The following is a 57,671-nucleotide window of genomic DNA, read 5'->3' as shown; positions in this document are numbered from 1 at the left end:
TGTGCGTTGAGCAGTGCAAAATGCCGAAGAAAAACTTCGTCACCCTGTTCGCTGGCAACGAAACCAGCGATACCTGGTTCGCAGCGGCACTGGCAATGGGTAAACCATGGTCAGAGAAGCTGAAAGACGTTAATGAAGATGTTCAGCGCAGCCTGCAAAAACTGCGTCAGATCGAAGAAGAAACCGGCCTGACCATCGAGCAGGTGAAAGACATCAACCGTCGTATGTCGATCGGTGAAGCGAAAGCCCGCCGCGCGAAGAAAGAGATGGTTGAAGCCAACTTGCGTCTGGTTATCTCGATCGCCAAGAAATACACCAACCGTGGCCTGCAGTTCCTGGATCTGATCCAAGAAGGCAACATCGGCTTGATGAAAGCGGTAGACAAGTTTGAATACCGTCGTGGCTACAAGTTCTCAACTTACGCCACCTGGTGGATCCGTCAGGCTATCACCCGCTCTATCGCCGACCAGGCACGTACCATCCGTATTCCGGTGCATATGATTGAGACTATCAACAAGCTCAACCGTATTTCGCGCCAGATGCTGCAAGAGATGGGCCGTGAACCAACGCCGGAAGAGCTGGCCGAGCGTATGCTGATGCCAGAAGACAAAATCCGTAAGGTGCTGAAGATCGCCAAAGAGCCGATCTCCATGGAAACGCCGATTGGTGATGATGAAGATTCACATCTGGGCGATTTCATCGAGGATACCACCCTCGAGCTGCCACTGGATTCTGCTACTTCTGAAAGCCTGCGTTCTGCCACGCACGACGTCCTGGCTGGCCTGACCGCACGTGAAGCGAAGGTGCTGCGTATGCGTTTCGGTATCGATATGAACACTGACCACACGCTGGAAGAAGTGGGCAAACAGTTCGACGTTACCCGTGAGCGTATTCGTCAGATCGAAGCCAAAGCGTTGCGTAAACTGCGCCACCCAAGCCGTTCAGAAGTGCTGCGTAGCTTCCTGGATGACTAAGGTTTAACGACCTCGTAAGAACCCCGGCTCGCCGGGGTTTTTTTATGCCTTATTTCAGCGCGAGGAATAGCTCGCGGTAACTCTCGGTAAGCTGCTCCAGCGTGGCACGGTTCAATCCGCTGGGATTAGGCAATACCCACACCTCGGTTTTACCCAGCATCATTTCCTGTCGCCCCCAGGCTGCATTACGCACGCCAAACGCACTGCTGAACGCCTGTTTCCCCAGGATCGCCAAAGCACGCGGTTGGTAACGCAGAATTTTTTCTTTGAGCACCTCTCCACCACCGCGCAGCTCATCACGTGACAGTTCGCTGGCAGCCACCGTTGGGCGCGCGACCAGAGCGGTGATCCCGCAGCCATTATCTTGCAGTTGTAGCCACTGTTCCGGTGCCAACTGGCGATCGGTGAAACCCGCCTGATGGATCACCTTCCAGAAGCGGTTACTGCCGTTGGCAAAGGGATAGCCCTGATGGGCAGAGGAAAGACCAGGATTGATGCCGCAGAACACCACCTGTAGGTTTGGCGCCAAGAGTTCCATGAGTATCACCAGTCCGTTAAAAGAAATTAACAGCGGTTATCGCAAAATCTGCCTGCAATTACAACAGGCTAGAACTGTGCATAAAAACATCATATGGTTTTATGGGTGTAGACCTGTATCCCATGATTACCGTATAATCACGCCGCCTGGCCCCTTAGCTCAGTTGGTTAGAGCAGGCGACTCATAATCGCTTGGTCACTGGTTCAAGTCCAGTAGGGGCCACCAAATTTTAGCTTTAAAATCATATAATTAAGCCACCTTCCACGGTGGCTTTTTTGTTGGCGTATCAACCGGTGCCCCCTTTTCGTCCCCCCAGTGAGGCAAAATGGTGAGCGATTTCATTTAATTAATATTCTGCAAACTCAAATCTTATCTGAAACATTACCGACTAATATCTGCCTTGCGAGCTATAACTATCCGAACTAGCATCAGTACTGAAACCATGAGGCTTTCAACATGACAAAAAAAACAGCGCATCGTCACATCACTAAAACTCAAATCTACCGTGCCGTTGCCAGTTCAACCGCTATCGAAACAGGCGTTTCTGTACAAAAAATTGAGCAGCAACTCAAACAAAATCAGGTTCAGGCTAAAGCTGTAGGCCTTGCTCGTTAATCTGGCAAAATGTCGCTCACCAATTGCATCATAAGGCTATAGTTGCCAGATACGCTTACCTCCAAACGCGATAAATGCCCATTAAGAATAAATTCCACATGGCATTCAGCCAGATAACTAATCAGTTATCGGCGAGATCACAACTTTAACTCACTAAACCTGGATAAAAACCATTTACATCAGCCTAAAACCTCGTCTTTTTCAACGCCAGTAAATACAACAGTTGTTTCACCACAAAAGCACTCAACAAGAAAATAATGAAGATCAGCGCGGCTGACGTTGCAGGCAACTTAAAATAGAGGGTATAGACCAGAGTCACGCCAATAGCCGAATCTATCTGATCGCCGAAGATAAAAAAGGCACGGTTGCGAACCGGCAGCTTGCCCGGTGGAATACCCAATTTTCTTTTCATCCACGAGTTAGGCAACTCTGGCAGAATATAGCCACCCCCGGCAAGCAGTCCGGCAAGGCAGCACTCCTCAATCAGTATCGGTAATATTTCCTGTGGTGAATGAAGCTGACCAATGGGGAGCCATAAAAGAGCAAACAGTGCGGTTAACAGAGGAACCAGCAGCAACCCACGCCATGTTTTATTCGCACCAAAGCAGGAAACCGCCAAAGGAACATTCAAAGCCGCAAAGTGGTTATACCTGACAATTATCATATGGGTACAGCCTCCCAATATGACGGGGATCATCAGATACCAGGTATATAACATGTCATACCACATAGAAGCCTCTGAAATGGAGTAAAGCGAAGCTGAAGGCACCAGACAGGGTAATCAATATAATGATGCTCAGATGTTTAAACTTATAAAACGGTCGCCGCCACAGCATGGCTATGCTAAACAACAGCAGCGCAATGCTGAGCAGCAGATAACCTGGCAGCGGTGGTAGCACCAGGCGCAGCAGCAAATAGGTACCAAGGATAAACAAGCTCCAGAATACCGGCATACCGGGGTAAGAAAACCCGCTGTTTCCTTCTATATTACCGACGTCATTAAACACCGAAAGCCGGATAGAACCGCAGGCCATCATCAACAGTAAAAATAGCGACCAGTAACCATCAAAACCTGAAAGGTAGAACACTACTGCGGGTGAAATCAGGTAGATCAACTGATCCATAAAACCATCAAGATAGCGTCCAAAGGAGCGAACCAGCTTATTACGGCGAGCCCAGATGCCATCAAGTGCATCCGCGAGCATGGCGAGAAACAACCAGGCAACCGATAAAAATAATTGTTTGTGCAGGGCGCACCCCATTGCAACGGCACTAAAAAGTAGCCCAACCAGCGTAATACAATCGGCAGAACTTAAACGTACCAGGAAAGGAGACTTATTCATAAAGACGCCCTGTTCAGCCTGCATACCGTTAACGCGTTTTTTGCCAGTAAACTTTTCAGCTTCAGACGGTTAATTTTGCTGTTATGCCGAACGTCAACAGGCATCTCCGATAATTGGTAAACTTGGGTGACGTCTGTAAGCTGGAGCTCTGCCAGAATTGCCGGTAACTCTTGCGGTAGGCTGGTGCATTGCAGGATCAGGGCCGCATTGCCTTGCGGATGAGCGACCAAAGCACAACGTTCTATTTCCTTGAGGTCATTAACCCTTTTTTCAATAATATAAGGATAAATTACCCGGTGTTGATCAATGGCAATGCTGTCATTAACTCTGCCTAATAACCATATTTGCCCACCATTATCGAAGTGCCCCACATCCCCGGTACAGTGCCAAATGCCACCCTGTTTACGCGGAATTTTGTACCGCCGGGTTGCCTGCGGATTATCAATATATTCAGACAATACATGGGGGCCGGCTACCAGGATCTCACCAATATCACCGGGAATGGGTGGCTTTAGCGTCCCCGGTTCTCCGTTAGGCATAATGTCCCGCAGACAGATTTCAGCAACCTTGATCGGCTTGCCAACCAGATAGCCATCATGCTGCGACCAACGATCCGTTAAGGTTTGTATATCGACACAGGCAATCGGCTCTGCTTCCGTTGAGCCATAAATCACCAGTTGCTGCGCCAAAGGAAAAACCTGTAGGCAGCTCTGATAAAGAGCTTTACTGCCCGGAGCACCACCAATAATGATTTGGCGTACCTTAGAAAAGGTCAGCCGCCGTGCCTGAGCATAACGAATGATTCTCTGCATATAGGCGGGCGCACCACTGATGCGCGTGACACCAAAGTGGCCAATTTGTTGAATAACATCAGCAGGATTAACGCAAGCCGGTCTGGCGAAGTCAAAGTAGGGCAGAATGCTCTGTTGCCCCATGCTCAACGTCTGCAAAACAAGCACGGGAAAACTATATAAATCAATATCATGATCTGTTGTAAGCATCAGGCTTTCGAGGGCGCGCTGTTGCTCCATCAGGCTACCATGAGTACGATTTGCCCCTTTGGGGATCCCGGTAGTACCCGAAGTAAAGGTAATCAGCCCGGTAGCATCAGGTGTCAGCGATTGACAGATAAAACCGCCATCCGGCGCATTAACGCTGACCTGTAGTTGCTGCATACCCAGCACCGAATGACCAACCACAAATCGCTTTAACCACCAAAGCTCGGGGAGCAGCGGCCACCACTTGCCAGTTGCTGCTACGGTAATGATGGCCTTGGGCCGACAGTGCCTCAGCGTCGCCCGAAACTGCGCTCTAGTGAGCCCCCTCTCCGGCATAACGGCAACAATCCCTATTCCCAGCATAGCCACCAGCAAAGGATAGAGATACAGGCCTGGGGGGATCATCAACACCAGACGATCGCCACGGGTAAAACCGGACTGGATCAGCTGGCGCTGAAAATGTCCAGCCAGATTGATAAAGTCCCGATAGGTCAGAGTGGAATACTCGCCGTTGGATAGCGGAACATGGAGCGCGACCCTGTCGGGATAGCGTTCAGCAGACTGAACAATGAGCTGACAAAGGTTCATCAGAATAGCTCCTTGCCATACAGTGCGTAGTCGTGATGACGCTGATCAGTTCCTCTAAACAGCGATTTGGCCATGAGCAGGCTGGCGTTATCATCACGTATCATCGCCCCACCCGCGCGGGGATAATGCTGGCTAGTATATTGAAGATACTGACCACACAGATGGCCAAGCACACTAGTACGCCGATAACAGGGATCTATCGCTACGGTTTTCCACAAATTGGCCTCTGCTTTACCGTCCCTATAGACCGGAAGCACCATGGACAAACCGGCAATCTCTCCATCCGTGGTTTGAGCCAACATAGAGGAATGGGGGCAAAAGCGCCGGATAAAGTGCTCACCACAACGTTGTTGAAACTCATCCCACTTTAGCGGGGTATAAGCGAAGCCATCACCAAACAGACGATCGGTAAATGCAAACACTCGGCGTTGCTCTCGCATCCATAAAGCCGGAGTCAGAGGACGACTTTCGATATCCATGGGGAGCTTTTTCATCCGCAGGTATCGCTGTGACCAGTTATCCGCCGCCAAACTGGCATCATCGAAAGTCGAGAGATAACGGTGCTTAACGCTGAACCCTAACTGTTCCAGTAAAGTGCCATAGTAAGGTGGATTGTAAGGCTCCCCAGCGAAAGCCCCCTTTTCAAACTGATTCAGGCGAATGCGGTACTGACCAAAAGTGGAAAAATTGATCGGCCCGTACAGCTGAGTAATACCGTACTTTTTTACCCACACCGCCAGAGCGTTGAACAGGTGTTGATTGCAGGACAAGTCGTTAATGCTTTCCCAGAAACCAAAAAACGCCACCTTCTGTCCTTCAACCAAATAGGGGGGGAGAAAACCCGCCAGGCGAGCCTTTCCCGGTATAGTGCCAGTCCACGCCTTACCTTGTTCAAACCATGAGTTTTCCTGGCTGAACTGCTGTTTGAGCGATGCTTGATCTTCTCCCGGCCAGAGAGGATCGTGGCGATAGATTTGCTGCGGGAGAGACAGAAACGCCTCGGTTAGCTGCTGGCTGGACTGCCATTCAGAGACGTTAATCATGGTAGAACCTCCTCCGCGTCTACACATGTGTCCTTTTTAAACGGTTCCAGACGTGTCACCGTACCTGCCCCACCATCCATACGCACATACTCACCGTCGCGTATCAAGCGAGTGATATTGGGAATACCGACAATGGCGGGGATCCCCATCTCCCTTGCCACCACGGCAGAGTGTGACAACGTAGATCCCCGTTCTATCAACAACCCGCCCGCCGTTGGGAACAGCGGCGCCCAACCGGGATCGGTTCGCTCGGTACAAAGGATCTGCCCAGATAGTGACATCTCATCTTCGGGAGATTTGATTAAGCGTACGCTGGCCTCCACGATCCCGGGATAGCAGCCGATACCCTGCAGTTGATTTTCATCTGATGGGAGTGTTTCCAACTGGAAAGGGTTGGCAAAGTCATGCTTCTGAAACAGGGAGCCATGACAACAGATGTGATGGGCCAGTTCTTCCGCTTCATAGTTGGCATATTCCCGTTGGCGGGCTCCAACCAGCGGTTTTAACTGGGTTTGAACGGCGGTTCCTTCATAGCCACTATAGATCTCATCCAGCGTGAGATAAAAGATGTCACGGGCCTGAGAGAGAATGCCTTCCTGAGCATACTGTCGGCCAAGCTGATTAAACAGATCGCGATAAATCCCGAGCAACCTTGTACGGGTAAAGCGCATATTTTCCCGATGACGGATAGCCTGACGAAGCCTGGCCAGATGTCGTTTAAACTGCCGTATGCGACGCTTGCCCAGCTCGTACTCCACGATGCTAAAAGCACGCTTTTCCGCTTCGCTGCGCAATCCTCGTTCTCTGGTAGCCAGTGATTCTGGCGTTAAGTCGTCCAGCGTCAGGTAGTTTTTCAGGATGGTGAACAGAAAGCGGGGATCGTAGCGAAGCGTTAAGGTTTCCAGCTTCATTTCGCCCATGGTGCGATCGCCATATTTATCGATATAGCCAATACACTGCCGGTAGAAATGAGCGTCTTGGGTCTTGAGCTGGTTTAGCAGCATGGCGCCCTGCCCCTGTTCAATAAGTTTACGCAAGGCGGGTTTAGAGCGGACGTACTGGCACATGACCAACAGTTCTTTGGTCGGCTGAGTACTTTCAATACCCTCTTCTCCAGAGAGTAAATCCCCCATCAGGGCAGCGGTTTTTTCAACTCCCGCTGCTGCCAAAGTACGATATACCCGCCCGTTGTACATCATGACGTAAAAGTCATTGAGGATCGGCGTAGTCCAGCGCCGTAGCAAGTGTGTATCCAGATACTTAAGCAGTTCTGTCAGTTGGTTCGCCGTGAGCGTATGCAGGCGGTCGCGCGGAATGTTTGCCGTGAGGGTGCCGAACTGCTGTAAAAACTGTTCAACGTGGTTATCCATATTGCGAAACGAAGCCAGCAGGCGAACCAAAGCCTTCACCATGCCCGGCAGTTTGGCCGCTTTCTCCCACAGGGTGAACTGTCTGGTTTGGACAAAATCCACCTGTTCCGTCAGCCCCATCATCCGTTCCATATCCTGCTTGTTGGTTTTGAATGATGGCAGTATCAGCAGGCAGCGATACCAGTTATTGATATTGTAATAAACCCGCCCTTTAATCAGCCCCAGCATGTTATCTAACATCTCCTGAGACTGGCTAACTTGCTTATCAGAACAGCCAAGAATACGTAGGGTTTGCTCATATACCGTCGCATAGGCGGCTCTGGCAAACGAGAACGTCAACGGCGTGGTTACCCCACAATAGGATTCCTGAATATTGGCGTTGTTAAACACCAGACAGCGGTCAACCGGTTCGGCGACTTTCGGCAGGCGGGTAATCGGACGAGTTTGTAAAATATAGAGCAACTGGTCTTTAATGGTCCACTCAATATCCTGCGGGCAACCGCAGTGGTGGGCAATGCTATTACCTATATCCCGTAACGCATAAATTTGTACATCGGTGAGCGTTTCGGCCCACTGGCTGGCTTGATCAATATTCTGAGTGACCGTACCCCGCTGACGGGTTTTATCAAACACTAACGCAACGCGCTTTTCGACAATACGGCGCTCAATCTCATCCTTGAACAGATGGACACTAAACTCATCAGTATCACATTCACCAGAAACCACCCCTTCACCGACACCCCAGGCTGAGGAGATCAATCCATGCTGGCGGCTCCCTGTCACCGGATTTGCAGTAAACATCACGCCGGAAACCTCACCGTCCACCATTTTCTGAATAATGACGGCACTGCGGATATTATCCACAGGTATTCCCCTGTGCAGTCGATATTGCAGTGCCCGGGTATTAAAAGCAGAAGCCATCACGGCACAAATGCTTGCGCTAATCGCTTCAACCCCCTGCTGGAACAGATAGCTGTCCATCTGCCCGGCAAAAGAGGCATTATCCGCATCTTCACCAATGGCTGACGAACGAACAGAAAAGAAAGTATCGGGATAGTCCGCCAACAGTGCCGACAGGGGTTTTCGTAGACCCGCAGGCAACTGTGCCTGCTGTATCCGTTGTCGCAACGGGGTGGCTAGCTCTTCCAGTGCCTCAAAGGTGATATCCGCTGTGACGGTAGTTAACCGCTGCACCATTTCGGCAGTAACCGGATCCTGAGTGACCAGTTGAGTAAGGATATCGCTTGGCACCACCCACCATTCTGGTACGGGATACTGTTCCAACGATAACCATAAAAGATTGGCGGCTTTTCCGCCCAATTGATCCAGAGTTAATTGTACGGCCTGATGCTGAGAGTATAAGTTTGTCATAGAGTCCATTTGAGCGATCAGATCGGGTCAGTTGCCCAACAGAAGAACTTCTGACCAATCTTGCACGCCTCTCCTTGGCTAAAATGAATTAAGTGGTGCTATGAGCTCGTGTCAGTTCAATAAGTTTGCGCAGGGTCTGCATAGCTCGATCGATAAACGGATAGGGGCTGACGTGGTGTGCCATTAAATAGAATGGAATACGCCGTAGCCAAAAATCATGCAGCGCCAGCACATAACCTCTCTGCCACTGAATGGCATCAACAGCGCTTTGGCTATGGTGCTCTAACTGCTGGCGATGAAATTCGAGGTAGTGCGCCACCGTCTCAGCGCTAATATCTGCCTGCTGCGTGAAAACCAACAGCTCGACCAGATCCCGCTGAGGCAGGTGCAGCGTGGCCAGTTCCCAATCCCAGCAGCATAGATCCAGCCGCTCATCACACTGCCGGAAGGCAATATTGCGCGGATTAAAATCGTTATGTACCAGCGTGCGTGGCATCTGCTCTATTTCGCTGCACCAGATTTCTATGCTGGCTATCCATGACAAGAAATAATCATGCTCTGACGGGGTAAAGTAGTGGGCTACGTTTTGGGCCATAAAACCCGCAAATGCCTGTAGCAGGGGCCGTTGCGCCAGAGTGTTCTCTTTGCCCTGCAGGCAGATTTCAGGGAATTGCTGTAACAGCGCGCCCTCCTGCCCCAGCCAAACGGCATGGATTTCTGCAATACCCGCGATGGCCACTTCAATATGGCGGGGTTGCCATAAGCCGATGCCGTTGGTGGAATCCATCAGCACTAAATCGTAGAGGTGCTCTTCAATCAAGGCATAGGTGCGCGTTTTGTCATCACGAATAACACCATAAACCTTTGGCATATACCGTGTCAGGCGTGGATCCTGCTGATTCATTACCGCCACTTCGCGGCTGTGGGTGTTAACAAACTCTATCAGGTGTGTCGCATCCGAAAGAGCCTGAAGCAGAGCCGGTGAACTTTTCCCGGCAAAAAACTTCATCATAGTGAAGATGTCTTGATCCAGAGGCTTGAGCTTCAGCATCACCGGAATATCCTGCCGTGCCGCATTGGTCAAAGTACCGGGAAACAGCCCCATCAGCCTGTTCGAATGTTGGGCGCTGAGGGTGGTCAACAGACTGTATTTTTCGTCTGAACCTGCCGATATAGCAGCGGATACCGGCAGTTTACTGCCCCAGACCGGGTTATAGGATGCGGAGTGGAAGAAAGCGAGATTGAGCTCCGCCAATGTGGTGGGAGCGGCGGCAAGGTGTGGGCGGTTGCGCCCCAGCTTCTCATGGGATTTGGCAAATTCATCTGCCGCGATAGCGGACAGCGTGGAAATATCCAGGGCAAGGCAATAGCTGGCAATAATTTCCGCCAGCTTGCTGGTACCGTCCGGCCCACTACAGCCTAACATGTTCAAACATTCACGCTGATGAGGGAGATAAGTGCCGCCGCCAACGGTACCTATGACCAGAGAAGGCAATGTGATGCTGCAATAAAGCGCCCCCTCGTTGTTCAGCTCCATGCGTAAATGAGCTACGGAAGATTCATGGATGCAGGCAATATCCTGCCCTAGGGCAGTAAACAGTGCCGCAATAACATTAGCAACGTTGATATTCACACCGACCATACCGGCAGCTATGGCGCCTTCCACAGCACGGTGGTAAGCATTAACTAACTGAACAGGAGTGACCCGCAGGATGGATTGACACACTCTGGCACTCAGGTACACCTCGGCAATCACCCGCGTACCCCGGCCGTGGATCAGCGACTGATAAGAGACTTTCTTATCGCTGGATAAATTACCATCGATCATAAAGTGATGAGGCTTAAGATCAGTGGTCGTCGCCAGCTTCTCCTGGATCCACCGGCAGACATGCCAGGTGCAGGTTGTCGTCATATTCTGCCCGGCGGCAGCACCTGTTTCATAGATAAAGTGTAGGTGTACACTGCGCCCGATAATCTGAGGTGTTAAGGCCACCAACTGCGCATAACGAGAGTGGCTGGAAATTTCGCTGCGTAACTCATCGAGATAGTTGACTACCCAATGACTGAACTCCAGCGCCTCTGTCACACTGAGAAATTCAAAGTGTGGCACACGCATCATACGCTGGCCCAGCACCCTGGCCATGGCACCGCCAGAACGGGTAATCGCCGTGGCGCCCCGTGAAATAGAAGCGATCAATGCCCCTTCCGTTGTCGCAAACGGGGCGTAGAACAGCCCCTGAGCGTGCAGCCCGTTGATTTGCAGCGGGCCACCAATACCTACAGGGACTTCCACCGAGCCAATAAACCCTTCAATGTTGTTGGATAGCGCGGTGGCATCAAACGAGTTCTGGGCAACCTTATCCAGCGAACACTGCATGTGCTTTGACAGATAGGCTAAACGCTGCTGCCGGGCTTTTTCCGTATAGGTATACAGATGACGTGGTGACAGACCTTTTATCGACATGATAATATCCTTAAATATCAAACGATTATGGAATTTAAAATCGTTATTGCACACACCAGATAACCAACGGCCAGGTAGAGGCCAACAATGGCTTCATTGCGCTTTCGGTTGCGAATATAGGGGTGATGTAAAAACGTAACGAGCTGATACAGGGTTAAAATATAGAAAATCACTAACGGGATTAGGGATAAGAAAGGAACATTCCCGATAGTCGCCATAATCAACCCTAGCTGGATGAGCAGCATCACAGAAATCAGTATGTTCAGAATGATAAAAATGGTTTTTATCCCATAAATTGAGGAGTAGGTAGGGATCTCTTGCCTATCTTCATCCGGGCCTTTAAATTTACGAGTGATTTCGAAAATAAATCCCGCAGTAAAAGAGAGAAGCATCAATATTTGCATCGGAGCGCTGAGCGTAACGCCAGGAACCGCTATATTGGCCAGCCACAAGATGATTAACGGCATCACCAACATATGGGAGATGGCATAACAGGTCAGGTATTGATTGAGCCACTGACCAATAAAGAACTCTTTACCCATCAGGCATGTCCAGGCGAATAGCAGCACCCACGCCAAGGTCGCCCCAGCGATACCCCCATCAATGGCCATACTGGCGAAAAGCTGTAGTGCAATACAACCTGCACCGACAAATTTAAGATGTTTGAGCGTAATCAATCCCCGTTGAAGAACCCGCTGAGGATGGTGCTCACAATCGATGAGATAATCCTTATGTTCGTCAAAAATTCGCAACAGCAGAAAATAGGACCAGGATAGTAGGCAGCCTATAATAATATTCCATGAGAAAATCACTTCCCTCTTTTCTGAACTGGCCGCCACGGCATAAGCGACAATAAACAGCAGAACAAAGAAGGGGGCATTCGGCAGTGGAAAACGCTCGTGTACCCATAGCATAAAGCGCCATACCAGCGGCTTTTCATATAATCCATTATCTTTCATAAATCACTTCCATCGGGTTTTGAAATCGGGATAGCGGTATTAATTAATCAAGAGTGCGGTGGTGGAAATAGAGGCCTATGAGCATAAATCCGCAGGTAAATCCGATCAGCGGCCAAACATCTGACCCCATCTCAAAGATGGTGTTACCCTTCAGGATCACGCCACGGGCCAGCCGGATAAAATAGGTCATAGGTAAAAAACAACCAATAACCTGCGCCCACTCTGGCATCCCCCGGAACGGGAACATAAATCCGGTCAACAACACCGAAGGTAAAAAATAGAAGAAAGTGAGTTGCATTGACTGCAACTGGTTTTTAGCAAAGGCGGACAGCGCAGCTTCAGGCAAGTTTCTGTTTAACACCCGTTCCGACAGCATATTCGCGGCCATCAGCGGTTGAATAATGGCTACCGGTTCGGTGGCGTCAGCCCCAATCAGCATACTGGCTTTTTCACCGCGCAATAATTTATGACTAAAGTCAGAGGGGAAATTAATAACAAACTGTACTTTTCCCTGTGCCAACGCCTCTGCCGCCTGTTGCTCCGTGGCCAATTCCGTTTTAAAAGAGAAATAACCGGAATTATGTAGCGCATACAACATTTGCCAAAACTCCTGCCGGGCGTTAGGGTCAACCCCTGCAGTGGGTTCATCCAGCAACAAGAGTTTCGGGTTATGCAGCAGGCTGGCGGAGAGTGCCAACCGCTGCTTCCAACCGCCGGAACCCACTCCCCGACCTGATAAAAAGTGTCAAATACTTGCGCGTTTACCAAGGAAGCGCGTGTCATTTGATCCAGTGCCCACTTGCTTTGATTAAGCACCGACTTTGCCGCTTCAATACGGGCTGTTTGAGCCCGTTGTTGAGCATCGCGGGCGGGGAGTTCATCAGCGGAAAGGCGATTTTGTAACTCCTCAACTACCGCTGCTTTTTGATTATAGTCCGAGCGGTAGGCTTCCAGTTCAAACTCAGAAATAGCCCCGCATTTTGCCTGTTTTTCATTACGTGCCAGTTTTGAATGGGCGAGCCGCGTTGCAATAATGGCACCGTTGCGCTGGGCTCGCAGAACATCTAATTCCGTTTTTCTTCTACCAGACTGTAAATCCACAAGCGTGGATTGTTCTATATCTAACTGATGCTGCACCTGTAAGTAGCGCTGGGTTTCACGTTCATTATCCAAAGCAAACAATAAAGCATCAGATTGAATTCGATCGCCTTTTTTGACATAGAGATTTTTTAGCATACCAGAGACTGGGGCGGCAATATACATAAATTCCCCCTCGACATCCCCCTGGATCAACAGATCATTCTTATTATCACAGGCAGAAAGCAACCATGACATTAGAGTGCACGCTATTATCTTTTTAAATCTAATAGCGATACTCAGCGACAAATAGAGCATCAGGGAATTATCCTTTTCCATAACACCATAATAATTAAGCAGTAAGACAAAACCGTTTTACATACCCGAGCGATTCTCCCGTTAAGCTACTGGTCGTGGCTGCATCCTAAATGCAGCATACGATTTCAGGGAGCAGACTGCTTACACCACTTCATCAGCAATGAGTAGGAAGCAAAGAATAGCCATGATATCTATATCGGTCAACATTATTAGTTAATGAAATCAATACCTATAACGGGCAACCGAATATCCACCGACTGGAAATACTGAATATATAAGAATTTATTAGAATACTCTTTAATCATAAACCAGTTACTTTAATCAATGGCAGGTTATTAATTTTCAGTGGTTTTATTATGGTATTTAGCTATTAGTACCGAAGTAAAAATGCCCATACATCAATATAAATCAGACCCACCTGAGGTAAAACTGATCCTACCTACGAACAATGGGCACCATCTTTACTGGATAGCGCCTTAGCCTATAGGGCGCTTCTATATCTATAAATGCACAAGGGGTAACGCAAATAGCGTCACCCCTTGGTTTTTCATTCCCACCAGCCAGCAATCACCTGCCCTATTACGGCTTCTGCTGAACCTCTTTCCACAGCTTCAAGGCCAGCAACACCAAACCACCCGCCCCTAGAACCAGCAGGAGCCAGAGCAGGCCTTTCTTCCACATGCTGGCCTCTTCTGCGGCATCCACCGCGCTCAAGCGCTCGGTGCCGCCCAGGGTCACTTGAGATTGCAACCCGGCCTGTGGCAATGCATCGGCATCTATCGCTTTACGCAGCTCTGCCGGGATCAGGCTATCTAAAGGGATCGCCTGAGGCTGGGCCGCTTTATTTCCCCACGCCAGCAGGAATGGTGTGGTTCCCTGGGCATTGAATATCAAGGTTTGGCTATCGCGCTCCGCCTTAACCTCTGGCAGCGAATCGCCCCATTGCTGGTTGATGCCTTTCAAACGAATACCCTGCACCAGTAAGCCATTCAGCGGGATTGCCTCTGCGGTGCGGCCATTCACCGAGAACACCACCTGCTTGGTCAGAGGGTGCCAATTGTCACTGGCTGCGCTGCGGTAATCGATCTCGAGTGGCAGCACCGTATTCCCTTGCGTCGGCCGAATGCTGATATTGTTCAAGGGCTGAGGATTCGGCCAGCTATATTCAGCCTCACTGGCCGAAATGGCTTTTTGGTTGAAGGTCAGGCCGATCCTTTGCTGTTCGGTGTGTCTGGAGGCCGCAATCCCCTGTACTGACTGGATCTTCAAATCAGGGGCCGTTTTGGCATCGTTGAACACCAATAGCAGATAACGAGGTCTGGAATAGTCATCAAGATCGATGGTATCCAACAGCAACCGATCGCTGCCGGAGACCAGATCCATCAAGGGCACATCCTCAGCGCTGCTCGACCAGTCTTTTAAATCGCTGCTATAAAACAGGCTAACGCGGGTCTGCCAATTCTCGGGCAGACGCTCCCAGGCCAGTTTCAGCTGGGTCAGGCGGGGATAGTTGCCCTCATGCTGCGGGATCTCCAGCAGATAGGTGTTCCCCATTGGCTTGTCACTATCCACTGGCAAGGTCACTTCAACACCACCTGCGGATTTTAACGAAATCACCTGCTGTTCCTGATTGGTGACCCTTTTACCCTTCATTGGGAACAGGCGCAGAGGGAAAGTCTGGCTATTCTCCTGAGTGGTGACGTTCGCGGCCAGCGCAAAGGGGACAGCCTGCCCCTGATTGTTGAACACCCGCACATCGCGCAGATCTGGCCAAACGCTCTCGGTATACACCGCCTCAGGCAGTTCAATACGGAAAAACGGCGCGCTGCCTTCAGTGGCTAGCGAGATGCCATAGGCGAAATCTTGCGGTTTTTCAGCCACCGGCTGCGCATTGGCTACACCAGCCAGACAAAGTGACCACAGCAGCAACCCGTTATTCAATTTTACTTTCATACATTCCCTCGTTCGCTTGCCACATTGGGTTCCTTACCGCGCACCGCTTTGGGTGGCAATGGGGAAAAATATCCCACGATCAACACCAGTATCGCCACGCCGATAAACGCGATGGCACGAGCCAATCCACCACCCCGGGCGCTATCCACCAGCATCAGTTTAACAATGACGATACCGAGCAACGCCGCACCGCCAAACCAGACCTCACGTTGTCCACGGCGGGTTGATAGCACCATGACGATCAGCGCTATCAGCATCCACAGCAAAGCGAAGGTGGTCTGTACCAGGCGCGAACCCCAGAGCGTATCGGCCCGCCAGGCAATATCGGCGTAATAGGCCAGCGCACGCAGGACCGCCCCATTGCCCCACCAGAAAAGCACCGCGATAGTAAACAGCGGCAGCGCCTGTTGCAGCAATGCGGCAAATTGCGGGTATTCCCGCCGGACAAACAGCCCCAGAGTCACCAGCGCCAAGAGTGCAAAACCAGCGCCCTCTTCTAACGGGTTCAACAGCGGCAAATAACGCCAGCCTAGACTGACCCCATCAAACACGTTGCCTACCAGCAACAGCAGCAGAGCCAACGCCGCCAATGGAGCCAAGGCAATTGCGCCATATAGCTGACGATGTTCGGCAAACGGCCAGCATCCTTTGCGCAGCGCACCATGTGTAGCCAGGATGATCAGGGAGAGGAAGCCCATTTGCAGGCCCAGTTGCCACTCATCCATGCCCCACGGCAAGCGCATCGTGCGCCAAAAGACTTCATAGCCCAACGCGAATACCACCATCCAGAACAGCGACAGATGTAATCCCTGCTGCAGGCGCAGTAACGGCAAGGTATCCGCTTCGCGCTTCAGCAACCAGTACGCCACCGGCAAGGCCAGCAACCAGACCAGATTCGGCCAGCCGAAGGACAATAAAGAATTAAAACCGACTAATTGGAACATCAGCATGGCCAACATACCCGGCCACAGCAGCCAAATGCTATAACGCAGTTCGAGCCAGGCCAGCCTTTGTGCCACCCAACGCCACAGCACTACGGATAGCGTCAACAAGGCCAACGCCAGGAAGGCTCCATAACCATAGTTGAGCGGCAATCGGCCAGCAAAACCGAGCAGGCAAACCAGCCAGAGCAGGATGCTGCCAGCCAGGAAGGAACGGCTGACAGCCTGTCTGAATGCGGCATCGCTCTCCAGATTGCGCCAGAGGAATGCCACCGCGAGCCAAGTTAATGCCAGTACGGCGAACACAAGCGTGAAGGAGAGCGTCGTCATTCCACCGCCAAGAGCGACCAGGGCAGAAGCCAAGGCCAGCACCAACAGACCAGAACCGCTGAGGCTCATGCGGATTTGCTTTTGCTCACGACCAAGCCACAGAATGCCCAGCCCTTCCAGCGCCCAAGCCATGGATGTCCACTCAGCAGACAGTGCCAATGGGATCGCCAGCGTAGTGAACACCCCGCCCAGCGCCAAACCGGAGACTGCCAACATACGGCCCAGGGATGGGTAGCGCTTCAATGCTGCCCAGGCCAGTAACAGGTAAGCCAAACCGAAGCCCAGCGCCGAGAACGCCGGGCCAAACTCCCAGTGGCGAACAATCAGATACTGCATGCCAAAACCGATTAACGGTGGGCCAAACAGCAGCGCGCCATCGATAATCTTCTCGCCAGGCAACTGTGCGCGCAGAGTCAAAGCCAGGCATAGCACGCCAAAAATCACGATATTGGCAATCAGGAACAGCTGGCAACCCAGATAGTATTCCGGCAGGTAGTTGTTGACCCCCCACAGCCCGGCAACGCCAAAGGAAAAAACAAAGCCCAGCAGGTTAAGTGGCCGCCACGGTTGCCAGACACTGATCGCCAAAATGCCCAACGAAAGCAGCAGGTAATAGGAGAATAGCGCGATATAACTGCCGCCACCGGTGGACAGCAACAGCGGTGAAAGGTAGCCACCAATGCTGGCAAGCATCGCCAGGCTGAGGGCGCGCTGCAATACGGCCAGCCCCACGCTGGCGGCGCAGATCACCAGCATCAGGCCAAATGCCAGCATATGTGGCAACAATTGATAAAGCCGGAAGGCACCAAATACGGTGATATAGAGCGCGCCAACCGCGCCCCCTTGCAGGATCAGGGCATACATCGTCTGTTTAACACGCAGACGCCAGCCAAACCACAGTAAAACGCCGCTCGCCACCGCCGCGCCCATTAACCTGAACTCAATAGGCAACATGTCGCGTTCAACGGTGTATTTCATCAGGTAGGCCAAACCGAAGAACAGCAGCAAGACCCCCAGCTTCGCCAACGGGTTGCCTTGCATAAACCAGCCCACCAGCCCGCTGAGCAGGTCGTTTTTCGGTTGCTGCGGCTTATCAATGGCGGGTTTATCAGAAACAGGTGGGTGAGGGATGGTTGTTACTGGTGCGGGTGGTTTTGGAACTGCAGACTCCCATGGCGATATAACCGAAGGGGGGGCGGCCATGTCAGCTGCGGGTTTAACGGTAGACTGTTGTACCGCATGCGCCGCAAAGTCATGCCTTGTCTTCGCAGCCACAGGTTGCGCCTGAGAAACGGGCGTTGGCGTTGGCCGCGATCTCCCGGTTTCCTCGAAGCGGAGATCATCCACCTGTTTTTGCAACTGGGTGATGGTCAGTGTCAGTTGGGCAATTTCCCGCTGGTTACGGTTGCCACGGCCAAGCGATACCACCACAGAAATGGGTAATACCACCAGGCACAGGAACAACGCCAAGCCAGCGATAAATATCAATCCATCCATGGTGCACCTTTAGATCATTTATCGTGGCATCAGTCTTACACCAAAACATAACCGCCGACAATGGATTGATACCGCCAACCCGGCTCAGGCTAATAAAATACCGTTAGCTTGGCGGCTGTTCTTCGGCTGATTCAGGCTGGTTTTTTCTCAGGCGTGGATATTTCCATAGCCAGCGCCCGCTGACCATACGCCAATAGAAGAAGACTCCGCGAACGGCCCAGTCCAAGAACATCCCCAGCCAGACACCCACCACGCCCATGCCAAGCACGATGCCCAGGATATAGCCGGCGACCACTCGACAGCCCCACATGCCCAACATCGTCACCCACATGGCAAACCGGACATCACGTGCGCCCTTCAACCCGGCAGGTAACACCCAGGACGCGGCCCAAATCGGCATAAACGCGGCGTTGAGCCAAATCAGGATTTTGACCACCTCTTTAACATCGTCTTCCTGGGTATAAAATGAGGCAAACAGCCCGGCAAAGGGGGCGGTTCCCCAGGCAATCACCGTCAGGCCAATCGTCGCCAGCCAAAAGACGTGCTTCATCTGCCGCTCGGCCTGAGCAATTTGCCCTTTCCCCAGACGCCTACCGACGATAATGGTCGAAGCAGATCCCAAGGCATTCCCCGGCAGGTTAATCAGGGCCGCGATAGAGAAAGCGATAAAGTTACCGGCGATGACGTTGGTCCCCATCCCTGCCACAAACATTTGTGTCAGCAGCTTGCCAGCGTTGAACAGCACCGATTCGATACTGGCGGGAATACCAATCCCCAGCACCTCACGCAGGATGCTGCTGTTGAGTGGCATAAAATAGCTTTTGAGCGTAATACGCAGCGCCGGATTAAAGCCCACCGCCAGAACGGCAATAATGGCGATCGCGCCGATATAGCGGGCAATGGTCAGCCCCAGCCCCGCGCCAACAAAACCCAGGCCTTGCCAGCTAAATACCCCATAAATCAGCGTACTGCTGATGAGGATGTTGAGGATATTCATACCGCCATTGATCAACAGCGGGATCTTGGTGTTACCCGCCCCACGCAGGGCGCCGCTACCAATCAGGGCGATGGCGGCTGCCGGATAGCTCCAGACGGTGGTTTGCAGATAAGAGAGCGCCAGCGCTTTGACTTCGGGCGTGGCTTCACCGGCGATCACGTTAATGATCTGTTGCCCGGCCAAATGGATCCCAACCGCCAGCAGCACCGCCAGCACGGTCATTAATACCAGCGACTGGCGTGCCGCCGCCCGCGCCCGTTTGCGATCGCGAGTGCCAAGGCTAAAGGCCACAACCACTGTAGTACCCAGATCCACCGCCGCGAAAAAGGCCATGATGACCATGTTGAAGCTGTCTGCCAGGCCAACGCCTGCCATCGACTCTTTGCCGAGCCAACTCACCAGGAAGGTGCTGAGGACCCCCATCAGCAGTACGCAGGTGTTCTCTAGAAAGATCGGTACTGCCAGTGGCGTGATTTCGCGCCAAAAAAGCACCCGATAGCTTTTTCGCTTGGCATACCAATGCGTCTTGGCAACGCGCTGGGGCAGTAGCCCGTGTAAGTTCAAGGTTGACCTGTAGCAAGGAAGTGAAACGTCGTTTCAAATGATGGTTTATCGGCGCTTATTCTGCAAGGCATTTTTTCGCTATCGGTATGAAACCGTGACAATGTGTTGATTAGGCCAAATCCAAATAAATGAATAAAAATGATTTTTTATGCTTGCTAAAAATAATAAATTAGCTAATTACCCATCCCCAAAAAATATTAATCAGTGGCCATGATGAACATAGCCACTCTTCACTAATTAATTATAACCTTCCGCCGTAATTTTAAGTTGTTCAGCATGTTGGTAGATATCATCCAATAATTCTATTGGATAACGAGTTTCTTTCTTATCAGAATCAAACAAACCGACATACAGCTGACTCCGATTAAAATGAAGTCTACAAATAGGCTTTCTATTGTTATCATCAAGTAATATACCGAAATAACTTTTAGTATCGCGATAAGTAATTCGACTTGGCTCAACAACAGTACGAATTATAGATTTAACGATATGAAAACCTTCAATCTCAATTTCAGTGGTTACTATACCATCATCATCTTCAACAGCGACTAACGCTTGCTCAACAATCTCGTCTTTAGGTTCGATTGCTAAAGGCTGCTGCTGAGCCCCACTAATTGCAGACTTAAGACGTTCATTTACCTGATCATTTAACCACTGACTGGACGCTTTTTTAGTCAAAGAGGTAAAGAGTTCACGTACTTTTAGTGTTAAAATTCCATCATAGACTCTGGACGCAAAGAATTTTACAAAATCTTCCTCAGGATTGTTAAACTGAGTTGAAATTATTTTCTTGATTTGGCTTACATACTTCAACTCACCAGCCGCATTTACTATTGACTCTACATCAAATGTTGACTTGGTTAGTTTGGCTATCTCAGGTACCACATTTTCATCAATATCCAACAAGTCTAGCTCAAGAAATGGCTTTTCATCCATTTTGTTAGGAGCATCAAGATCGGTGAAAAATTTATATATTTGCCCGTTAGTTAAAATGGATATCCTCGCATTGGTTACATGGAAATACCTAAACAATTGCGAAGCATGGTTAACGTTTAGCGGCTCACCAATCTTTTTACATTCAACAAGTATCTGAATCTCATTGTTTTTCAAAATGGCGTAGTCTATTTTCTCACCTTTTTTTATCCCAACATCACAGATAAACTCCGGAGTAACCTCCGTTGGGTCAAAAACATCATAACCAAGCACTTTATTAATGAATGGCATCACGAAAGCGCTTTTTGTAGCCTCTTCAGTTTGAATAACTACAGCCTGTTGTTTGATCTTAGCTGAAAGACTTTGTAGCTCGTCTAAAAGCTCCATAAAAAACCCTCCGTGTCAAATAGTTATAGTTTCTTCACGTTATCTAATTTATATAAAAAAACCGCTGTTGTCCTTTTTTATTTTCAGAATAAGACAGCGATCACTTAATTTCAAAAAGATACTAAAGCAATTAAATCAATTAGATTGTGAGTAATGCATAAATTCCACTAAAAACTGCTTTGTAAGTTATCAGATAAATCAATTAAACTTAAAATAATAAATTATAGGTACTATTTGAATGAGAATAATAAATAAATGATATTATATTTAGTCAAAATTAAATGAAACTCTATTTGACCTTGGCTTTATCGGAACATACAGCTCCCTTTGATACCTAACACTATCAACAGGAATTATCCCTTTGAGAAGGGCCGTACTTTTGAGTGACTGCGACGCAGAGAAAAATATCGCGCTATTGGTTTACCCCTTACCCCGTAACCAAACCAAATAACGCCCCGATCCCCGATGACACCCCCATGGCCAGTGCGCTCCAGAAGGTAATGCGCATCACTCCAGGGCCGATGGGTGCACCGCCCACTTTGGCCGAAACGCCCCCAAGCACCGCCAGTGAGACCAATGCTGAGCAGGCAATGGCGGGGATGGTCCATTCAGTTGTCGCGATGGCCGCTACACATAGCGGTAATATTGCCCCGGCAGCAAAACTCAATGCTGAAGCCCACGCGGCCTGTAAAGGACGCGCGGTGGTGATTTCTGAGATCCCCAGCTCATCACGCGCATGGGCGCCTAGCGCATCATGGTGCATCAGTTTTTCTGCCACTTGTTTAGCCAGAGCCAAATCAAGCCCACGATGGACATAAATCGAGGTTAACTCCCGGTGTTCACCCTGAAAATCGCTATTCAGCTCAGCTTGCTCTTCAGCCAGAGCGGCCTTTTCAGTATCAGCCTGGGAAGACACTGAAACATACTCACCGGTTGCCATCGACATCGCACCAGCCACCAAGCCAGCCACCCCGGTCAAGAGCAAACTTTGCTGAGTTACGTTAGCCGACGCTACGCCCAACAGCAGACTGGCGGTAGACACTATCCCGTCATTAGCCCCGAGAACGGCAGCCCGCAGCCAGCCTATTTTTTCCATGCTGTGTCGTTCCCGGTGCATTTTGTTTCCCTTTATTGACCCTAGTATCAAAGTTTATCGAGTCGTTGTTGAATGTCCTGATGGCGGCCTTTATCGGCTAATTCTCTGCCTGGGCGGGCAGGGGCCGCCAGTGCTTTCTGTAAATAGAGTTTGCCCTGTGCCTTATGCCCTTGATCTATCAGAAAGTCACCGTAGAAATAGTTGGGATCGATACCCGTTGGATTAATCTGTAAAGCCTGTTTCAACAACAGTTCAGCCTGCTTGTCATCACCAAAGCCAATGGGCCAGCCAGGAACCTGATAATAGAGGGCGCCAAGACTGGTATAGGCTGAGCCATCCAGCGCCTTGGCATCCAACTTTATTGCCAGTTCCAACTTCATTTTCGCCTCTTTAGCCAGTTCCAAAGCACCCAGCCCCCCTTTCTCACCGGCCCAACTACTCTTGACGATCGCAGACCAGATCAACAGGTCTGCGCGTGACCCGTTAGCTGCACTGGCTTTATCCGCAACGGCGCTGAGTTGTTCCAGACAGCTTTCTTTCTGTTTCGCCGCAACCTGATACTGGCAAACTGCCCATTGGTTCTGAATATCGGCCAAATCACTCTGGGCAACAGCGGTTGTACTACCAAAGAGCGTCAACACCAACAATAACTTTTTCATCGCGAGTCCTTCTTCTCAAGGGCAGCATTGGCATGGCGGGCAATAATATGCCGCTGTTTAGCCAGCGCTTTATCGACCACTGCAGGGAACAGTGCATTAAGTTTGACAAAGAACCGCTCTGGCCAACCCAGCCATCGTCGTTTTATCTGTTTGTCTAGTGCAACAATCACCTCATCAGCAACCCATTCAGCACTGTCACTTTTGGTGCCTAACTCGGCATTCATGGCATTAACAGCCGCAGAGTTAAGCGTGGTTTGTGTCGCCCGGGGGGCAAAATAGAGCACGTTAATGGATGAACCGGCAAGTTCTCTGCCGAGTGCTTCACTAAAACCGCGCAGCGCGAACTTGCTCGCGCAATACACGCTATATCCGGCATAACCAATGCTGCCAAAGCTGGAACCGATATTCATAATGATGCCGGGCCGGTCTATATAAGGCAGTAAAGCCCGAGTCAATAATATTGGAGCCTGAATATTTACAGCTAACTGCTGCATTATTTGTTGTTCGCTTTGATCCTCAAGCCAGGCAAAATGATTGGCCCCGGCATTGTTGATCAGGATATCAATACGCTGTTGTTGGCAAAGCAGCTCAACTTGCTGTGTCAATTGCGTGAAATCGACAAGATCGGCGATCCAAACCTGATGTTTTTCCGGGTGGGGCAATGTGTTAAGCAGCGCGGTGAGCGCCGTTTCATTACGCCCATGCAGTATCAGACAAGCCCCCTGCTTTGCCAAGGCATGAGCCAGTGCCTGGCCAATACCGCCACTGGCACCGGTAAGCAAAATACGGCTGTTGTCGAGCCTCATTGTGCTGGCTCCATCAGGCCACGCAGCATGTCGCCATAAAGTTGGTAGACCACTTTGGCAGTATGGATAATCGCGGCACGATCTTCGCTCTTTTCCACCTGGTCCATTAATGATGCAAAAAAGGCCAGATGTTCTTTATCCAGTTCCCCATGCGAGCTGAGGTAACTCATGGCTTTCTCTGGTAATCCCAGTCCCTGTTTAAGCTGCTCGGCAACGGTGGTGGCAATGGCGACGCTGGTGCCCTCAAGGACATGCACCATACCGAAAATACCCATAGGGTTGAGGCGAGAGACGTGATCGTAGAGGAACGCAATCATCAACTCGATTGCCAATACCGGCTGGCCATGACGAACCGCTTCGGCATCCCCGCCACACGTCCTGATATCATTTAATATCCATTCCTGATGGCCATACTCTTCATCAATATATTCGGCAATGGCTCCGCGAACCCATTCATATTCTGAGTTCATCCGGCCGCCCGCTGTCATCAATAAAGGCACGGTATGGCTGACATGATAAAAAGCCTGTGTCAAAAAGGCGATATACATTTCGGCATTAATATTTCCGCAGCGGCAAGCTTCTATGACCGGGGCGGAAAGGAGCTTCTCTCTGTCCACCGCCGTCTCTCGCTGTAACAATTGATAAAAACTCATGTGATATCTCCCGCGATTAACTGATGAATACGTGTGTGATAGGTGGACAAAATCTGCTGTCTTTTCGGGCGCCCATTGGTGGTTAATAAACCGTTTTCAACCGTTAACGGTGCCAAAAAATAATGATGGATCCGTGCATAGTCAGGTAACCGTCCATTAAGTTGAGATAGCTGCTCGGCAAGGCTACTTTCATAACCGGCTGTCACTTGGATCAGCGCAACATTTACGGGTAAACCATCACCAAAGATGACCATGCGGGATATTGCTGGAAAAAGCTGAGCCTCTGCCTCGATCCATTCCGGTGAAAAATTTCGGCCAAAGGCGGTGATCTGAATATTCTTTTTGCGGCCGGTGATATGAAGGAAGCCTTGGGCATCAAAATGGCCGAGATCGCCGGTTGCTACCGGGGATCTTGCAGCAGGTTCCCCCAGATATCCCAGCATTGTCGCGCCAGAAATCAAGATCTCCCCATCCGGTGCGATGGTTATCCGGCAGTGCGGTAACGGTTCACCCACCGAGCCAGGCAATGCACGCCCTGGCGCATTGAGGGCAACAACCGAGCCGCATTCTGATAAGCCATACCCTTCAAAAACCGGCAAACCCAACTGATGCGATTTAACCACTAAATCCGCAGCAACCTTACCCCCGCCGACGGCAACAAAACGCAGGCTCTCCGCCAACTCTGGGTTGTGGGTGCACAACATGACGAATAGACGCAGCAATTCAGGTACCAATACCAGACTGTGCGGCCGCCATTGAGTAATGGCTTGGGCAAGGATCTGAGCGGAAAACTGGCTAGAGCCTGTCAATCCCACTTCCGCCAGCGAGGGGATACGGCTACATACGCCACTTAGCAACGGAACATACAGCCCGGTAATGTTTTCAAGCAAGGTCGACAGTGGCAGCAATGTCAGATGCTGCTGTATGTTTGCCGCAGCAACCCGCTCGGCAAGCGCCAGACTGACCTGCATCAAGTGCTCCTGACTCAAACATACCCCTTTGGGATGCCCGGTTGTCCCTGATGTATAGGTGATTTTGGCTGTATTAGCGGGTAATTCAGCAACAGATAGTGGCTGCCGACGTTGCAAAGGGTAATCAAGGAAAGGGGTCGTTATCCACCCTTGCCGGGCAGGCCCAATCAAGGCATCGGCACCGCTACTTTCCAACAACCAGTCTTGTTGTTCGGCACTGAAAAAAACGGGCACCGGTATAATGACAATATTGGCTAACAAGCAAGCCAGATCGATCATGGCCCACTCCAGGCCGTTATTCAAAAACAGGGCCAGCCGCGATATTTTCTCATTACTGAGTCGCTCGGCCAGAGAGGTGGTTTGCCGCAATAAATCAGCGTAGCTGATGCTCTGCTGACTATCACATAACGCAGGGCGAGAGCCATCTGTGACCGCGATGTGTTCAATTCGCTCAAAAAGGATCATAGCTGCACGCTCATTTGCACGGGAAAGATATCCGGCATGGGGCCAAACAATGAAAGCAATAAGCTGGTTTCACTCAGAATTTGGCGGCCTTGTTTAAGATCGCCAACCATGACACAGGGCTGCCCCTGATAATATTCTCCCCAGGCCTGGGCATCTTCACCCATTCGATCCGGCAATGCAGGGACGAGTTCCAGAGGGGTCAGGTGCAACCGGTGGAAGATATTTCTCAACTTTTTGGTCCCGGTAAATGCCACGTATTCGAATTGGTTTTCGTAGAGTAGCCGGCAAATCGCCGCAAACATGATCCGGGCATTTCCGGATTCAGAACAGGCAAAGTTTCCTATTTCAACCAGACGGTTACGTGGCAAGATTATTCCCGTCTGCGCGACAGCCACCTCTTCAATCGGCGCATCCAGATAACGCTCAAGGTACAGCACCGAGTTGTCAGCACGGTTCAGACCACAGGCACCAACCAGAACGCCATCAGCGCGGTACATGCCTAACAGATAAGGCAGGAAGTGAGGAATGAGCGCATTAAACTGCCGACCATATTCGTGCTGTATATAAGCCTGTAATAAGGCCCTGTGCTCATGGTCCTCAGCAAACGACAGCTGGTACGGTGCCTGGATATGCATACTCATCATCGCGCCCCTCTGACTGATAATGAGCAGTGTAGCGATGCAAGCTTAAGAAAGAGTTAAGGCGGAGAGAGCACAGCCCCCTATTTAAAACCCAACGCCATCAAGCAAGCTGACTGCTTTATACACTATTTCCCTTCACCGTTAACCTCAGGTAGTATCACCATAAACTGTATAAAAAAACAGGTAACAACATGCAACCCTTACTGCTGCATTCCGCCAAGATTTCCCGTGATCAATTCCGTGGTGAAACCATCACCAACGGCAAGTTTCTGAACTGCGATTTCTCCGGCACCGATCTGACTGATACCCAGTTTATCGGCTGTGTTTTCTATGATGAAGAGACCCAGCTCGGGTGTAACTTCAGCCGCGCGGTGTTGAAAGATGCCAGCTTTAAAAGCTGCGATCTCTCACTGGCCGATTTCAGAAATACCCAGGCCCTCGGCCTGGAGATCCGCGAATGCAAGGCACAGGGGGCTGATTTCCGTGGTGCCAGCTTTATGAACATGATTTCGCAGCGCAGCTATTTTTGCAGCGCCTTTATCATCAAAAGCAATCTGAGCTACAGCAACTTCTCCAAGGTGGTACTGGAGAAATGTGAGCTGTGGGAAAACCGCTGGAGTGGCGCTAACGTGTTGGGAGCCAGCTTTATTGGCTCTGATCTGTCCGGCGGGGAGTTCAACCAGTTTGACTGGCGGGCCGCCACCTTCAACCACTGCAATCTGACCGGCGCAGAGCTGGGGGAGATGGATATCCGCCAGGTTGATCTGGAGGGAGTACAGCTGGATAGCCAGCAGGTCGTTGGGTTAATCGATCGGCTGGGGATAATCCTGGTCAGTGACTCCTGATTACCAGCCGCCATCACGGTGCCTAATACGCCATTACGATTAATCATCGGCCATCGCCTTGATTTTATTGCGTCCTTCGCCAATGATTCCAAATACCTTTCCCATCCTCAAGGATCCGTATGAACCCATCGGCCACTGTTCTCTACGCTGATAGCGACTTTTTCAGCCCCTATGCCATGTCGACCTTTGTGGCGCTCACGGAGAAAGGCATGCCGTTTACCGTCAAGCCGGTGGATCTTTCACTGGGGGAACAGCAAAGCCAGGCCTACGGCAGCCTGTCATTAACGCTGCGGGTGCCGACGTTGGTGATGGGTAGCTTCCAGCTTTCCGAGTCTTCCGCCATTGAGGAATATTTGGAAGAACTCCACCCAGCTCATCCGCTCTACCCGCGTGACATCAAACAGCGCGCCAAAGCCCGTGAAATCCAGGCCTGGTTGCGTAGCGATCTGTTGCCGTTGCGGGCCGAACGCCCAACCGAGGTAATTTTCAGTGCGGGTAAATTTGCCCCATTGAGTACGGATGCCCAACGGGCAGCCAACAAACTGCTGACTGCGGCGCAAAAGTTGCTGAGCCACGGCCAGGATCATCTGTTCCACGAATGGTGTATCGCCGATACCGATCTGGCCCTGATGCTCAACCGGCTGGTGATACACGGCGATCAAGTACCGGAGCCGCTGCGCCACTATGCACAAAAACAGTGGCAGCGCCCATCGGTGCAGGCGTGGTTGGCATTACCAGAGAAAATGCGGAGCTAAAAAAACCGGCGGCCACGACGCCGCCGTTCTCAACGGTGAGAAACATCACTTCTTGCTCGGAGGAAACGCTCCCCAGCGTAGGCCACCGGGGAGCGTTCAAGTCTTGAGGGTTAACAGCTCACGTCAATACACAGGTATTTCAGTTCCAGATACTCTTCGATGCCGTAGCGGGAGCCTTCACGCCCCAGCCCAGACTGTTTGATACCGCCGAAAGGCGCTACCTCGTTGGAGATCAAACCGGTATTGATGCCCACCATGCCGTATTCCAACGCCTCCGGCACCCGCCATTGACGGGCGGCGTTTTGCGTGAACAGGTAAGCGGCCAGACCAAATTCGGTATCGTTGGCCATCGCGATAGCTTCTGCTTCGTCATGGAAACGGAACAGCGGTGCAACCGGGCCAAAGGTTTCTTCTTTGGCAAAGCGCATCTGCTGGGTCACTCCGGTAACCACCGTCGGCTGGAAGAAGGTACGGCCCAACGCATGCGGCTGCCCACCGGTCGCGATCTGCGCCCCTTTGATCAGCGCATCATCAATGTGGCTCTGCACTTTTTCTATCGCAGCCTCATCGATCAGCGGCCCCTGCGTCGTCCCTTCCTGTGTGCCATCACCGACTTTCAGTTGTTCAACCGCGGCCACCAGCTTATCCACCAGGCGATCGTAGATGCCGTCCTGCACGTAAATACGGTTGGCACAAACGCAGGTCTGCCCGCTGTTGCGGAATTTGGAGGCCATGATCCCGGCAACGGCCGCGTCCAGATTCGCATCGTCAAACACAATCACTGGTGCGTTGCCGCCCAGTTCCAACGAAAGCTTTTTAATGGTTGGCGCACATTGCGCCATCAGGATGCGCCCAACCTCGGTCGAGCCGGTAAAGCTCAGCTTGCGTACTACCGGGCTGTCACACAGCACTTTACCCACCTGAGCCGCTTCGCCGGTTACTACTTGCAATACGCCTGCGGGAATACCGGCATCCTGCGCCAGTTTCGCCAATGCCAATGCCGTCAGCGGTGTTTGCTCAGCCGGTTTGACGATCATGGTGCAGCCTGCTGCCAACGCTGGGGCCGCCTTACGGGTGATCATCGCTGCTGGGAAGTTCCACGGCGTGATCGCCGCGCAGACGCCGATAGGTTGTTTCACCACAACCAGACGTTGCGAAGCCTGTGGTGCCTGTAATACGGCGCCGTCTACACGCTTGGCTTCCTCGGCGAACCAGGTAATAAACGAGGCAGCATAGGCCACTTCGCCACGCGCTTCCGCCAGCGATTTACCCTGCTCAGCGGTCATCAGCTGCGCCAGATCGTCCTGAGCCGCCATGATTTTATCGGCCCAGGCCAGCAACAATACGGAACGCTGCTTGGCGGTCTGTTGCTTCCAGCCGATTTGTGCCTGCTGCGCGGCGTTAATTGCCTGCTGGGTTTCCTCTGCGCTCACCAGAGGCACCGTTGTCAGCTCCACTCCGTTGGCCGGGTTGATCACGGCTTCACGTTTGCCGCTGCGCGCATCACACCACTCGCCGTTAATCAGGCATTGGCTACGCAGCAGATCGGGGTTTTGCAGTTTCATGAATATTGCTCCTTATTGGGCCAGCGCGCGGGAAAGGATTGCCAGCGCCTGGTTAAACTGGGCATCAGGAATGGTCAGCGGGTACAGGAAACGGATCACGTTACCGTTCACCCCACAGCTGAGTAGCAACAGTCCTGCTTCCTGGGCTTTTTGCTGTACCTGACGGGTAAACTCCGGCGACGGTTTACCGGTTGCCGGGTCGTTGAACTCTACTGCCACCATGGAACCCAGCGCGCGAATATCCACAATCGCCGGGCAGTGGCTACGTGCCTGTTGCAGCACTTCAACCAAATGTTGCCCCAAACGCTGGGAGCGTTGGCACAGTTGTTCTTCTTCAATCACGTCCAATACCGCCAGCGCGGCAGCAACGGCTAATGGGTTACCGGCGTAGGTACCACCAAGGCCACCAGGGGCCGGGGCATCCATCACTTCAGCACGGCCCGCCACGGCAGACAACGGCATACCACCAGCCAGGCTCTTCGCCATGGTGATCAGGTCCGGTTTCACCGCATAGTGGTCCATCGCAAACAGCTTGCCGGTACGAGCAAAGCCGGTCTGCACCTCATCGGCGATCAGCAGGATACCGTGTTGGTCACACAGCGTACGCAGCGCCTGCATGAATTCTGCCGGAGCCACGTTAAAGCCCCCTTCCCCCTGCACCGGCTCCAGTACAATCGCGGCAACCTGCTTAGGATCGATATCGGCCTTAAAGATGCGTTCCAGGCTATTCATGGCATCTTCGGTGCTGACACCATATAGCGCATTCGGATACTGGCCATGGAACACGGAGCCAGGGAACGGGCCAAAGCCCAACTTGTAAGGGGCCACTTTACCCGTCAGTGCCATGGTCATATAGGTACGGCCATGGAATCCGCCGCCAAAGGTGATCAGGCCTGGGCGCCCGGTGTAAGCACGAGCGATCTTCACCGCGTTCTCTACCGCTTCTGCGCCAGTGGTGAAGAAGGCGGTTTTACAGGTGCCTTCGATCGGAGCACGTTGGTTGATGCGCTCTGCCAGCAAAATATAGCTTTCATAAGGCACGATCTGGTATGCCGTATGGGTAAACGCCTGAAGCTGCTTTTCAATGGCGGCGATCACCTTGGGATGACGGTGGCCGGTATTGAGCACCGCAATGCCCGAGGCAAAGTCGATCACCTCATTGCCTTCCACATCCCACAGGGTGGCATTTTCTGCACGCTCGGCGTAAAAACCACACATCACGCCAATCCCTCTTGGGGTAGCGGCCAGACGACGTTGATTCAGTTCTGCGTTTTTCATGCTGTTCTCTCCGGGCGGGACCAGTTATCGGTTTTGTTCACAAACGTGAAACATTGCGTTTATTTACACCGGATGTGGCCCTATAATCGAGTGCCAGTTACGATTAATTGAGGGATCCAATTGCGCTCATTGAGTGGTGACCTGCTGCTGCAACGCCTCGGCGAGCAGCCCGATGATAAACTGCACAAGCGGTTATACAATGCCATTCGTACCAGTATTCTGGACGGCAGCCTGCCCCCTTCCAGCCGCCTGCTGGCATCACGCGATCTGGCAAAAGAGCTGGGTCTCTCACGTAATACGGTTTTAACCGTTTATGAACAATTACTGGCGGAAGGATATGTGTTTTCGCGCCAGGGAAGTGGAACCTTCGTCGCAGAAACGGTACCCGACAGCTGTTTATCCACCGCCAGCCAGCCGATTGCCGTTGACGGTGAGCAACGGCGTGCCGAGCTGTCACAACGTGGCATCACGCTACTGCAACACGCCAGCGCCAGCCCGAAACAGTGGGGAGCGTTTATTCCCGGCGTCCCCGACGTGAATGCTTTCCCGCATCACATCTTCAGCAAACTCCAGGCACGCATCAGCCGCCGCCCGACTTCACAGCGCTTAACCTACAGCAACCAGGGCGGCAGCCCGGAGCTGCGGCATGCGCTGGTGGACTATCTACGGGTGTCGCGTTCGGTGCGCTGCTCGCCGGAACAAATTCTGATCACCGAAGGCATTCATCAGGCGATCGATCTGGTCACCCGCATGCTGTGTAATCCTGGAGATGACGCCTGGATCGAGGAACCTGGCTATTGGGGGATCCGCAATATCCTGCGCATGAACGGCGTCAATATCTGCCCCTGGGCGGTGGACGAGGCCGGGATGGTGCCACCAGAACAACCGGCGGCCTTGCCACGGCTGATTTTTGTCACCCCTTCGCACCAATACCCGTTGGGCTCGGTCATGAGCCTGGCTCGTCGGCAACGGCTGCTAGCTTTGGCCCGTGCGGCTGGCGGCTGGATCGTGGAGGATGATTATGACAGTGAATTTCGCTTCTCCGGCCAACCTATCCCGGCCTTGCAGGGGTTGGAAGCCGATGCGCCGGTGATCTACATCGGCACCTTCAGCAAAACGCTCTATCCGGCCCTGCGGCTGGGCTATGTGGTGCTTCCCAAGCCATTGATGGACGAGTTAAAAACGGCTCACGCCGAGCTTTACCGTGGCGGCCATCTGATCATTCAGGCGGCGCTGGCGCAGTTTATTCAGGAAGGCCACTATACCGCGCATATCCGCCGCATGCGGTTGCTGTATGCCAAGCGGCGTGGGTTCCTCACCGCGTTGATTGAACAGCATCTGGGTAAGCAGGCGTTGAGCGAGTTCAACAGCAACGCTGGGCTGCATCTGGTGCTCAACCTGCCAGATGATGCAGACGATGTCGCCATCGCTGCGGCGGCCAATGAACGCGGGGTGCTGGTAAGAGCGTTGTCACGGTATTACATGCTGCCAAACGCGCGACGCGGGCTGCTGATGGGCTTTGCTTGTGTGCCGGAAGAACAAATGGCGGCGGCGTTTGACATGTTGTTGGAGTGTATAGGCCCCTCACCCTAACCCTCTCCCACAGGGAGAGGGAACCGATCGAGTGGGCTGAAAGTATCGTGATTCTTCATGAGCACCGGCTGATTCGCCTTGGCTGAAGGGGGCGCTCGCGTTTGCTGAGATTGCCTATTTACTGCCAAAAGAGCAGGGAATAACAGCTCCCTCCCTTCTGGGAACCGATCGAGTGACTGCCAAAAGAGCAGAAACTAACAGCTCCCTCCCTTGTGCGAACCGATCGAGTGACTGCCAAAAGAGCAGGGACTAACAGCTACTTCCCTTCTGGGAACCGATCGAGTGACTGCCAAAAGAGCAGGGACTAACAGCTCCTTCCCTTCTGGGAACCGATCGAGTGACTGCCAAAAGAGCAGAAACTAACAGCTCCCTCCCTTGTGCGAACCGATCGAGTGACTGCCAAAAGAGCAGGGACTAACAGCTACTTCCCTTCTGGGAACCGATCGAGTGACTGCCAAAAGAGCAGGGACTAACAGCTCCTTCCCTTCTGGGAACCGATCGAGTGACTGCCAAAAGAGCAGAAACTAACAGCTCCCTCCCTTGTGCGAACCGATCGAGTGACTGCCAAAAGAGCAGGGACTAACAGCTCCTTCTCTTCTGGGAACCGATCGAGTGACTGCCAAAAGAGCAGGGACTAACAGCTCCTTCCCTTCTGGGAACCGATCGAGTGACTGCCAAAAGAGCAGGGACTAACAGCTCCCTCTCCCTGTGGGAGAGGGTTGGGGTGAGGGGCATCAATCCAGCAGGTGGTTGATATCATCCTGGGTAGATGGGGGATCCTGACGCATCCCCTTGGTCAGCCACAGCAGATAAATAAAACCAGCAAACAGCCAAGTGAAACCCACTTTCAATGCTTCGGGATCCAGGTTGACCCACAACCACACTGACATACCGAAGCCAACCAGCGGCAGCAGGCCGTATTTGAACATCGCGTTCAGCCCACGGCGTTTTTGGTTAATCAGGAAATGCTTGATCACGCTGAGGTTAACGAAGGTGAATGCCCCCAATGCGCCAAAGCTGATCATCGACACCACCATGCTCAAATCCATCCACAGCGCCAGCAACGAGATGATGGCGACAAACACAATCGCGCGCCACGGAGTGCGGAAACGAGGGTGCAGATGGTAGAACACTTTACGCGGCAACACGCCTTCACGCCCCATGGCGTAGAAGATACGTGAAACACCGGTTTGTGCAGACATGGAAGAGGCATACACCCCGGTGAGGTAAGTGGCCATAAAGAAGTTGTACATCCACTTGCCACCCACGTGCTCCGAGATAATCAGGCTGGCGGTGTCCTGATGCGGGATCAGCGATTGCCAGTCAGGATAGGCCAGATGCGCGGCGTAGGAAACGGCAACAAAGATGCCACCGGCACAGATCACGGTAATCAGGATCGCGCGCGGCAGAGTACGTTTGGCGTCGGCGGCCTCTTCGGCCATGGTGGCAATGGCATCAAAACCCAGGAAGGCCAGGCACAACACCGCAGCACCGGCGATCAGGCCAGAGAAGTCACCGGCATCCACCAGCAGCGGCTTCATCAATGACGCCGGGCTGAGGTCAGCCTCACTAAATGCCAGCACGATAAACAGCACGATAAACACCATCTGCAAGGCAATCAGCGTGAAATTCACCGAGCTAAGCAGGCGCACGCCCAGAATATTCAGCGCGCTGACGCTGGCAATGGAGCCAAGAATAAACACGTAAGCAGGGATCGATGGGAATGCCTCGTGCAAGAAGATACCTAAAACCAGATAGTTAAGCATCGGCAGGAACAGATAATCGAGGATCTGCGCCCAACCTACCAGGAAACCGGTTTTACCACCAAAACTGCGCTGTACGTAGGAATAGGCCGAACCTGCCAGCGGCATGGCGTTGGTCATCCGGCAATAGCTCAGGGCGGTAAACAGGATGGTCACGATGGTAACCAGATAAGCGACGGGTAAGTGACCCTGGCTTAACACGGTAACCTGACCGTAGGTGGTAAACACGCCCAGTGGCACCATATAGGCAAGGCCAAACGCAACCAGGGCGGGGGTTTTAAGAACTCGTTGCAACCGAATGTTTTGCGGCATTACCGTATCATCTCCTGGCGCAGCTCAGCGCTATTCAGGGCCAATCCCAATAGGCTATTTGATTCGCTGCGGTAAAAACAAGGGGACGGATTCTGGCACAAGTTAGGCTGCCGGGGAAGCTAACAATCCGCTTTCAGAAAACCGGGTGGCAATAGGTAAAGAACTGGGGCACAACCCGTTGATTTATTGTTTGCAGGATGAGGAAAAGCGGTAAAAATTACCCTTCATGGCAATGTGCCGAATTTGTAGAGGCGCTGCATGCAACGCCCCCAGGTAAAAATGACCGCTTAATTCACATTGCTATCAGGATTGATAGCTGATCTTCCCGCCAACCAATGTCCGTTCAATGCGGGTTTGGTAGATCTTCTCCGCTGGCTGCTCGAATAGATTATGCTGCAGGACGATCGCATCGGCAAATTTGCCTACTTCCAGCGAGCCAATGTACTGCTCTTTGGCGATCATATAGGCCGCATCGATGGTGGCTGCGCGCAACGTCTCAATCAGGGTCAGATCGCGATCGTTGTCCAGGCGTGGCCCGGCAGGATTACCTTCGCTATCCCAGGCGCGGCGGGTCATCCCCACCTGCAGGTTATACCACTCATCCAGGCGATCGATGGGCCAGTCGCTGCCATAGGCCAGCCGCGCACCGGCATCCAGGAAGCGTGCCGCGGGCTCAAGGTGAGGGAAACGGGCTTCACCCAGCATCTCGCGCTCTTCATCGATCAGCACGCCCGGTAAACCGGCCCACTGGAACGAAAGCACCGCCGTTGCCGCCAAAGAGGCAAAGCGCGCGTACTGATGCGGCGCAACCAATTCGTTATGGGCCAAGCCTGGGCGGATATCCTTGCCCGGGCAGGCAGCACGCATTAGCTCAACCGCATCCAGCACCTGCTCGATTGCGCCATCGCCTACCGTATGGGTATGCGGATGCAGGCCAGCGCGGCCACACTCGACGATCAGCGCGTTCAGCACCGGCGTGGTGAAGTAGAGATCGCCATAACGCTCACCCTTGGCTTCCCCATGATGTTCACGATAAGGCTCTAGCAGCGCCGCCGTCATAGTCGGTGGCTGCAACACGCCGTCGACGAACAGCTTGAGATGGCCAACAGAGATCCCGGCCTGCGGCGTCCAAGGCTGGCTACTCCACCGTTCGGCAAAGGCGACAACCTCTTGCACCGCCCGGGCAGCGTCTTCCGGCCCTTGTACGCTGTCTGGTGTGACTTCTTTGGCCCCCAGCACACGTAAGGTCAGCTCACCGCGATCGCGCAGTACGGCGAAAGCCTCCAACTGTTCCGCAAACACCCGGGTATCCATCACAGTGGTCACGCCTTGCGTATGCAGCACCTGCTGCACATGAGCCGCTACCTGCACGTTCTGTTCCGCCGTGCCGGAAGGAATGCTGTCAAAGGCGCGCATGGCCGGAGCATCCTCCAGGATCCCGGTCAGTTGACCATCGGCATCGCGGGCGATCTTGCCGTCCGGCGGCACCGGGGTATTTTCATCAATGCCCAGCATCTCCAGCGCACGGCTGTTGGCCGCCAGCGTGTGGCAATCGTTAGAGAACAGTGCCACCGGGCGGCGAGTGTTGAGGGTGTCCAGCAAGCTACGGCTCATATCCGCGCCAACCGGGATCATCGCCTGACGCTGCCAGGCACGTACCGTCAGCCATTCGTCATCGCCAGCCGGATACTTATCCAGATGCGCCTGAATATGTTGCAGGGTTTGCTCAGCCGTCAGCGCCGCATAGTGCAAGCTGCAACCTTTGAGCTGTTTGCCGCCCCAGAATGGGTGCATATGGCTGTCGATCAGGCCCGGCATCATCATTTTGCCGTGCAGATCGATGCGTTCGGTGGTGGGTGTCGCCAGCGCAAGCACCTGCTCATCAGTCCCTACCGCAAGAATGTATCCCTGCCCTATCGCCAACGCACTACAAACACGATTTTCCGCATCTGCGGTGAAGATAGTGCCGTTGTAATAAATTACCTCGGCTGCTGTTGCCACTGGAGTCATAGTCATTGTCTCGAAACCTCACAAAATGACCTTAAGTATACCAAAAACTCCCCAGCTTGGCCCCTCAGGCAGGGTTACATTGCTTGAAAGCACCAACCCGCTGTCGACCAGAACAAACGATGGGTCAGCCGCAGCGCCCGCAAGAAATCCTCATCGTGCGACACTACCAGCATCGCACCAGGGAACTCCGCCAGCGCCGCTTCAATTGCCTGCGATGAGGCCAGATCCAAATGGTTGGTCGGTTCATCCAGCAGCAGGAGCTGCGCAGGCTCACGCCGCCACAGCACACAGGCCAGCGCCGCTTTCAACCGCTCTCCACCACTCAATGCCGCCAACGGCAGCGTGACCCGGTCGGCATTCAGTTGCAGTTGCGCCAGTTGGCTACGCAACACTCCTTCGGCTAACGGGGTATCCTGTAAACCTAGATGATCGACCACCGAGCGAGTCAGATCGAGCTGGGACAGGTTTTGATCGAGGTAGGCCAGCGATACCGAGCAATGGCAATGTCCAGCGCTGGCAGCCAGTTGCCCCAGGATCACCTTCAGCAGCGTGGATTTGCCACAGCCGTTCGGGCCGGTGATGGCCACACGCATCGGGCCATCCATCCTCCAGTCGAGCGGTGGCAAGGAGACGAACGGCAGCTGTAACTGTTCCAGTACCAGCACCTGCTTACCTGTGGCTACCGCGCTGCCCGGTAAGGTCAGCATCACCGGGTTATCTTCTTCAACCCGTTCCCTCGCCTCGCGCACAGCTTCATCCAGCGTGTTCTTTTGCCCCTGATGCTGTTTACGCAAGGTCCCCATCGTGTCGCGAGCAGCCCCCTTGAGGGCAGCTTTCTCAAAAGAGGCGATATTCAGCGAGTCCACGGTTCTCAGCGTACGGGCGGAGTGACGCTGGTAATTGTCGTGTTCTTTTTGCTGGCGAGCGCGGACGCGCCGTCTTTCCAACGCGGCATGTTCAAGTTGAGCACGCGCCGCCTGTTGCTCTTGCTCCCGCAGCCGATGGTATTCGTGATAATTGCCACCGTAGCTACGTAATGCCTCAGGAGTCAGTTCGACAATCCGCTGCATCCGTGACAACAGTTGCCGATCGTGGCTGGCAATCAACAGACCGCCGCGCCACTGTCCCAATTGCTGATACAGCCATTCACGGCCCGTGCTATCGAGGTGATTGGTTGGTTCGTCCAGCAACAGGAAATCAGCCCCCGACATTATCGCGCCACACAAAGCCGCACGCATACGTTCGCCACCACTCAGTTCGCTGGCTGGCCGTTGCGGATCAAAATCAGACAATCCCGCCGCCGCAAAAGCCGTGCTCAAGCGATCCGCCAGATCCCACTGGCCCTCAAGACGATCGATATCGTCCAGCCGTGGGCAACCTTGCTCAAGACGGGCCTGGGCGGCAAACACCTCACCGTAGCCCAGCAACGTTGCCAGGGTCGTCTGTTCGGTGAAGTGCGGCTGCTGCGCCACATAGGCAAAGGTTGCCTGCGTCTCAATATGACCTGACGCGGGTTGATCCAGCCCGGCAATCAGACGTAGCAGGCGAGTTTTTCCCACGCCGTTACGCCCCACCAGGCCACAGTGCAGCTGTTCAACGGCCAGATTAAGCGGGCCAAACAGCGTTTCGCCATTGGCAAACTGACAGGTTAATTGATGTAAAACGAAATAAGGGGACTGCGCAAAATGAGCCATAAGCACTCCTGAATGAAATCAAAACCTCCCCATACGGCACGAGCGTGCTCGGTACAGGGCCAGATATCAGCAGGTGTGGTTGTTCATTTTCGGTAATGGCTCCGCAGAGAGAAAAGGGATAAGGCGAGCCGATGTTAGCCGATCTTTTATACCGATTGCAAACATGAGGTCTATCACATTCAGCACATCCGCGTTTCCCAAGTACGCCGACAACGGCTAAATTTATCTCATCCGACCACTTGAGGGTCGTCTATAACTATAACGATAAACCCGATTGGAGACTGCAATGAGTGCTTACCCCAACCTGCTTGCGCCGCTGGATCTCGGCTTCACCACCCTGAAAAATCGGGTGCTGATGGGATCGATGCACACCGGCCTGGAAGAACTGCCTAATGGCCCCGAGCGTATGGCGGCATTCTACGCCGAGCGGGCCGCTGCCGGTGTCGCCCTGATCGTGACCGGCGGTATAGCCCCCAATGAGAAAGGCGTGGTGTATCGCGGAGCATCGGTCCTGAACCAGCCACAGCAGGTTGCCCATCACCAGATCGTGACCGAGGCTGTCCATCAGGCTGGGGGTAAGATTGCCCTGCAAATCCTGCATACCGGGCGCTATAGCTATCAGCCACAGCCAGTCGCCCCTTCCGCACTGCAAGCGCCGATCAACCCATTCAGCCCAGCGGCGCTGACTACCCAGGAAGTTGAACAAACCATTGCCGACTTCGCCAACTGCGCAGCATTGGCACAGCAGGCTGGCTATGACGGCGTGGAAGTCATGGGGTCTGAGGGCTACCTGATTAACCAGTTCCTGGTCTCGCGCACCAACCAACGCACCGACCAATGGGGCGGCAGTTTCAGCAATCGCATGCGTTTCGCCGTGGAAATTGTGCGGGCCGTGCGCGAAGCGACCGGGCCGGAGTTTATTCTGATCTACCGCCTGTCGATGCTCGATCTGGTGGAGGATGGATCCAGTTGGCAGGAGATCGAACAGCTTGCCGTGGCGATCGAACAGGCTGGCGCAACGCTGATCAACACCGGTATCGGCTGGCACGAAGCACGTATTCCCACCATCGCCACCATGGTGCCACGCGCCGGGTTCAGTTGGGTGACGCGCAAGCTGATGGGCAAAGTGAAGATCCCGCTGATCACTACCAACCGCATCAACGATCCGGCGGTGGCGGAGCAGGTTTTGGCCGATGGCTGTGCCGACATGGTGTCCATGGCACGCCCGTTCCTGGCAGATGCGGCGTTCGTGCAGAAGGCCGCTGAAGGCCGTGCAGACGAAATCAACACCTGCATCGGCTGCAATCAGGCCTGCCTGGATCAGATTTTCGATCACAAACTCACTTCCTGCCTAGTCAACCCTCGCGCCTGCCGCGAAACCGAAATGCCATTGATCGCCACCGCAACGCCTAAAAAACTGGCCGTGGTGGGTGCCGGGCCAGCCGGATTAGCGTTTGCCACCACCGCCGCCAGCCGCGGGCATCAGGTAACCCTGTTTGATGCCGCCGAGCAGATCGGTGGCCAGTTCAATATCGCCAAGCAAATCCCCGGCAAGGAGGAGTTTCACCAGACGTTGCGCTATTTCCGCCGTCAGTTGGCGCTCAATGAAGTGGAACTGAAGCTGGGGCAGCAGGCGCAACCGCAGGATCTGGCGGATTTCGATGAGGTGATCCTCGCCTGCGGCATCGTACCGCGTATGCCAGCCATTGCGGGCATCGAACACGCCAAGGTGATGAACTATCTCGATGTTTTGCGGGATAAAAAACCGGTTGGGCAACGGGTCGCCATCATTGGGGCTGGGGGAATTGGCTTCGACGTCGCCGAATACCTCAGCCAGCATGGCACCTCCAGTAGCCTGGATCTGGCAGCGTTTAACCGCGAATGGGGGATCGATTCACAACTAGAGCAGCGCGGGGGGCTGAGCGCCCTAGGGCCGGAAGTGCCATCCTCGCCACGCCAGATATTCCTGTTGCAACGCAAAACCAGCAAGGTAGGTGAAGGCCTGGGTAAAACCACCGGTTGGATCCATCGCACCAGCCTGGCTGTACGCGGCGTGAAAATGCTCAATAGCGTGAACTATCAACGTATTGACGACGAAGGTCTGCATATATTGCGTGCCGAGCAGGAAAGCTGCTTGCCGGTAGATACGGTGGTGATTTGTGCCGGGCAGGAACCGCGCCGTGAATTGCAGCAGCCGCTGCTGGAAATGGGGAAAACGGTGCATCTGATTGGCGGTGCCGACGTGGCTGCCGAGCTGGATGCCCGCCGCGCTATCGATCAGGGCACGCGGCTGGCCATGGCACTGTAATCCATTGATTTTACGGGCGCAGCATGCTGCGCCCCTACATCAATAACGCGCGCCAGACTTGACCGCTTTGAGGATCAAGAACTTCTGGTTGGAGGCCACGGTGGTGCAGTTGCCGAACAAACGCCTCAGCTTCTGGTAGTAATCCAGATGGCGGTTGCCGACGATCCACAGCTCCCCCCCCACTTGCAGGCAACGCTTGGCGTCGCAGAACATCTGCCAGGCGGTGTGATCGGTGATCGCATGCTGCTGGTGGAACGGTGGGTTGCACAGTACCGCCTGCAGGCTTTCACGCTCAATGCCCGCCAGCGAGTTGTTCACCTCAAACTGACAGCGATCCATCTCCTGCGGCAGGTTGTGCGCCACGTTCAGTTCACTGGAAGCCACCGCCATGTAAGACTCATCGACGAAGGTCATCTGCGCTTGCGGGTTCTGCACCAAGGCACGCATACCGATAATGCCGTTGCCACAGCCGAGATCGACAATATGGCCCTGCAAATCCTTCGGCAGATTTTCCAGGAACAGGCGTGCGCCAATATCCAGGCTACCGCGTGAGAACACGTTGGCGTGGTTGTGGATCAGCCAGTCCGTGCCGTCGAGCAGCCAGTCGGTGGTTTCCGGCGCTGCTGGTGGCACGATGTCAGCTACCTGGCAATAAATCAGACGGGCCTTTTTCCAGGCCAGGCTGGTGCGGGTTGGGCCAAGCACCCGCTCAAACACTTGCATGGTCGAGGTATGCACGTCACGCGCTTTGGCACCGGCCACGATCAGCGTATCGGGTGCCACTACGTCACGCAGGGCACGCAATTGCTGCTCCAGAAGCGCCAGCGCTTTCGGGATACGGATCAACACCACCGCCGGGTTGGCAGGCAGTTCGGCCAGGCTGTCTTGCAAGGTGACCTGCTCAACATCGAGCTCATTCAGCTTGAGGTTATGGCGCGTCGCCAACTGGCTCATGTAAGAATCGCTGATGCTGTAAGGCTTATAGCCATGCAGAGCACAGGCCAGCGTGCCAAAGTTGTCGTTGAAAATCAGTACCGGGCGTTCACCGATGTCGACATTTTCCAACTGTTGCAGCAGATATTCGTCCGCCGCTTCCCACGCCTGCAGCTGGGTGGCTTCTTCCTGTTGGGGATAACGCTCCAGCTCAAGTTGCTGTGTTCCCAGATCGAGTTGGCTCATTGCCCCTCCTGAATGATAAATTTGGGCTGTTTATCCCCTAAAAACGCTCGGCAGTAAAATGTTTTTTGGGATTAATTGCCCATTAGGGGATTTGAGCAAGAAAACGTCATACAATGCTCGCCCCGGTTTACCACTGAATACTGAATAACATGTCCGAACTGAGCTACCTGCAAGGCTACCCCGATCATCTGCAAATGCAGGTGCAACAACTCATCAAGCAACAGCGGCTGGGCGAGGTTTTGTTGCAACGCTATCCGCAGGTGCATGGCTGCACCACCGACAAGTCGCTTTATCAGTTTACCGTCGATCTGAAAAATCAGTATCTGCGTAATGCTCAACCGCTGAGCAAGGTGGCCTACGACAGCAAAATCCAGGTGATGAAGCACGCCTTGGGGCTGCATACCGCCATTTCTCGGGTGCAGGGTGGCAAACTGAAAGCCAAAGCCGAGATCCGCGTGGCGACGGTGTTTAAAAACGCCCCAGAACCTTTCCTGCGCATGATCGTAGTCCACGAGTTGGCGCATCTGAAAGAGAAAGACCACAACAAGGCGTTTTACAGCCTGTGCTGCCATATGGAACCCAGCTATCACCAGTTGGAGTTTGATACCCGTCTGTATCTGACCCATCTCTCATTATTCGGCGAACTCTATGAGTAATAAGCCTTTTTAAGCAAATATTCGCCTATTCTCTGCGGCGTGATAATCTGGTTCCTTGAGCTATCTTCCTGTGGAAACTGGAGTCACCCATGATTCGCTTTGCTGTTGTCGGCACCAACTGGATCACCGAACGTTTTATCGATGCGGCTCACGAAAGCGGCAAGATGAGGCTGACCGCCATCTATTCGCGTAAGCTCGAACAGGCGCAGGCCTTCGGCGCCAACTATCCGGTCGAACACTTCTTTGACTCGCTGGAAGCGCTGGCGCAATCCGACGTGATTGATGCGGTGTATATTGCCAGCCCCAACTCTCTGCACTGCCAACAATCTCTGCTATTCCTGAGCCATAAAAAGCATGTGATTTGCGAGAAGCCGCTGGCGTCAAATCTGCGCGAAGTGGAACAGCTAGTGGCCTGCGCACGGGAACATCAGGTGGTACTGTTTGAAGCGTTCAAAAGCGCCCACTTGCCCAATTTTCTTATCTTGCAACAAGCATTGCCGAAGATTGGCAAACTGCGTAAGGCATTTATCAACTATTGCCAATACTCCTCCCGCTATCCCCGTTACCTGGCCGGTGAAAACCCGAATACCTTCAACCCGCACTTTTCCAACGGCTCGATCATGGACATTGGCTATTACTGCGTGGCCAGCACCGTGGCGCTGTTTGGTGCACCGCAGTCGGTATTGGCTAGCGCAACATTGCTTGATACCGGGGTGGATGCCCACGGCAGCGTGTGCCTGAACTATGGTGACTTTGACGTGGTGATCAGCCATTCCAAGGTCAGCAACTCGGACATTCCGAGTGAGATCCAGGGCGAAGAGGGCACGCTGGTGATCGAAAAAATCTCCGAAGCCCAAGGCGTGGTGCTGACGCCTCGCGGTGAAAATAGCCAGGTACTGACCCAGCCGCAACACATCAATACCATGCTGTATGAAGCGCAAGTGTTTGCCGAACTGGTAGAAAAACGGCAGGTCGAGCATGAGGGCCTGGAAAATTCCCTGATCGTCGCCAGCCTGCTGACGGAGATCCGCCGTCAGACCGGCGTAGTGTTCCCCGCTGACGGAGAATAAAATGAAACCGCTGTTGTTGATGCAAACCGGTGATGCACCGCAGATGATCCAGCAGGAGCAGGCCAATTTTGAGCAGATGTTCCTAAAACAAGGGAATATCGATGCAGATCGCGTGCATATCGTGCACGTCCTTGCCGGTGAGACACCGTTGCCCCCAGAAGATTACTGCGGAGTGGTGATCACCGGTTCAGCAGCTATGGTGACCGAACGGCTTCCCTGGAGCGAACACTCAGCGGAATGGTTGCGCCAGGCAATGCAAATCAATCTGCCGATCTTTGGCGTGTGCTATGGCCACCAGCTTTTGGCTTATGCGCTGGGCGGCGAGGTGGGTTACCACCCGCAGGGCATGGAGGTTGGCACTCTCGAGATCGAGTTATTACCCGCTGCTCGCTCAGATAAGCGTATGGCTCCCCTGCCTGCGCGCTTCAACGTGAACCTGATCCATGCGCAAAGCGTATTAACGCCGCCGCCAGGGGCTGAAGTGCTTGCTCGCTCGCAACAGGACGCCTGCCAAATCCTGCGTTACGGCGATAACGTCCTGACCACCCAGTTCCACCCGGAATTTAACGGGGCGATCATGCAGCGCTACCTGAGCTGGCTCAGCGAGTTGGAACCGGCCAAGCAGAAAATTTATCAGCTTAAACAACAACAGGTTAGCGATACGCCATTCAGCCAGCAGTTACTGCAAGACTTTGTCGCCAGCCTTGGGGCCCAGCAGCCATTGGCCGGAGTCGGTTAAGGTTGGCCACCATAATCTGTTATCCGGGGCGCTAGACGCCCCGCGATTATTTGGCAAATAGCCATAAACGCCAAATGTTATGACGATCACACAAATGTAAACAGCATGTTATCAATCATTGATCCATGCAGGTAATTTCATCTTCTCCCCTTTTCAAGATCCCCCGTTTACTGAATACTGGCATAGCAAACATACTTAGTTACAGATATGACGATAAGTTGCCCGGCCACGTTTCAGCCGAGGCGCAGCAATCTGTACATCACATTCTCAGGGAGCGGAAACGCAAGAGCATCATGAATAAACTATTACTACGCATCACTCAGGGCAGCCTGGTTAAGCAAATATTGATCGGCCTGGTAGCGGGCATTGTGGTGGCACTGGTTTCGCCAGCCGCCGCCACAGCAGTTGGCCTGCTCGGCTCGCTGTTCGTTGGCGCGCTGAAGGCGGTGGCACCGCTGCTGGTGTTGATCTTGGTCATGGCTTCCATCGCCAACCATAAGCAGGGCCAGAAAACCAACATCCGCCCCATCCTGTTCCTTTACCTGTTAGGCACCTTTGCTGCCGCACTTACTGCCGTATTGGTCAGCTTTATTTTCCCTTCCACGTTGGCACTGGCCGTGGGCACCACCGACATCAACCCGCCGGGTGGCATCGTTGAAGTGCTCAAAGGCTTGCTGATGAGCGTGGTGGCGAACCCATTCCATGCGCTGATCAACGCCAACTATATCGGCATCCTGGCCTGGGCTGTGGGGTTGGGGCTGGCACTTCGCCATGCCTCTGATACTACCAAATCGCTAATCACCGACATGTCCCATGCCGTGACCATGGTGGTTCGTGCGGTGATCCGCTGTGCGCCGCTGGGTATCTTTGGCCTGGTGGCGTCAACCCTGGCCGATACCGGCTTTAGCGCGCTGTGGGGCTATGCCCAACTGCTGTTCGTGCTGATAGGCTGTATGCTGCTGGTAGCGCTGGTGCTGAACCCGCTGATCGTTTACTGGAAGATCCGCCGCAATCCTTATCCACTGGTGTTCACCTGCCTGCGCGAAAGCGGTGTTACCGCCTTCTTTACCCGCAGCTCCGCAGCCAACATTCCGGTGAATATGGAGCTGAGCAGAAAGCTGAATCTGAACGAAGATACCTATTCGGTTTCTATCCCTCTGGGGGCGACCATCAACATGGCCGGTGCTGCAATCACCATCACCGTGCTGACGCTGGCTGCGGTTCATACGCTGGGCATTCCGGTGGATGTGCCGACTGCACTGCTGTTGAGCGTGGTGGCTGCGATTTGCGCCTGTGGGGCTTCCGGCGTAGCCGGTGGTTCACTGCTGTTGATCCCGCTGGCTTGCAACATGTTCGGCATTCCTAACGAAATTGCGATGCAGGTCGTTGCCGTCGGCTTTATCATCGGCGTACTGCAGGACTCGGCAGAAACCGCGCTCAACTCCTCCACCGACGTGCTGTTTACCGCAGCGGCCTGTCAGGCGGAAGACCAGCGTTTAGCCAATGAAGATCCGCTGAAAGTTCGCTAAGTCCCCTCACCCCAACCCTCTCCCACAGGGAGAGGGAGCTGAGAGTCTCTGCTCTGTTGGAAGAATGGAGGAAATCTCAGCAACCTGCACTTTATTGCTTAACTGGCTGGCGCCCCTCTGAAACGGACGCCTTTTTTTCGACCGCAAAAGGATCGATGCCGCGCAGTTGCAGGCGGCGGAAGCGGATGATGTTGAAACCGTTCATCAGCAGGAAACTGCCTTCAATCAGCGAGCCCCCGATCGAGCCAAGCCAGATGTTGTGGGTAACCCAACAGGCCGTTGAGCACCACATTACGCAGCGGGTGGTCAAACCGCGGGTGCGGAACAACGCCCAGGTGCTGACGGTTGTACCGCAGATCGGGAGTATTTCGATCCAGTGGTGAAAGCGGGATAAACCGATGATGAGCGTGAGGCAGATAAAGATCCACATCACCCATAGGCTGCGAGTCTTCATCGAGACCAGGTTGCGGCAGGCGCTAAGCAGAGCGCTACTCCCTGCTGCATTCGCCCCCATCAGGATAAAATGGATGCCGATAATCAGGCTGTAGCCCGACAGCTGCAGTTTGAAACGCTGGTCATCGCGATTAAAAAAGCTGGTGATGCCTACCAAAAAAGCCAGCACGCCAACGGACTGCGCAAACCAATAAAACGTCATTAGGGAGATCCTGGGGCGGAAGTAGCAAGGCGTTTAAAACAAAACGCCGTTTTATGCTACTCCCGCCGGCTAGGCTTTACAACGTGACACCGCTTTTAAAGATCGCCAACTCGCGGAAATCATTCACTTCATTACGCGCCGGTGCGCCATCGGCAATGTCCACGATCAGATCGACAAACTGCTCCAGCATCTGTGCCATCGGCAAGCCGTGGATCAGGCGGCCTGCGTCAAAATCGATCCAGTGCGGTTTCTTCGCCGCCAGCTCCGAGTTGGTCGCCAGCTTCACCGTTGGCACAAAGCCACCGTAAGGTGTCCCCCGCCCGGTGCTGAACAGCACCATATGGCACCCGGCTCCCGCCAGCGCGCTGGTAGCGACCGCATCATTGCCCGGCGCACTCAGCAGGTTCAGCCCCGGCAAACGCAGACGCTCACCGTATTTCAACACGTCCACCACCTGGCTCTGCCCGGCTTTTTGGGTGCAACCCAGAGATTTCTCTTCTAACGTGGTGATGCCTCCAGCCTTGTTGCCCGGTGAAGGGTTCTCGTAAATCGGTTGGTCGTGGGCAATAAAATACTGTTTGAAGTCGTTGACCATGCTGACGGTTTTTTCAAAGGTGTCTTCATCGCGGCAGCGGCTCATCAGAATGCGTTCGGCACCAAACATTTCTGGCACTTCAGTCAGCACCGTGGTGCCGCCGTTGGCAATCACATAATCCGAGAAGCAGCCCAATAACGGGTTGGCTGTGATCCCTGATAAACCGTCCGATCCCCCACATTCCAGGCCAAACTTCAGCTCGCTGAGCTTGCCCGGCTGGCGGCGATCGTCGCGCATAATCTGGTATAATTCATGCAAATGTGCCAATCCGTCGGCAACTTCATCATCCTGTTGCTGGCAGACCATAAAACGCACGCGCTGTTCATCAAACTCACCCAAGGTAGTGCGGAAAGCATCCACCTGGTTGTTCTCACAGCCCAGGCCAATCACCAGAACAGCACCAGCATTGGGGTGACGCACCATATTTTGCAGCATGGTGCGGGTATTGTCATGATCCTGGCCGAGCTGTGAGCAGCCGAAGGGATGGCTGAAAAGATGCACGCCGTCGATCCCCTCTGCTTCCCCGGTTTCCTTCAGAAAACGTTGCAGGATCTGGCGAGCGATGCCGTTCACACAGCCCACGGTCGGGATGATCCACAGTTCGTTGCGGATCCCTACCTCACCGTTGCTGCGGCGGTAAATCTGTACCTCACGATCTGCCGCCTGCGCCGGTAAGGTCTGGAACTCCGGTTGATACTGATAGCTATCGAGATCGCTCAGGTTGGTTTTGGCATTTTGCGAATGGATATGTTCGCCCGCAGCGATAGCCACCAGTGCATGGCCGATCGGCAAGCCGTACTTGACGATCATCTCACCGGCAGCGATCGGCTCAAGGGCAAACTTGTGCCCCCGAGCTACATCTTGCGCCAGTGCGATCGCCTGCCCTTCCCAGACCGGCTGCTCACCAGCCGCCAAATCACACAGTGCGACTGCCACATTATCTTTTGCATGGATCTTTATGATGCTTTGCATAAACCAACCTCGAGCTAAAACTACGCTAATTCGATAGCGAAATAGTGTTTGGCATTGTCGAAGCAGATGTTTTTCACCATCTCACCCAGCAACGCAATATCCGCCGGTGCTTCGCCATCTTCCACCCAGCGGCCAATCATCTGGCACAGGATACGGCGGAAGTATTCGTGACGCGTGTACGAAAGGAAGCTGCGGCTGTCGGTCAGCATGCCCACAAAGCGGCTAAGTAGCCCAAGCTGTGCCAACTGCGTCATCTGGCGCTGCATACCGTCTTTCTGATCGTTAAACCACCAGCCTGAACCAAATTGGATCTTGCCCGGCGTACCTTCGCCCTGGAAGTTGCCGACCATGGTGCCGATCACTTCGTTATCCCGTGGGTTCAGGCAGTAAAGAATGGTCTTCGGCAGCGCCCCCTGCTTGGCCTGAGCATCCAGCAGGCGAGACAGTGATTCGGCTACCGGCTGATCGTTAATCGAATCAAAGCCAATGTCCGGGCCGATGGTAGTGAACATCCGGCTATTGTTATTACGCAGTGCGCCGATGTGATATTGCTGCACCCATTCGCGGCGCTGATATTCGGCAGCCAGGAACAGCAGGACGGCGGTCTTGAACTGGGCAACTTGCTGTGGCGTTGGCAACTCCCCGCTGAGACGCTGAGCCAGGATCTTATCTAATGTGGCCTCATCGGCCTCGCCGTACATCACCACGTCTAACGCGTGATCGGAAACCTTACAACCGTGAGCGGCAAAGTGATCCAGGCGTTTTTTCAGCGCATCGCACAAATCGCTGAAGCGGTTGATGGAAGTATCTGCGGCGGCTTCCAGCTGTTGCATATAGTCATTAAACCCAGCGGCTTCAATATTGAAGGCCTTATCTGGGCGCCAGCTTGGCAAGACTTTGATATCGAAGCTGCTGTCGGCGGCGATGGTTTGATGGTGGCGCAGATCGTCGATCGGATCGTCGGTGGTGCCCACCATTTTCACCTTCATCTGTTTCATGATGCCGCGAGCGCTGAAAGCCTCCTGCGACAACAGTTCATTGCCGCGCTGCCAGATTTCATCTGCGGTAGTCGGGGAGAGCAGCTTGCCGGTGATGCCAAACGGACGGCGCAGTTCCAGGTGCGTCCAGTGATACAGCGGGTTGCCGATGGTATGCGGCACCGTTGCCGCCCAAGCATCAAATTTTTCACGGTCAGAGGCATCGCCGGTGCACAGGCGTTCAGCCACGCCGTTGGTGCGCATCGCGCGCCACTTATAGTGATCGCCCTTCAGCCAGATATCGTACATGTTCTTAAAACGAGTGTTTTCGGCAATCTGTTGCGGTGGCAGATGGCAGTGATAGTCGAAAATAGGCTGATCCGCTGCATAGTCGTGATACAGGCGGCGGGCAAATTCACTGTCTAACAAGAAATCATCGCTCAAAAACGTGGCCATATGGGTTCCTCACCTTTTTCCTGGCTAGCCTTGCTGTCAACTTTTGCAAAGTTATCACACCAATTTATCATAGAGTCTAGCTAAATTTCACCTTGGTTAACCCATCATTACGGCCTCCAAGCGCCTATCCAGACGACCCCCATTAAACCAATGCCTTATGATGGCAAGCATTATCACTTAAAAAAATAATGGTTTTTGTGATATCACTCAACTTTTAAATCTGTATGACAAGTTATCTTCTCGCCACCCTGCTACTGGTTTATAACCACGGTTCAATGGCAATGCGCAGGACGGCGTCGGTAAGCGGAATACCGGCAACCAGATGAAAGGGAATCACCACCATGACCGCCACAGGCTTGCCGGTGGCCGAAATTTTTAGACTGGGAGAGATTTGGGATGCGTAAAATTAAAGGCTTACGCTGGTATATGATCGGCCTGGTGACTATCGGCACCGTGCTCGGTTATCTGACCCGCAATGCGATGTCCGTCGCAGCCCCCTCGCTGGAAGGTTCACTGGGGATCACGACCCAACAGTATTCCTATATTGTTGCCGCCTATTCAGCCTGCTATACCCTGATGCAGCCCGTTGCAGGTTATATCCTTGACGTGCTCGGCACTAAAATCGGCTATGCGATGTTTGCCATCCTGTGGGCCATCTTCTGTATGGGCACCGCGCTGGCCAACAGCTGGGTCGGCCTGGCGATGGCCCGTGGTGCGGTCGGTATGGCCGAAGCAGCGATGATCCCTGCCGGGCTGAAAGCCAGTAGCGAATGGTTCCCAGCCAAAGAGCGCTCCATCGCGGTGGGTTACTTTAACGTCGGCTCCTCGGTGGGCGCGATGCTCGCTCCTCCGTTGGTGGTCTGGGCGATTGTGGCGCACAGCTGGGAAATGGCGTTTATCATTACCGGTGTCTTGAGCCTGATCTGGGCCATCTGCTGGCTGATCTTCTATAAGCACCCGAAAGACCAGAAGAAACTCAGTACCGAAGAACGCAGCTACATTCTGGATGGGCAGGAAGCGCACCACCAGACCAGCAATGCCAAGAAGATGTCCGCCTGGCAGATCCTGCGTAACCGCCAGTTCTGGGGTATAGCGCTGCCGCGTTTCCTGGCAGAACCCGCCTGGGGAACCTTCAACGCCTGGATCCCGCTGTTTATGTTCAAGGCTTACGGCTTTAACCTGAAAGAAATTGCCATGTTCGCCTGGATGCCGATGCTGTTCGCCGATTTCGGCTGCATCCTGGGTGGCTATCTGCCGCCATTCTTCCAAAAGCATTTCGGCGTCAACCTGATCGTCTCACGCAAACTGGTGGTCACCCTGGGCGCAGTGTTGATGATCGGCCCAGGCATGATCGGCTTGTTCACCAGCCCTTATGTCGCCATTGCCTTACTGTGCATCGGGGGCTTTGCCCACCAGGCACTGTCCGGTGCGCTGATTACCCTGTCGTCGGACGTCTTTGGCCGCAACGAAGTCGCTACCGCCAATGGGCTGACCGGGATGGCCGCCTGGACGGCGAGCACCATGTTCGCTCTGGTGGTCGGCGCATTGGCTGACACCATGGGCTTCAGCCCGCTGTTCGCCGCCCTGTCGGTGTTCGATATCCTGGCCGCCATCGTGATCTGGACCGTGCTGCAAAACAAGCCGGTTTCCGAGCTGGAACAGGAACGATTACAAACGGCAGATGCCAGCAGCTAACCCCCACAGCCCGGCCTTTGTGCCGGGCTTTTCGCATCTGACTCGCTAGCAGCTACAACGGATAAGTGGTATAACAGGTCCTATGGCATTACGCCCTTCTACCACCGAGTATTCACTATGGAATTCACTGAAACCAGACGCCTTTATCAGCAATTGGCCGCCGAGCTAAAACGGCGCATTGAGGGCGGGGTCTACCCGGTCGGTGAGAAACTGCCAGCCGAGCGTTATATTGCAGAAGAGATGAACGTTAGCCGCACCGTGGTGCGTGAGGCGATCATCATGCTGGAGGTGGAAGGTTACGTCGAAGTGCGCAAAGGCTCGGGCATCCATGTGATCTCCAACCAGCAGAAGCACCTGGTAGTACCGGGTGAAAGCCTCGAATTCGCTACCTCTGGGCCTTTTGAACTGCTACAGGCACGCCAGTTGATCGAAAGTAACATCGCCGAGTTCGCCGCCACCCAGGTGACCAAGCAGGATATTGTCCAACTGATGGAGATCCAGGAGCAGGCGCGCAAAGAGGATCGCTTCCGCGATTCGCAGTGGGATCTCAAATTCCACGTGCAGGTCGCGCTGGCGACTCAGAATACCGCCATGGCTACCATTGTGGAAAAAATGTGGGCCCAGCGTGTCAGCAACCCTTACTGGATCAAACTGCACGAACATATCGATGAGCGTTCCATTGCCAGCTGGTGCGACGATCACGATGAGATCCTTAAAGCGCTGATACGTAAGGATCCTCACGGTGCCAAACTGGCCATGTGGCAACATCTGGAAAACACCAAGCAGATGCTGTTCAATGCCACCACCGACGATTTCGAATACAACGCCGATCGCTACCTGTTTGCCGAGAATCCGGTGATCCATTTGGATAACATGGCCAGCACCACCAAATAGGGTTTTGGCGTCAAGAAATCGCACCGAATGTCAGGTATTGTAAAAACGGCTGAATCGATCCCGGTACAGCCGCCCACTGCGCGATATTTCCCCAGCGACCACGTAGATTTCCCTGTTGCCAATCGTGCTATTTTGGTAGAGTTAGCCCACTTTTTTATCGACTGACTTTGGGGTGGAACGCGAATACATGCGCTGGTTGTTTGCCATGCTTATTGCTCTTTCCTGCTGGACCGGTTCGGTCTCCGGCCCAAAGCTCTATGCAGCACAAACCGCAGCCTTAGCCTCCGCGTTAAGTGCTCAGGCATTATTTGATGAGCATGTGGTTTCCCCCTACGATCAGGATTACCGTCCGCACAGTGAACTCCGCCGCAAGCCCCTTAGCAAACTACTGCTGTCTTTGCCCCGGATGCATTCCTATCCCAGCTCGTTGCAGGCCCCGTCCCAATCGGTTCCGGCCTATACTTTAGCAACGGATCTGGGCTACCGCCTGTGGCCACAACCGCAGGCAGATAACCCAGCCCCTAACCGGTTGCGGCAGGTCAATTGGACGCTGAACTTCCCGCAGCAACAAAGCAGGCTCGGGGGTTGGAAAGAGAGCAATATACTTTACCGTGGCTCGCTAACGTATCACTCATGATCCGGTGTCGCCCCGTTTTACCCTATGGATTTCAAGTTGCAGCAAGTGCAGATAACAACGCTGCAACTTGAAAGACGACGGGTATAGAACCAAAGAATAAAGCAACACCGTTCATCATCTTCAGCAGCCAGGGCCCTCCGCGAGCTTACCGCCCCCAGCCGCTGAACGAAAATAACAATGACGTTTTTAGGAACACCGGATGGATATCATTAAGCAACTGTTGGATGCCTTATGGCAGCAAGACTTTGAAACGCTGGCCAACCCCTCGTTGGTCTGGACGCTGTACGTCTTGCTGTTTATGATCTTATTTCTGGAAAATGGCCTGCTGCCCGCCGCCTTCCTACCGGGTGATAGCCTGCTGATCCTGGTCGGCGTCCTGGTCGCCAAAGGCACCATGAATTTCCCGGTGACCATTCTTATCCTGACCACCGCAGCCAGCCTGGGGTGCTGGGTTAGCTACATACAAGGCCGATGGCTAGGCAATACGCCGACGGTGCAGAGTTGGCTAGCTCATCTACCGGCCCATTACCACCAGCGTGCTCACCAGTTGTTCCACCGCCATGGCCTGTCGGCTCTGCTGGTTGGCCGTTTCCTGGCTTTCGTCCGTACGCTGTTGCCTACCATTGCCGGGCTGTCCGGTTTGAGCAACGCACGCTTCCAGTTCTTTAACTGGATGAGCGGCTTGCTGTGGGTTCTGATCCTGGTATCGGTCGGTTTTGCCCTCGGGAAAACCCCGATGTTCCGCAAGTATGAAGACCAGTTGATGTTCGGCCTGATGATGCTGCCACTGGTGCTACTGGTCGTCGGGCTGGTCGGTTCTCTGGTGGTACTGTGGCGCAAAAAGCGCGCCGATCGTGCAGGGAAAGACGCGTGATAGCCAAACGCCCACGCTGGCAATACGCACTGATGCTTTCATTGCTACTGCTGGCATTGGCCTCCGTGCTGGCGCCGTACATCTTGCGTACGGAAAACGAGCTGCGTATTCACGTGGTTCAGCAGGGTTTATCGTTGCCAGATGGTTTTTATGTCTATCAGCGCCTGGATGAACGCGGTATCCGCATCAAAAGCATTACGCCGGACGGCGATGGCCTGGTGATCCGCCTGGATTCCCCTGAACAGCAGTTGCTGGCCCGTGAGGCCCTGGAAAACATCCTGCCCCCCGGTTACACCATTGCCCTGAACGAGTCTCCTCTCCCCGGCCGCTGGGTGCGTAAATTTGCACGCCCGCCACTTAATCTGGGATAATCCCTTTCTCATTTAAGGGATTATCTTAGCCGTCGTTACATCCGGCTAATCGGGCGCAGCATACAGCGCCCCTACATTTGGGGTTCTACGCAATTTGTGACTATGCTGATTGTCTGCATGGGTCAGCCGCGTAGGCCACCTGTCGCACTGCCCCTTGGGCAGCAGGAAACCGGGAGCATCCTTGTGATCTCCCAGCATTAAGGAATTGAAATCATGAAATTACGCCACACATTGTTACTGGCCATCCCCCTGTTCACTTTTTCTGCGCTTTCACAGGCAGCGGTCGAGACTTGTGCCAGCAAAGCCCAAGATATCCAGACACAGATCGATTATGCCACTAAGCACGGCAACAGCCACCGCGTGGCAGGCCTGCAGAAAGCCCTGAGCGAAGTACAGACCCACTGCACCGAGGCCGGTTTACAAGCCGATCGCCAGAAGAAGATTGCTGATAAGCAGGAGAAAGTGGCCGAGCGTGAGCAGGAGCTGAAAGAGGCTCAGGAAACCGGCAAGGCAGATAAAATCGCCAACAAGCAGAGAAAGCTGGCAGAAGCCCAGGCAGAGCTGAAAGCCGCGCAGGCCGAATAATTTTTATATTAGCGGATTTATCGCTAAGAGCCCCATCTGGCGGGATTTTACCAACCGATAATGACATTGGTTAGTGATATCCACCGGGGATAAGCCCTTTGCTTAAGTGAATAAATCCGCTATGTTAAAAGTCTGTCGAAGTTAATGTTAAGGAGTTATCGAAATGGCACATGATTCACATGCAGAAAATTTACGCGCTGAACTGAAGTCCCTGGCCGATACGCTGGAAGAAGTGCTGAACTCTTCCACCGATAAACCTAAAGCTGAACTGGACAAACTGCGCTCCAAAGCAGAAGGCGCACTGAAAGAAACCCGTGCCCGTCTGAGCGATGCCGGTGACAAACTGGCTCACCAAACCAAGCAGATGGCTGGCCAGGCCGATGATTACGTGCGTGAAAACCCGTGGACTGGTATCGGTATCGGCGCTGCGGTTGGCGTGGTGTTAGGCGTTCTGCTCGCGCGCCGCTGATTATGGCAGAGCAGCCGCAAACGCGCGCACAGGGCCCCGGTAAAGGGGTCCTGGATATCGCCCAACGGATTGTCACCATTATGGTCGGCATGGTGGAAACCCGGGTGCGTCTGGCCGTGATCGAGCTGGAAGAGGAGAAAGCCAACCTCATTCAGTTGCTGATGATGGCGGGGCTTACCCTGCTGTTTACCGCCTTCGGCCTGATGAGCCTGTTAATCCTCATCTTCTGGGCCATCGACCCCGCTTATCGCCTGATGGCGTTGGGCACGACTACCGCCGTTCTGCTGTTCCTGGCCGTTGTGGGCATCGTCTGGACATTGTCCAAGGCTCGCCGTTCGACACTGTTAGGGGCAACACGTCAGCAATTGGAACTCGACCGTGCTGAACTGGAGGAGAAACATGAATCGCCGCCAGTACCGTGAACGCAGAAAAGAGCAACTCATCCGGCAGATCCAGCAGCAACGCCTGGATCTGACCGCCAGCAAAAGCCAGTGGCTACAAAAAACCGAATCCTTCGATCGCAGTTGGCAGACCTTGTATGGGCTGCGTAAATATATGGCTATCGGTTCCAGCGTGATCGCGCTGTACGGCATACGCCATCCTAGCAAGTTGATCCGCTGGTCACGGCGGGCGCTCAGCGTCTGGGGCACCGTTCGTCTGATCCGTAACGCCCTTCCCAAAAAATAACCGCGCTGTAACAAGTTCAATTATCCCGTTGGTAATCCCTTTTATTTGCGTGGATTTTATCCAAATACGCCTTATTAATCGTTAATTGAATGATTTATAACTACTTTTATAGATTTTTTAATATTCAGATTTTTTGAAAAATTACGACAGTTTTACTTGCTAACAACCTGCAGCATTCCCGTCTAACATTCACTCCATCAACCGGACATGGCAGCTACAAGGCCCCCTGGCGGTACCAATGCCAAGATTGGCAAGCAACAACACTTTTTGGAGTTAATGATGAAGAAATTAGAAGATGCAGGTTTGCTGGTTGCTCGTATTCTGATGCCAATCCTGTTTATCGTTGCAGGTTACGGCAAAATGGGTGATGCCTATGCTGGCACCCAACAATACATGCAGTCGATGGGTGTACCTGGCTTCTTGCTGCCACTGACCATCCTGCTGGAGTTCGGCGGTGGCCTGGCAATCCTGTTCGGCTTCCTGACCCGTACCGTGGCGCTGTTCACTGCCGGTTTCACCATCCTGACCGCGCTGCTGTTCCACACCAACTTTGCAGAAGGCGTGAACCAGCTGATGTTTATGAAAAACCTGACCATTGCCGGTGGTTTCATCGTGCTGGCGGTTGCAGGCCCTGGCGGCTTCAGCATTGACCGCATTTTGAACAAAAAGTGGTAAACTTATAAAGCATACCCTATGGATTTCAAGCTGCGGCTTGAAAGACGACGGGTATAAAGGCTCGGCTCTTCACGCCGGGCCTTTTGACTTTATCTCTCAGACACATTGGAGGATCTCATGGGACAACTCGTTGATGGCGTTTGGCAAGACACCTGGTATGACACCAAATCCACCGGGGGCCGTTTCAAGCGTTCAACCTCTCAGTTTCGCAATTGGGTCACTCCAGATGGCGCTGCGGGAGAGCATGGCAAAGCAGGTTTCAAAGCCGAGCAAGATCGCTACCATCTGTATGTTTCCCTGGCTTGCCCTTGGGCACACCGTACGCTGCTGATGCGCAAATTGAAGGGGCTGGAGCAAATCATCCCGGTTTCCGTGGTGCATCCGCTGATGTTGGAAAACGGCTGGACCTTCGGCCAGGATTTCCCGGCAGCAACCGGCGATGCGCTGTATCACTCCGATTTTCTTTACCAGCTCTATCTACGGGCCGATCCGCAGTACAGCGGCCGCGTTACCGTGCCAGTGCTGTGGGATAAACAGCAGCAGACCATCGTCAGCAATGAGTCTGCCGATATCATCCGCATGTTCAACAGCGCTTTCGACGCCGTCGGCGCACGGGCTGGAGATTACTACCCGGCAGAACTGCGTGAGAAGATCGATTCACTCAACGGCTGGATTTACGATTCGGTGAACAACGGGGTGTACAAGGCCGGTTTTGCTACCAGCCAGGAAGCTTATGACGAAGCGGTGAACGGCGTGTTTGCCTCATTGGAGCGGCTTGAGCAGATCCTCGGCCAACACCGTTATCTGACCGGTGATCGACTCACCGAGGCCGATCTCCGCCTGTGGACTACACTGATTCGTTTCGATCCGGTCTACGTCACCCATTTCAAATGCGACCAACGCCGCATCAGCGACTATCTCAACCTTTACGGCTTCCTGCGCGATATCTACCAGATGCCAGGGATTGTCGAAACGGTCGATATGGCGCATATCCGCAACCACTATTATCGCAGCCATGCCACCATCAACCCGCACGGGATCATTTCGATCGGCCCCGCGCAGGATCTGGATGAACCCCACGGGCGCGATGTGCGTTTTGGTTAATTGCAGATTGCTGTGAGTCAGGGGATCCGGTCATCGCTGTTCCCCTCACCCCATCCCTCTCCCACAGGGAGAGGGAGCCGTCCGGTGACCTTGGTGGGCCCGTGTAGCTTCAAAAAGTAGGGATTAAAAACAAGAAAGGCAAGGTATTACGCTGAGCAATTAACGACCTCGAGCGGTC

Annotated in this window: 49 protein-coding genes, 1 tRNA gene and 2 pseudogenes (1 of these 52 running past the window's edge); 22 read left to right on the top strand and 30 right to left on the bottom strand. The window is 53.3% G+C overall.

All coding sequences use genetic code 11. The features are described from left to right. Positions 1 to 974, top strand: partial view of an RNA polymerase sigma factor RpoD gene (gene rpoD / locus N6G83_RS42755; RefSeq protein WP_024528266.1) — the 3' portion only. It extends 865 nt beyond the left edge of the window; only the last 974 of its 1,839 coding nucleotides appear in the window; its start codon lies off the left edge, out of view; the stop codon is at positions 972 to 974. A gap of 49 nt (positions 975 to 1,023) precedes the next feature. On the opposite strand, the gene mug is transcribed toward rpoD, so the two are convergent. After that, positions 1,024 to 1,512, bottom strand: coding sequence for a G/U mismatch-specific DNA glycosylase (gene mug / locus N6G83_RS42750; protein ID WP_074031204.1), 489 nt, complete (start codon positions 1,510 to 1,512; stop codon positions 1,024 to 1,026). A 148-nt stretch (positions 1,513 to 1,660) separates the two neighbouring features. Here mug and N6G83_RS42745 point away from each other — a divergent pair. After that, positions 1,661 to 1,737, top strand: a tRNA-Ile gene (locus N6G83_RS42745). 231 nt (positions 1,738 to 1,968) lie between these two features. After that, the gene (locus tag N6G83_RS42740) at positions 1,969 to 2,127 is read left to right on the top strand and encodes a hypothetical protein (protein WP_211134490.1); all 159 of its coding nucleotides are present in this window, start codon (positions 1,969 to 1,971) and stop codon (positions 2,125 to 2,127) included. Here N6G83_RS42740 and N6G83_RS42735 read toward each other — a convergent pair. The 20 genes and pseudogenes from N6G83_RS42735 to N6G83_RS42635 form a co-directional block, all read right to left on the bottom strand. Further along, positions 2,124 to 2,252 (bottom strand): annotated as a pseudogene (locus tag N6G83_RS42735) (cell filamentation protein Fic); the annotation flags it as partial. The gene N6G83_RS42740 and the pseudogene N6G83_RS42735 overlap by 4 nt on opposite strands. A gap of 59 nt (positions 2,253 to 2,311) precedes the next feature. Next, a complete protein-coding gene (locus N6G83_RS42730; protein ID WP_211134489.1) occupies positions 2,312 to 2,857 on the bottom strand; it encodes a CDP-archaeol synthase in 546 nt (181 codons plus the stop codon). Next, a complete protein-coding gene (locus N6G83_RS42725; RefSeq protein WP_211134488.1) occupies positions 2,847 to 3,470 on the bottom strand; it encodes a CDP-alcohol phosphatidyltransferase family protein in 624 nt (207 codons plus the stop codon). Before N6G83_RS42725 ends, N6G83_RS42730 begins: the two co-directional genes overlap by 11 nt. Further along, positions 3,467 to 5,056 (bottom strand): AMP-binding protein, encoded by a 1,590-nt coding sequence (locus N6G83_RS42720; protein ID WP_248006582.1) that lies wholly within the window; start codon positions 5,054 to 5,056, stop codon positions 3,467 to 3,469. The genes N6G83_RS42725 and N6G83_RS42720 overlap by 4 nt, the downstream gene beginning before the upstream one ends. Beyond that, a complete protein-coding gene (locus N6G83_RS42715) occupies positions 5,056 to 6,099 on the bottom strand; it encodes a hypothetical protein (protein WP_211134487.1) in 1,044 nt (347 codons plus the stop codon). The genes N6G83_RS42720 and N6G83_RS42715 overlap by 1 nt, the downstream gene beginning before the upstream one ends. Further along, positions 6,096 to 8,849 carry a phosphoenolpyruvate synthase gene (locus tag N6G83_RS42710; RefSeq protein ID WP_211134486.1) on the bottom strand — a complete coding sequence of 918 codons (2,754 nt, stop codon included), beginning with the start codon at positions 8,847 to 8,849 and terminating at the stop codon, positions 6,096 to 6,098. The genes N6G83_RS42715 and N6G83_RS42710 overlap by 4 nt, the downstream gene beginning before the upstream one ends. Positions 8,850 to 8,928: 79 nt before the next feature. Beyond that, complete coding sequence (locus N6G83_RS42705; RefSeq protein ID WP_260524163.1) at positions 8,929 to 11,358, bottom strand: phosphotransferase; 2,430 nt, start codon at positions 11,356 to 11,358, stop codon at positions 8,929 to 8,931. Further along, entirely contained in the window at positions 11,322 to 12,263 is a 942-nt protein-coding gene (locus tag N6G83_RS42700; RefSeq protein WP_211134484.1) for a UbiA family prenyltransferase, read from the bottom strand. Before N6G83_RS42700 ends, N6G83_RS42705 begins: the two co-directional genes overlap by 37 nt. A 43-nt stretch (positions 12,264 to 12,306) precedes the next feature. Further along, positions 12,307 to 12,702, bottom strand: a complete 396-nt coding sequence (locus N6G83_RS42695) for an ABC transporter permease (RefSeq protein ID WP_248006586.1) — start codon at positions 12,700 to 12,702, stop codon at positions 12,307 to 12,309. A 132-nt stretch (positions 12,703 to 12,834) separates the two neighbouring features. Next, a pseudogene (locus N6G83_RS42690) lies at positions 12,835 to 12,981 on the bottom strand (ATP-binding cassette domain-containing protein); the annotation flags it as partial. A gap of 1,256 nt (positions 12,982 to 14,237) precedes the next feature. Further along, positions 14,238 to 15,611, bottom strand: coding sequence for a DUF3999 family protein (locus tag N6G83_RS42680; RefSeq protein WP_211134482.1), 1,374 nt, complete (start codon positions 15,609 to 15,611; stop codon positions 14,238 to 14,240). Continuing rightward, on the bottom strand, positions 15,608 to 18,379 hold the full coding sequence (locus N6G83_RS42675; RefSeq protein ID WP_211134481.1) for a DUF2339 domain-containing protein: 2,772 nt from the start codon (positions 18,377 to 18,379) through the stop codon (positions 15,608 to 15,610). Before N6G83_RS42675 ends, N6G83_RS42680 begins: the two co-directional genes overlap by 4 nt. Positions 18,380 to 18,482: 103 nt before the next feature. After that, positions 18,483 to 19,940: an EmmdR/YeeO family multidrug/toxin efflux MATE transporter gene (locus tag N6G83_RS42670; protein ID WP_211134480.1), complete on the bottom strand. Its 1,458-nt coding sequence runs from the start codon at positions 19,938 to 19,940 to the stop codon at positions 18,483 to 18,485. A 237-nt stretch (positions 19,941 to 20,177) separates the two neighbouring features. Then, positions 20,178 to 21,260 (bottom strand): type I restriction endonuclease, encoded by a 1,083-nt coding sequence (locus N6G83_RS42665; protein WP_065684707.1) that lies wholly within the window; start codon positions 21,258 to 21,260, stop codon positions 20,178 to 20,180. Between the two features lie 427 nt (positions 21,261 to 21,687). Continuing rightward, positions 21,688 to 22,377, bottom strand: coding sequence for a VIT family protein (locus N6G83_RS42660; protein WP_065684708.1), 690 nt, complete (start codon positions 22,375 to 22,377; stop codon positions 21,688 to 21,690). A gap of 26 nt (positions 22,378 to 22,403) precedes the next feature. Next, positions 22,404 to 23,015 carry a tetratricopeptide repeat protein gene (locus N6G83_RS42655; RefSeq protein ID WP_173408649.1) on the bottom strand — a complete coding sequence of 204 codons (612 nt, stop codon included), beginning with the start codon at positions 23,013 to 23,015 and terminating at the stop codon, positions 22,404 to 22,406. Beyond that, complete coding sequence (locus N6G83_RS42650; RefSeq protein ID WP_211134628.1) at positions 23,012 to 23,821, bottom strand: SDR family oxidoreductase; 810 nt, start codon at positions 23,819 to 23,821, stop codon at positions 23,012 to 23,014. The genes N6G83_RS42655 and N6G83_RS42650 overlap by 4 nt, the downstream gene beginning before the upstream one ends. Next, positions 23,818 to 24,474, bottom strand: coding sequence for a TenA family transcriptional regulator (locus tag N6G83_RS42645; RefSeq protein WP_021180630.1), 657 nt, complete (start codon positions 24,472 to 24,474; stop codon positions 23,818 to 23,820). Before N6G83_RS42645 ends, N6G83_RS42650 begins: the two co-directional genes overlap by 4 nt. After that, the gene (locus tag N6G83_RS42640) at positions 24,471 to 25,910 is read right to left on the bottom strand and encodes an AMP-dependent synthetase/ligase (protein ID WP_211134627.1); all 1,440 of its coding nucleotides are present in this window, start codon (positions 25,908 to 25,910) and stop codon (positions 24,471 to 24,473) included. The genes N6G83_RS42645 and N6G83_RS42640 overlap by 4 nt, the downstream gene beginning before the upstream one ends. After that, positions 25,907 to 26,554, bottom strand: a complete 648-nt coding sequence (locus N6G83_RS42635) for a thermostable hemolysin (RefSeq protein WP_282440790.1) — start codon at positions 26,552 to 26,554, stop codon at positions 25,907 to 25,909. Before N6G83_RS42635 ends, N6G83_RS42640 begins: the two co-directional genes overlap by 4 nt. 188 nt (positions 26,555 to 26,742) lie before the next feature. On the opposite strand from N6G83_RS42635, the gene N6G83_RS42630 reads away from it, so the two are divergent. Both N6G83_RS42630 and yfcF read left to right on the top strand, forming a co-directional pair. Next, entirely contained in the window at positions 26,743 to 27,396 is a 654-nt protein-coding gene (locus tag N6G83_RS42630; RefSeq protein ID WP_074031196.1) for a Qnr family pentapeptide repeat protein, read from the top strand. Between the two features lie 119 nt (positions 27,397 to 27,515). Next, positions 27,516 to 28,151: a glutathione transferase gene (gene yfcF, locus N6G83_RS42625; RefSeq protein WP_211134626.1), complete on the top strand. Its 636-nt coding sequence runs from the start codon at positions 27,516 to 27,518 to the stop codon at positions 28,149 to 28,151. A 110-nt stretch (positions 28,152 to 28,261) separates the two neighbouring features. Here yfcF and N6G83_RS42620 read toward each other — a convergent pair whose 3' ends face one another. After that, on the bottom strand, positions 28,262 to 29,716 hold the full coding sequence (locus tag N6G83_RS42620; RefSeq protein WP_211134625.1) for an NAD-dependent succinate-semialdehyde dehydrogenase: 1,455 nt from the start codon (positions 29,714 to 29,716) through the stop codon (positions 28,262 to 28,264). 12 nt (positions 29,717 to 29,728) lie between these two features. Beyond that, entirely contained in the window at positions 29,729 to 30,994 is a 1,266-nt protein-coding gene (locus N6G83_RS42615; protein ID WP_074031193.1) for a 4-aminobutyrate--2-oxoglutarate transaminase, read from the bottom strand. 120 nt (positions 30,995 to 31,114) lie between these two features. Between N6G83_RS42615 and N6G83_RS42610 the strand changes: the two genes are divergently transcribed. Further along, positions 31,115 to 32,587 carry a PLP-dependent aminotransferase family protein gene (locus N6G83_RS42610; RefSeq protein ID WP_211134624.1) on the top strand — a complete coding sequence of 491 codons (1,473 nt, stop codon included), beginning with the start codon at positions 31,115 to 31,117 and terminating at the stop codon, positions 32,585 to 32,587. A gap of 734 nt (positions 32,588 to 33,321) precedes the next feature. Here the strand turns inward: N6G83_RS42610 and N6G83_RS42605 are convergent. The 3 genes from N6G83_RS42605 to N6G83_RS42595 form a co-directional block, all read right to left on the bottom strand. Next, entirely contained in the window at positions 33,322 to 34,662 is a 1,341-nt protein-coding gene (locus N6G83_RS42605) for an APC family permease (protein ID WP_074031190.1), read from the bottom strand. A 303-nt stretch (positions 34,663 to 34,965) separates the two neighbouring features. Continuing rightward, complete coding sequence (locus tag N6G83_RS42600; protein ID WP_211136517.1) at positions 34,966 to 36,672, bottom strand: amidohydrolase; 1,707 nt, start codon at positions 36,670 to 36,672, stop codon at positions 34,966 to 34,968. Positions 36,673 to 36,746: 74 nt separating this feature from the next. Then, on the bottom strand, positions 36,747 to 38,366 hold the full coding sequence (locus N6G83_RS42595; protein WP_211136511.1) for an ABC-F family ATP-binding cassette domain-containing protein: 1,620 nt from the start codon (positions 38,364 to 38,366) through the stop codon (positions 36,747 to 36,749). 286 nt (positions 38,367 to 38,652) lie between these two features. Here N6G83_RS42595 and N6G83_RS42590 point away from each other — a divergent pair, with 286 nt between their 5' ends. Further along, positions 38,653 to 40,674 carry an NADPH-dependent 2,4-dienoyl-CoA reductase gene (locus N6G83_RS42590; RefSeq protein ID WP_211136512.1) on the top strand — a complete coding sequence of 674 codons (2,022 nt, stop codon included), beginning with the start codon at positions 38,653 to 38,655 and terminating at the stop codon, positions 40,672 to 40,674. 39 nt (positions 40,675 to 40,713) lie between these two features. On the opposite strand, the gene rlmG is transcribed toward N6G83_RS42590, so the two are convergent. Beyond that, positions 40,714 to 41,853: a 23S rRNA (guanine(1835)-N(2))-methyltransferase RlmG gene (gene rlmG, locus N6G83_RS42585; protein ID WP_024483083.1), complete on the bottom strand. Its 1,140-nt coding sequence runs from the start codon at positions 41,851 to 41,853 to the stop codon at positions 40,714 to 40,716. Between the two features lie 149 nt (positions 41,854 to 42,002). On the opposite strand from rlmG, the gene N6G83_RS42580 reads away from it, so the two are divergent. The 4 genes from N6G83_RS42580 to sstT all read left to right on the top strand — a co-directional run bounded on the left by N6G83_RS42580 (position 42,003) and on the right by sstT (position 45,847). Next, positions 42,003 to 42,509, top strand: coding sequence for a M48 family metallopeptidase (locus tag N6G83_RS42580; protein ID WP_024528187.1), 507 nt, complete (start codon positions 42,003 to 42,005; stop codon positions 42,507 to 42,509). A gap of 89 nt (positions 42,510 to 42,598) precedes the next feature. Beyond that, entirely contained in the window at positions 42,599 to 43,579 is a 981-nt protein-coding gene (locus N6G83_RS42575) for a Gfo/Idh/MocA family protein (protein ID WP_021806930.1), read from the top strand. 1 nt (position 43,580) lies between these two features. Further along, a complete protein-coding gene (locus N6G83_RS42570; protein WP_211136513.1) occupies positions 43,581 to 44,318 on the top strand; it encodes a glutamine amidotransferase in 738 nt (245 codons plus the stop codon). 293 nt (positions 44,319 to 44,611) lie between these two features. Further along, complete coding sequence (sstT, locus tag N6G83_RS42565; RefSeq protein WP_211136514.1) at positions 44,612 to 45,847, top strand: serine/threonine transporter SstT; 1,236 nt, start codon at positions 44,612 to 44,614, stop codon at positions 45,845 to 45,847. A 91-nt stretch (positions 45,848 to 45,938) separates the two neighbouring features. Here the strand turns inward: sstT and N6G83_RS42560 are convergent, their stop codons facing one another. The 3 genes from N6G83_RS42560 to uxaC form a co-directional block, all read right to left on the bottom strand. Next, complete coding sequence (locus tag N6G83_RS42560) at positions 45,939 to 46,502, bottom strand: YgjV family protein (RefSeq protein ID WP_211136515.1); 564 nt, start codon at positions 46,500 to 46,502, stop codon at positions 45,939 to 45,941. 76 nt (positions 46,503 to 46,578) lie between these two features. Next, positions 46,579 to 48,069, bottom strand: coding sequence for a UxaA family hydrolase (locus N6G83_RS42555; protein ID WP_211136516.1), 1,491 nt, complete (start codon positions 48,067 to 48,069; stop codon positions 46,579 to 46,581). Between the two features lie 20 nt (positions 48,070 to 48,089). After that, on the bottom strand, positions 48,090 to 49,502 hold the full coding sequence (gene uxaC, locus N6G83_RS42550) for a glucuronate isomerase (protein ID WP_074031548.1): 1,413 nt from the start codon (positions 49,500 to 49,502) through the stop codon (positions 48,090 to 48,092). A gap of 396 nt (positions 49,503 to 49,898) precedes the next feature. Between uxaC and N6G83_RS42545 the strand changes: the two genes are divergently transcribed. From N6G83_RS42545 to N6G83_RS42495, 11 genes are all read left to right on the top strand, one after another. Continuing rightward, positions 49,899 to 51,197 (top strand): MFS transporter, encoded by a 1,299-nt coding sequence (locus tag N6G83_RS42545; RefSeq protein WP_024528181.1) that lies wholly within the window; start codon positions 49,899 to 49,901, stop codon positions 51,195 to 51,197. 117 nt (positions 51,198 to 51,314) lie between these two features. Further along, positions 51,315 to 52,091, top strand: a complete 777-nt coding sequence (exuR, locus tag N6G83_RS42540; RefSeq protein ID WP_024528180.1) for a transcriptional regulator ExuR — start codon at positions 51,315 to 51,317, stop codon at positions 52,089 to 52,091. Between the two features lie 187 nt (positions 52,092 to 52,278). Beyond that, the gene (locus tag N6G83_RS42535; RefSeq protein WP_024528179.1) at positions 52,279 to 52,728 is read left to right on the top strand and encodes a hypothetical protein; all 450 of its coding nucleotides are present in this window, start codon (positions 52,279 to 52,281) and stop codon (positions 52,726 to 52,728) included. Between the two features lie 199 nt (positions 52,729 to 52,927). Next, entirely contained in the window at positions 52,928 to 53,602 is a 675-nt protein-coding gene (locus N6G83_RS42530) for a DedA family protein (RefSeq protein ID WP_024528178.1), read from the top strand. Continuing rightward, positions 53,602 to 53,973 carry an EnvZ/OmpR regulon moderator MzrA gene (gene mzrA / locus N6G83_RS42525; RefSeq protein WP_211136518.1) on the top strand — a complete coding sequence of 124 codons (372 nt, stop codon included), beginning with the start codon at positions 53,602 to 53,604 and terminating at the stop codon, positions 53,971 to 53,973. Before N6G83_RS42530 ends, mzrA begins: the two co-directional genes overlap by 1 nt. Positions 53,974 to 54,186: 213 nt before the next feature. Next, a complete protein-coding gene (locus N6G83_RS42520) occupies positions 54,187 to 54,558 on the top strand; it encodes a DUF1090 domain-containing protein (RefSeq protein WP_024528177.1) in 372 nt (123 codons plus the stop codon). 163 nt (positions 54,559 to 54,721) lie between these two features. Further along, on the top strand, positions 54,722 to 55,027 hold the full coding sequence (locus tag N6G83_RS42515) for a YqjD family protein (RefSeq protein ID WP_021180656.1): 306 nt from the start codon (positions 54,722 to 54,724) through the stop codon (positions 55,025 to 55,027). Positions 55,028 to 55,029: 2 nt separating this feature from the next. After that, positions 55,030 to 55,449 (top strand): phage holin family protein, encoded by a 420-nt coding sequence (locus tag N6G83_RS42510; RefSeq protein WP_024528176.1) that lies wholly within the window; start codon positions 55,030 to 55,032, stop codon positions 55,447 to 55,449. Further along, entirely contained in the window at positions 55,427 to 55,714 is a 288-nt protein-coding gene (locus N6G83_RS42505) for a YqjK-like family protein (RefSeq protein ID WP_024528175.1), read from the top strand. Before N6G83_RS42510 ends, N6G83_RS42505 begins: the two co-directional genes overlap by 23 nt. 279 nt (positions 55,715 to 55,993) lie before the next feature. Then, a complete protein-coding gene (locus N6G83_RS42500) occupies positions 55,994 to 56,389 on the top strand; it encodes a DoxX family protein (protein ID WP_024528174.1) in 396 nt (131 codons plus the stop codon). A 117-nt stretch (positions 56,390 to 56,506) separates the two neighbouring features. Beyond that, the gene (locus N6G83_RS42495) at positions 56,507 to 57,493 is read left to right on the top strand and encodes a glutathione S-transferase family protein (protein WP_024528173.1); all 987 of its coding nucleotides are present in this window, start codon (positions 56,507 to 56,509) and stop codon (positions 57,491 to 57,493) included. The last annotated feature ends 178 nt before the right edge of the window (positions 57,494 to 57,671 follow it).

Source organism: Serratia sp. PL7, from assembly GCF_945957435.1.
This window is presented reverse-complemented; position numbering and strand designations above follow the sequence as displayed.

Excerpts from the sequence above, each read along its gene's own strand:
- mug (WP_074031204.1), bottom strand. The coding sequence starts at position 1,512 with ATGGAACTCTTGGCGCCAAACCTACAGGTGGTGTTCTGCGGCATCAAT.
- N6G83_RS42740 (WP_211134490.1), top strand. The coding sequence starts at position 1,969 with ATGACAAAAAAAACAGCGCATCGTCACATCACTAAAACTCAAATCTAC.
- N6G83_RS42730 (WP_211134489.1), bottom strand. The coding sequence starts at position 2,857 with ATGTGGTATGACATGTTATATACCTGGTATCTGATGATCCCCGTCATA.
- N6G83_RS42725 (WP_211134488.1), bottom strand. The coding sequence starts at position 3,470 with ATGAATAAGTCTCCTTTCCTGGTACGTTTAAGTTCTGCCGATTGTATT.
- N6G83_RS42720 (WP_248006582.1), bottom strand. The coding sequence starts at position 5,056 with ATGAACCTTTGTCAGCTCATTGTTCAGTCTGCTGAACGCTATCCCGAC.
- N6G83_RS42715 (WP_211134487.1), bottom strand. The coding sequence starts at position 6,099 with ATGATTAACGTCTCTGAATGGCAGTCCAGCCAGCAGCTAACCGAGGCG.
- N6G83_RS42710 (WP_211134486.1), bottom strand. The coding sequence starts at position 8,849 with ATGGACTCTATGACAAACTTATACTCTCAGCATCAGGCCGTACAATTA.
- N6G83_RS42700 (WP_211134484.1), bottom strand. The coding sequence starts at position 12,263 with ATGAAAGATAATGGATTATATGAAAAGCCGCTGGTATGGCGCTTTATG.
- N6G83_RS42695 (WP_248006586.1), bottom strand. The coding sequence starts at position 12,702 with ATGCTGATTGGGGCTGACGCCACCGAACCGGTAGCCATTATTCAACCG.
- N6G83_RS42680 (WP_211134482.1), bottom strand. The coding sequence starts at position 15,611 with ATGAAAGTAAAATTGAATAACGGGTTGCTGCTGTGGTCACTTTGTCTG.
- N6G83_RS42675 (WP_211134481.1), bottom strand. The coding sequence starts at position 18,379 with ATGGATGGATTGATATTTATCGCTGGCTTGGCGTTGTTCCTGTGCCTG.
- N6G83_RS42665 (WP_065684707.1), bottom strand. The coding sequence starts at position 21,260 with ATGGAGCTTTTAGACGAGCTACAAAGTCTTTCAGCTAAGATCAAACAA.
- N6G83_RS42660 (WP_065684708.1), bottom strand. The coding sequence starts at position 22,377 with ATGCACCGGGAACGACACAGCATGGAAAAAATAGGCTGGCTGCGGGCT.
- N6G83_RS42655 (WP_173408649.1), bottom strand. The coding sequence starts at position 23,015 with ATGAAAAAGTTATTGTTGGTGTTGACGCTCTTTGGTAGTACAACCGCT.
- N6G83_RS42650 (WP_211134628.1), bottom strand. The coding sequence starts at position 23,821 with ATGAGGCTCGACAACAGCCGTATTTTGCTTACCGGTGCCAGTGGCGGT.
- N6G83_RS42645 (WP_021180630.1), bottom strand. The coding sequence starts at position 24,474 with ATGAGTTTTTATCAATTGTTACAGCGAGAGACGGCGGTGGACAGAGAG.
- N6G83_RS42640 (WP_211134627.1), bottom strand. The coding sequence starts at position 25,910 with ATGATCCTTTTTGAGCGAATTGAACACATCGCGGTCACAGATGGCTCT.
- N6G83_RS42635 (WP_282440790.1), bottom strand. The coding sequence starts at position 26,554 with ATGATGAGTATGCATATCCAGGCACCGTACCAGCTGTCGTTTGCTGAG.
- N6G83_RS42630 (WP_074031196.1), top strand. The coding sequence starts at position 26,743 with ATGCAACCCTTACTGCTGCATTCCGCCAAGATTTCCCGTGATCAATTC.
- yfcF (WP_211134626.1), top strand. The coding sequence starts at position 27,516 with ATGAACCCATCGGCCACTGTTCTCTACGCTGATAGCGACTTTTTCAGC.
- N6G83_RS42620 (WP_211134625.1), bottom strand. The coding sequence starts at position 29,716 with ATGAAACTGCAAAACCCCGATCTGCTGCGTAGCCAATGCCTGATTAAC.
- N6G83_RS42615 (WP_074031193.1), bottom strand. The coding sequence starts at position 30,994 with ATGAAAAACGCAGAACTGAATCAACGTCGTCTGGCCGCTACCCCAAGA.
- N6G83_RS42605 (WP_074031190.1), bottom strand. The coding sequence starts at position 34,662 with ATGCCGCAAAACATTCGGTTGCAACGAGTTCTTAAAACCCCCGCCCTG.
- N6G83_RS42600 (WP_211136517.1), bottom strand. The coding sequence starts at position 36,672 with ATGACTCCAGTGGCAACAGCAGCCGAGGTAATTTATTACAACGGCACT.
- N6G83_RS42595 (WP_211136511.1), bottom strand. The coding sequence starts at position 38,366 with ATGGCTCATTTTGCGCAGTCCCCTTATTTCGTTTTACATCAATTAACC.
- N6G83_RS42590 (WP_211136512.1), top strand. The coding sequence starts at position 38,653 with ATGAGTGCTTACCCCAACCTGCTTGCGCCGCTGGATCTCGGCTTCACC.
- rlmG (WP_024483083.1), bottom strand. The coding sequence starts at position 41,853 with ATGAGCCAACTCGATCTGGGAACACAGCAACTTGAGCTGGAGCGTTAT.
- N6G83_RS42580 (WP_024528187.1), top strand. The coding sequence starts at position 42,003 with ATGTCCGAACTGAGCTACCTGCAAGGCTACCCCGATCATCTGCAAATG.
- N6G83_RS42575 (WP_021806930.1), top strand. The coding sequence starts at position 42,599 with ATGATTCGCTTTGCTGTTGTCGGCACCAACTGGATCACCGAACGTTTT.
- N6G83_RS42570 (WP_211136513.1), top strand. The coding sequence starts at position 43,581 with ATGAAACCGCTGTTGTTGATGCAAACCGGTGATGCACCGCAGATGATC.
- sstT (WP_211136514.1), top strand. The coding sequence starts at position 44,612 with ATGAATAAACTATTACTACGCATCACTCAGGGCAGCCTGGTTAAGCAA.
- N6G83_RS42560 (WP_211136515.1), bottom strand. The coding sequence starts at position 46,502 with ATGACGTTTTATTGGTTTGCGCAGTCCGTTGGCGTGCTGGCTTTTTTG.
- N6G83_RS42555 (WP_211136516.1), bottom strand. The coding sequence starts at position 48,069 with ATGCAAAGCATCATAAAGATCCATGCAAAAGATAATGTGGCAGTCGCA.
- uxaC (WP_074031548.1), bottom strand. The coding sequence starts at position 49,502 with ATGGCCACGTTTTTGAGCGATGATTTCTTGTTAGACAGTGAATTTGCC.
- N6G83_RS42545 (WP_024528181.1), top strand. The coding sequence starts at position 49,899 with ATGCGTAAAATTAAAGGCTTACGCTGGTATATGATCGGCCTGGTGACT.
- exuR (WP_024528180.1), top strand. The coding sequence starts at position 51,315 with ATGGAATTCACTGAAACCAGACGCCTTTATCAGCAATTGGCCGCCGAG.
- N6G83_RS42535 (WP_024528179.1), top strand. The coding sequence starts at position 52,279 with ATGCGCTGGTTGTTTGCCATGCTTATTGCTCTTTCCTGCTGGACCGGT.
- N6G83_RS42530 (WP_024528178.1), top strand. The coding sequence starts at position 52,928 with ATGGATATCATTAAGCAACTGTTGGATGCCTTATGGCAGCAAGACTTT.
- N6G83_RS42520 (WP_024528177.1), top strand. The coding sequence starts at position 54,187 with ATGAAATTACGCCACACATTGTTACTGGCCATCCCCCTGTTCACTTTT.
- N6G83_RS42515 (WP_021180656.1), top strand. The coding sequence starts at position 54,722 with ATGGCACATGATTCACATGCAGAAAATTTACGCGCTGAACTGAAGTCC.
- N6G83_RS42510 (WP_024528176.1), top strand. The coding sequence starts at position 55,030 with ATGGCAGAGCAGCCGCAAACGCGCGCACAGGGCCCCGGTAAAGGGGTC.
- N6G83_RS42505 (WP_024528175.1), top strand. The coding sequence starts at position 55,427 with ATGAATCGCCGCCAGTACCGTGAACGCAGAAAAGAGCAACTCATCCGG.
- N6G83_RS42500 (WP_024528174.1), top strand. The coding sequence starts at position 55,994 with ATGAAGAAATTAGAAGATGCAGGTTTGCTGGTTGCTCGTATTCTGATG.
- N6G83_RS42495 (WP_024528173.1), top strand. The coding sequence starts at position 56,507 with ATGGGACAACTCGTTGATGGCGTTTGGCAAGACACCTGGTATGACACC.